This is a genomic window from Bradyrhizobium sp. USDA 223, assembly GCF_044909005.1.
GTDB classification, from domain to species: Bacteria; Pseudomonadota; Alphaproteobacteria; order Rhizobiales; family Xanthobacteraceae; genus Bradyrhizobium; species Bradyrhizobium yuanmingense.
On sequence record NZ_JBIYDR010000001.1, the window covers coordinates 3,856,556 to 3,914,226 of the forward strand.

The window sequence follows — 57,671 nt, forward strand, 5'->3', positions numbered from 1 at the left end:
GAGCGTGGCGCCTGCCGCGGCTGGCAACCGAACGGGGTTACCGCTCCGAACCCGATCGAGCGACCAAGATCCGGACCCGGCCGCCGGCATCCTCGAGTTCGCGGTAACGAGTTAGCTCGGCCTGGAGCTCCGGATCGGACCTCGCCCAGGCCAGCCAGTCGAACGGGACCGCGCTCAGCAGCCGGGTATCCACGAGGATCACATCCGGACGACCGGCGCGCAGGTCTGCGAGCAAGTGCCGCCGCTCGAAATCGATGATGCTGTCCAGTCTTGCGCGCTCGCCTTCGGTTGGCGTCGTCGTTTTCTGCAGCATCATCGCGCCGGCAGCCAACAGCTGCATGCAGGAGCTGCCCACCCAGGTCCCGTTGACCTCGCGGACGAGCGGATGCCCCAGCGCGACGTGATCGCCGATCGTGATCAGCCGCGGATGCTTTGCGAGGGCCAGGATGCGCTCCTTGAGCGGCGGAAACGGCCGGACCTGCAAGGCCAGGCAATAGCCGATGAGCGCAACGGCGGCGAGGCCGGCGATCATGACCGGCATCCGCATCGTCCTGATGCGCGCATGCAACAGCGGCGCGGCGATCGCAAAGACACAGAGCGCAAACGCCGTGTAGGTCCAATGCTTGCCCTGGAGAACGAAACTCGCAGCTCCACCGAGCGCCGCAGCCAACCACGGGGTCGCGTTGCCTCCAAACTTGAACTCGTGCGGGGCCAGCAAGCCGAGAAACACGACGGACCCGGCCAACACCATGGCCGGGAAAGACAGCAGATCGCCCAGATTCATCCGCAACGGCAGATATGCGGCAGAGACCATCGGCGCATAGTCGAAAAGATAAGCGGGGAAAACGCTGGCGAGGACCGCTCCGTATCCGATGACGACAGCCGCCGCCGTCATCGCTTCCGGAGAGAACAACGGCCTGAGCGAGCGCTGGCGGAAGACCGCCAGCACGATCGGAAGCCCAACGACCATGGCAAGGTGGGGCTTGATGCTCATGGCGAGCCCGGCCCCAAGTCCCGCCAGGATCGCAACCGGTCCGGGGCTGAGGCCAAGCCAGCGGATCGCGGTGACGGCGACGAAAGGGGTCAGCGCAATGACGGCGACGTGCTCACGCTGTCCGAATACGCCGCTCGGAAGAATTGCGAACAAGAACGCGAACAGGCAGGTCGCAACGATCCGCTCTTCAGCCCCCAGCCTTGCCGCCGCAGCGGCACGATCGATCATCAGAAGCGCGACGACGATTTCGACCAGGATCAGGATGATCACGATCACTTCAGGCGCAATTCCGGTCGTTCGCGCCAGCATCGATGCCGGCATGTACAAATAGACCGACAGGGGTGGATTCAGCTCGAAGAGATCGACGCCCGGCTTGCGGCCATCCAGGACCTGCTCGCCCTCCGTCAGCAGGCAGGCCAGATCCGGGTTCAGGACGATCGGTATCTGGACGAGCAAGGCAGCCAGGAGGAGCGCCGCGACGATCAGCCAACGCAGGCTCATGCGGAAATGGCCCGCCGGCACCTCCAGGACGCGAGCGCTTCCTGTAACGTCGGTATCGGACGTTTTCTCGCGCGAAAGCGATCTGTGCTCTTTCACCTGGGTGAACCCGCCATGGCGTGCAGGGTCACTCTCGGTCAGCAGTAGTTACTATTGTACTACAGTGATCTGAGGCCATACGGCATCGCGGCCAAAGGACTTGCCCGTCGCGGCGCTTCGAAGCGCCGCCGATGCGCAATCCGGCCAAGGGCCACGGCGCTACCCCATCACCCCGCCGCGCCTGATCAGCTCCTTCCCGACGGCCGCGAGATGCACCTGGTCCGGCCCGTCGCCGATGCGGATGAAGCGGGCGTAGACGTAAGCGCGCGCGAGGAACGTGTCCTGCGAGACGCCGGCGGCGCCGTGGATCTGGATGGCGCGGTCGATGACGCGGGCGGCCATGCTGGGGACCACGATCTTGGCCGCGGCGATCAGATCGCGCGCGGCCTTGTTGCCTTCGCGGTCCATCTTGTCGGTGGCCTGCAAGGTGAGCAGCCGCGCCTGCGCGATCTCGCAGAAGGAATGCGCGATGTCCTCGCGCACCGAGCCCTGCTCTGCGAGCGGCTTGCCGAAGGCGACGCGCGAGACCGCGCGCTGGCACATCAATTCCAGCGCACGCTGGGCGCAGCCGATCAGGCGCATGCAGTGATGAATGCGGCCGGGGCCGAGCCGGCCTTGCGCGATCTCGAAGCCGCGGCCCTCCCCGAGCAGAATGTTCTCGGCGGGCACGCGGACGTTGTCATAGACGATCTCGGGATGGCCGACGGGCGCATCGTCAAAGCCGTAGGTGAGCATGTCGCGGACGATGCGTACGCCGGGCGTATTCCTCGGCACCAGGATCATGGATTGCTGGCGATGGCGGTCGGGGTGGTCGGGCGCAGTCTTGCCCATCACGATCAGGATCTCGCAATCCTCGTTCATCGCGCCCGAGGTAAACCATTTGCGGCCGTTGACGACGTAATCGTCGCCGTCGCGCTTGATCTCGCACTGGATGTTGGTGGCATCGCTGGAGGCGACCTGCGGCTCCGTCATCGAGAAGCCAGAGCGGATACGCCCCTCGAGGAGCGGCGCCAGCCAGCGCTCCTGCTGCGCCTTGGTGCCGTAGTTGGCGAGCACCTCCATGTTGCCGACATCGGGCGCGGAGCAGTTGAAGACTTCGGGCGCCCAGAGGATGCGGCCCATGATCTCCTTCACCGGCGCGTATTCGAGGTTGGTCAGGCCCGGGCCGTGCTCGCCGGACAGGAACAGATTCCAGAGCCCCTGATCGCGCGCCAGCCGCTTCAGATCCTGAAGGATTTGCGGAGTCTTGTAGCGTGAAGCTTCCGGCTTGACCTGCTCGTAATAGAGCTCCTCGACCGGCTCGACATGGGCCTGCATGAACTGGCGAACGCGGTCCTGGAGCTCCAGCGAACGGGCGGAGTGGTGAAAATCCATGCTGGTCTCCTGTTCGCTACATTTGAGGTCGTCATGCCCGGCTTATCCCGCCTGCGCGGCCGAAGCCGCTTCGGCGAGGCGAAGGCCCGGGCATCCACGTTCTTCGTGCCGCGGGGAAATGCGTGGATGGCCGGGACAAGCCCGGCCATGACGTGATGGAGACATCAGTCTCGTAGGGTGGGCAAAGCGAAGCGTGCCCACGCTCTTTCTCGGTCATCATTGATAGATCGTGGGCACGGCGCAAGTGCGCCTTTGCCCACCCTACGATTTCGCATCCGCCGCGAGAACCCGCCTCTCACGTCCCGCGCAACAGCTCGCTTGCCACCACCCAGTCGTTGCCGTCGAACTGGAGCATGTAGCCGTCCTTGATCGGGCGGAAATCCTGCGGCGTGGTGTTGAGGGTGATGCCGGGCATCAGGAGCGACAGCGGCACGTTCTTCAGATTCGCGGCCTGCGCCATGATGTTCTCGCGCGTCAGATTGTCCTTGCACTGCTTCAGCAGCGCCACCAGCGCCTCGGCGACGGTGTAGCCGTAGAGGCCGGCGACGTTGTTGATGTCGGCATTGGGCAGGCGCTTCTTCATGAAGTCGATATAGGCCGTCATCGCCGGGTCGTCCCTGGGCGTTTCGACGAACGGCTTGAGCGCGCCGAGCGACAGCACACCCTTGCCGGCCTCAAGCCCGGCCGGCGCCATCACGGTGGCCTTGTTGGCGCATCCCGAGGCGAGAAAGCGCGTCGGCTGCCAGCCGACCTCGTGCGCCTTGCGGATCGCCTGCGCGCAGGCGCGCGGCGTCACCGAATAGATCATGAAGACGTCGGCCTTGGTATTGGCGAGCGTCAGAACCTGGGAATCGACGGTGGGGTCGGCGACCTCGAAGCTCGAGGCCATCGCGATCGCCTTGTCGGCGTCGGCACCGAGCGCCTCCTTGACACCGCGAAGATATTCCTTGCCGGCGTCGTCGTTCTGGTAGAGCACCGCAAAGCGCGCATTCGGGTTCTTGGCGCGGGCATAGGCGACATCGATTGCGGCCTCGCTGGTGTAGTTCGGTGCCCAGGGCAGCGCGATCGACCACGGCATGTTGGCGGGATCGTTCCACTTCGAGGCCGAGCTGATCAGGAAGATCTGCGGCACCTTGTTGCTGTTGAGATATTTTGCAATCGCCGAGCTCGGCGCCGTGCCCATGGTGGCGAAGATGAAGGCGACGCCGTCGCCCTCGACGAGGCGCCGCGCGGCTTCCATGGTCTTGGGCGGGGAGAAGGCGTCGTCCAGCGAGATCAGGTTGAGCTTGCGGCCGCCAACACCACCCTTCTCGTTGATCTCGTCGAAATAGGCGGAGATCACCCGTCCCGTGATGCTGAGCGGCGAGGCCGGACCGCTATAGGGCATGGTGTTGCCGATCTTGATCTCGGTGTCGCTGACCCCAGGACCGTAGGATTTTTGCGCGGAGACAGGGGCGGACGCGCAGGCGGCGGCCAGCGCTGCGGCCAGGGCCAAAGCGGCTTTCATGGTTTCTCCCCGATGATCATCGCCGCGCGAGACGGTCACGCGGCGTGCTGACTCTTGTCAGCACGTCAGCTCAGCGGAGTTCCGCAAGAGGGTCTTGCGTCGAGTTGCTGATGGCGTTGCGCTAGCCGCGCCGCTTCAAGGCGAAACCCAAGCTGATCCAGCCGGCGCCGGCCATCATCAGGTCGATACCGAGAAACAGGCCGAGGATGTAGACGCTGTTCACCGGCCAGCGCGCCACGACCAGGAGGCCGAGCAGCAGCGTGATGGCGCCCGAGAGCGCGACCCACAGCCACGGGCTCTCGCGCTTCATGCTGAAGGCAAGAAACAGCCGCACCGCGCCCGAGGCGATCAGCGATGCGCCCAAGAACAATGTCAGCAGGACTGCCGCGAACAGCGGGTTGGCGAAGGTCAGGAAGCCGGCGATGACATAGAGCACGCCGAGCAAGGCCCAGATCAGAAACTTGCCCCAGCTCTTCATCTGGAATGCGCCGATGATCTCCGTCACGCCGGCGACGATCATCATGGCGCCGACCACGATCACACTCGCCACCGTCGCCATGACCATGCTGCCGAGCGCAACGAAGCCGGCGATGAGGTAAACGACGCCTAGCGCGACGATCCACCCCCATTTGCCGTGCAGCGCAGAGATACCCGAGCTGGAAGGATGAGATGCGTCTGAAGCACTGGTCATGGGCCACTCCTGCATGCGAAGCCCGCGGGCACACGCCAGGATAGCACACACCGCACCGGGACGACAGCCAGCAGAACAGCCTTCACCTGTCGCAATGTTGACGCAAATCAAGCTCGCGCGCGGGGCTTCAGCCGCGCGTGCGCTCCATCTCGAGCTCGGCCTTGAGATTGTCGAGATCGCGATAGATTGAAGCGACCGCGAGGACGCGGCCGCCCTTGCGGTACTTCAGCAGGCAGTCCCTTCCGGAGATATTGCCGTCGATCGCGACGTCATCGAAGTTCTCAGCGTGGCCGACATAGTTGATCGGCACGTCATAGTGTTGGCTCCAGAAGAACGGCACCGCGTCGAAGCGCTCGCGCCTGCCGAGCATGTTGCGCGCGGCGGTCTGACCCTGCCGCTCCGCCACCACCCAATGCTCCACACGGATGCTCTGCCGCGAATGGGGATCGGGCCAGCGCGTGATGTCGCCGGCCGCGAAGATACCGGCGACGCTGGTCTCCAGATATTCGCTGACGCTGACGCCGCGATCGGCGGTTAGCCCCGCCTGCTCGGCGAGCGCGAGGCGCGGCTTGACGCCGATGCCGACCACGACGAGGTCGGCCTCGATGACAGCACCGCTCTTCAGCCTCGCACGTAGGCCATCGAGCTTCTCCACCGTTTCCTTCAAGTGGAAGACGACGCCGTTGTCCTCGTGAAGGGAGCGAACGAAATCGCCCATCTCGGCGCCGAGCACCTTCTGCATCGGCCGCTCGTCCGGCGCGACCACGTGCACCTCGATCTTGCGGGCCCGCAAGGACGCCGCGACCTCGAGGCCGATGAAGCTGGCGCCGATCACCAGCGCCCGCTTGGCGCTCCCCGCCGCCTGGATGATCGCCCGGCTGTCGGCGACGGAGCGCAGGGTGTGAACATGCGGCTGGTCCGCGCCCGGGATCTGCAGCTTGAGCGGCTCGGCGCCGGTCGCCAGCAGCAGCCGATCGAACGGCAGCTTGTCGCCGTTGCCGAGCGTGACGCTGCGCGACTTGGCATCGATCGCGACGACGTCGGCGTTGAGCCTGAGATCGATGCCCGAGTCGCGGTAATAGTCCTCGCCACGCAGCGGCAACCAGTCCTCCGGCGCGTTGCCCGCAAGGTAATCCTTGGAGAGATTTGGCCGGTCGACCGGCATCGCGCCGTCATTGCTGAACATGGTGATGGCACCGGCAAAGCCCTCGCGCCGGAGCGTCTCGGCGGCGGCGAAGCCGGCGGCGCCACCGCCGACGATGACGAATTTGTCTGGCGCCGGTGCGCTGCGATGGGCGGACGGCGGCGTCAGGGCCTCGCGCTTGCGCCGGACGATGATCTTGTCCTGATCGCGCGTGGCCTCCCAGACCGCCAGCGCGTTCAAGGCCGGCGGCCGCGTGGCTTCGCCCGTGCGCAGGGAGAAGCAGGCATGATGCCAGGGACAGCGGATGGTGTCGCCCACCACCAGGCCCTCGGCGAGCGGGCCGTGATAATGGCTGCAGGCCGGCTCGATCGCAAAGACCTCGCTGCCAGCCTGCACCAGCAGGACATCGTCCTCTCCGACGTGACCGAGCAATTTGCCGTCCTTGAACTCGGTCAGGGCCACGCCTTCGGTCAGGTCGGGTCCGCTCGGCTTCTTATCCTCGGCCATGGCAACGCCTCCATCATGAGCGCGCGAGTCAATCGTCCGAACTGGCGAGCCCCAAGAGTTCCTGGCGCGTCAGCGCATTGTCGCGGAATACGCCCAGCATGCGGCTGGTGACGAGATCGGTCCCAGGCTTGTGCGCGCCGCGCGTGGTCATGCAGTGATGTGTCGCCTTGATGATGACGCCGACGCCTTCGGGCTTGAGCACGTCGTTGATGGTGTTGGCGATCTGTGCGGTCATCTTCTCCTGGATCTGGAGCCGTTTTGCGTAGACGTCCACCACGCGTGCGAGCTTGGAGATGCCGACGACGCGCCCCTGCGGAATATAGGCGACCCAGGCGCGACCGACGATCGGCGCCATGTGGTGCTCGCAATGGCTCTCGAAGCGAACGCCGCGCAGCACGATCATCTCGTCATAGCCTTCGATCTCCTCGAAGGTCTTTTGCAGGATTTCGGTCGGGTCCTGTGCGTATCCGGAAAAATACTCTGCGAACGCGCGTGCAACGCGAGCAGGTGTCTCGCGCAAACCGTCGCGCGCGGGATCATCGCCGGCCCAGCGGATCATGGTCCGGATCGCCTGTTCGACCTCCGCCCTGTCAGGCCGATCGGACGGCGTCTGCGCCACGGCGACACGTTCCAGCTTGCGCACTTGTGACTTCATCAAGCTTCTCCCCTGCAACGAGCCCGCATATGGAAGCGGGCCCACAGCTTGGACGGCGCCAATCGGAAAAGGTTCCCGAAAGTCGGGGAAATTTGGGGAACGGGAGGATGGCCTAGTGCCGACCCGCCAATCCCCTCATGATGAGGTGCGCCGAGGGCGCCTCGGGGCCGCCTATGAGGCAGCCGCTTTCCGCACGTCGATCACGGCCTGTGCCCATTCGGCCGGCCGCTCTTGCGGCAAATTGTGACCGGCGTCGGTGAAGACGCGCCGCTCGAAAAACCCCTCGAACTTGCGCGCGTGGTGGGCGGTGCCGGGATTGACGCCGTCGCTGTCGCCGTCGATCGCGATCGTCGGGACACGGATCGGCGGCTGCGCGGCAAGCTTCGCCTCGATCCCCGCATAGGCGGGATCGCCGGCAACCAGCGCGTAGCGATGGCGGTAGGAATGGATCACGACGTCGACGAAATCGGGATTGTCGAAGGACACGGCGCTCGTCTCGAACGTTGCGTCATCGAAGGCCCATTTCGGCGACCACATCGTCCAGAGCTGACGGGCAAAGCCGCGGCGGTTGCGCTCCAAGGCGCGGCGGCCGCGCTCGTTGTGGAAGAGATATTGATACCAGAACGCCGCCTCCTCCGGCGGCGAGGCCGGCTCCATGGCGAGGGCGATGTTCTGGATGTTGTAGGAATTGCCGGAGACGAGACCGATCACGCGCTCCGGATAGAGCGCCGAAACCACGCAGGCGGCGCGCCCGCCCCAATCATAGCCGCCGACGATGGCACGCTTGACCCCGAGCGCATCCATGAAGGCCAGGAGATCGGCACCTAACGCCGCCTGCTCGCCGGAGCGTAGCGTCTCGGCGAAGCGAAACCGCGTCGGCCCGTAACCGCGCAGCCAGGGCACCAGCACGCGTGCGCCGGCCTCGGCGAGGATCGGCGCGGTCTCGGCATAGGCGTTCACGTCATAGGGAAAGCCGTGCCCCATGATGCAGGGCCAGCCGTCCGGCGCACCGTATTCGCGATAGGCGATGTCGAGGACGTCAGTGGTGACGGTTTTTTGTTGCATGCATGTCGCAGCTATTTCTGCGGACCGGACAGCGAGATGTCGCGCTCGGCACGGAACACGTTGCTGTAGAGGTTGGCGATCCATTGCCGGCCGATCTCGGTCTTGTTGAGATAGCCGATCTCGGTCTGGATGTGCGGAGCAACGCTGTTCCAATAGAATTGCGGATAGCGGTTCACGATGTCGGCGGGCGAGTCGTAGCCGAGCTGGCGGTTGATGCCGACCTCCTCGAACTCGTAATAGAGCGCGTTGGCCTTGCGCAGATAGTTGGGATCGCCGAGCTGGCCGATGAAGTCGGCCGCGCGCAGGATCGAGGCTTCGGTATCGTATTCCTGCCCCGGCTGGGCGGGAAACCGCGTGCCTTCGATCGCGCGGGCGACGCGTTCCGGGTCAAGCCCCGGAATATGCCTCAGTCGCCGCATCACGTACAATTTCGAGCGATCGACGTGATACATCATCAGGCTGGCATCCGATGCGCCGCGCGGCAGGGAAACCTTGGTGCCGGCCGCGTCGACCAGGAAGCCGTCCTCGTCATCCTCTTCGAACAGGCCGCGCACATAGCCGATATCGTGAGCGAGGCAGGCAATCAGGACGTGGACATAATCCTCTGCCGCCAGGTGCGTGTGGAGATACCGACCGCTGAGAATCGAATGCCCAGCCAGCGTCACCAGCATCGTGTGCTCGATATTGTGATAGAGCGCATCGCTGTTGCCGATGCATTCCATCGTCGTGCGGGTGGCGCTCTCGATGATGTTGGCCGGCGTCTCACCGAACCTGCGACGCATGAACGAGCCCAGCACCTTCTCCAGGGATTCGGCCGCCAGCCTGGGTAAGGTCATCATGGATGCAGCCCCGTCCGCCGCTGGTATCCCATGCCGTCTCCCGACGTCTCATTCTTGTCTCGACTTGCCGGGGAGCATAGCCCATCTTGGGCCGGGTAACCAAACTTCGGGGACGGATAATACGCAAATACCTTACCGTCCCGCTGCGCAACATCACGGTTGCCGTCACAGTTCAGAACAACCCAAAGCAGCGGGAAGCGGCCACCGCTCAGGGCGCGGCCAGGATATCGGCGCCGTCGGCCGGGCGCGAAAGGCTTCTGGCGAGATAGAACAGCTCGACCAGCTTGCCGCGCTTGCCGGCCAGCGAGAAGATGTATTCGGGCGACTCCGCCTCGATTTCCGCGATCGCCACCTTCGCGATGCGATCGATGCGGCTCGAGCCGTGCTCCCAGACGAAGCCGACGCCAAGCCGGTTGGCCACCGCCTCGAGCATCCCCTCGCGCGTATTGACGATGATCGCCGGACTGGCGCGCAAATTGAGGGCGCGAAACGCCCGGTCCACGGCGCGCTGGGTCGCGGAATCCCGGGTCCGGAACACCAGCGGATATTGCATGAGGCCGGCGATGGACACGCGCGACTGGCGACTGAGATCGTGAACGGGATGGCAGATCGCAACGACGCGCTGCTGCACGCAGGCCTCGCGCCGGAAGCGGTTGTCCTGCGGCACCTCCGGCAATACGGCGACGTCGACGCGCTGGTCGACCACCGCGGCCATGATCGCCGACCAGCTGCCGATCTCGATGTTGATCTGGATCTTCGGATACAGATTGCGGAACGCCGCGATCAAGGCCATGCCGGGCATCGCATTGCCGAGCCCGATGCGAAGCTCACCCCCCGTGAGCTCGTCGCGCTGCTGCAGGATGGCGAGCGCATCCGCCTCGACCGCTTGCATGCGGCTCGTTGCGGCATAGAGCCGCCGACACAGCGACGTTGCGATCAGAGTCTGGCCGTGCCGGTCGAACAGCGCCACCCCGAACTCGGCCTCCAGATCCCGCACCAGCTGCGCAACGGCCGGCTGCGACACCCCGAGCCGCCTTGCCGCAGCGGCAAAGCTGCCGGACTCGAACACCGCATTGACCGCCCGGACACGCGACGACGTCAACGCCACGACAACAACCCCAAGATGATATTCCCCGTCGGACCGGGCGAAAGCAAAACCTGGGATGACCATAAGGAAGGCCATTGACCGTTATGTGAATGTCAGACGCGCTTCCTACTCCTCATGCGCCGCAAACGGACCAGCAGGGGATCAGCGCGCATGGCGCAAATCGAACTATCCGCAATCCGCAAGTCCTTTGACGGCACCGACGTCCTGAAAGGCATCGATTTCCGCATCGGGAACGGCGAATTCATCTCGCTGGTCGGCCCGTCCGGCTGCGGCAAGTCGACCCTGCTTCGCATCATTGCCGGGCTCGAGCCGCAAAATTCCGGCGAGGTCCACATCGACGGCCGCCCCGTGGACGGCATTCGCCCGAGCGCGCGCAACCTCGCGATGGTGTTCCAATCCTATGCGCTTTATCCGCATTTGAGCGCCTTCGACAATATCGCGGTGCCGCTGCGGATGCGGCGCCTCTCCGCGATCGAGCGACTGCCGCTGCTGGGTGCGCTGCTGCCGGGCCGGCGCGCCAAGGAACGGCACATTCGCGCCGACATCGAAGGCATCGCCGAGCAGCTCGACATCACCCCATTGCTGCGGCGCAAGCCCGGACAATTGTCCGGCGGACAGCGGCAACGCGTCGCGGTCGGACGCGCCATGGTGCGCGAGCCGGTGGCCTTCCTGTTCGACGAACCGCTCTCCAATCTCGACGCCAAGCTGCGCGTCCACATGCGCGCAGAGCTCGCCGAGCTGCACCGCCGCCTCAAGGCAACGTTCGTCTACGTCACGCACGACCAGGCCGAGGCGATGACGATGTCGAGCCGGATCGCCGTCATGATGGGCGGTGAGCTGATCCAGGCCGGCACGCCGGCCGAAATCTACAACGAGCCCGACGACATCCGCGTTGCCGAATTCATCGGCAGCCCCAAGATCAACGTCCTCCCCGGCGGGATCCGAAAGGACGGCGGCGTCGATGTGCTGGGGACCACGCTGAAGCTCACGTGCAACGCGGCGGCCGGCGATTGTCGCATCGGGGTCCGCCCGGAGCGGATCGAACTCGGCACCGGGCCGTTCTCCGGAACCGTCATCCACCTGGAGAATCTCGGCGCCGAGGCCTTCGTGCATCTCGCGGTCGAAGGCACCGGGTCGCGCCTGATCGCGCGGCTCGCGGACGTCAGGCATTTGCCGGCGATGGCAAGCTCCGTCGCCTTCGGCTTCGCACCGGACGCGGTGCGGATGTTCGATCCGGCCGGGAAGCGGATCGAGCTCAGAGTGGAGCAGGCCGATCGCATCCGTGAGCCCGCCCATGTCTGACGGCTCCATGACCATCGGGGCGGCCGTCGCTCCCGCGGGCACGACGAGGCGCACGCTGCCGGCCCATGGCAGCAGGCGGACTCATGCCGCCTACGCGCTGGTGACGCCGGCCGCCGCGCTCATGCTGGTCATGCTGCTCGGTCCGCTCGCCGGCGTGATCGCCCTCTCCTTCACCGATTATCAGCTCGGCGCGCCGCATTTCTCCTGGATCGGGCTGGCCAACTACCAGGACCTGTTCGCCGACAAGGTGTTCTGGACCGCGCTGCGCAACACGCTGACTTACGTCGTGATCGTAGTGCCCGGCGCCGTGATCGCCGGCCTTGCGATCGCGCTCTTGATCCAGAGCGGCACCAGCCTGCGCAGCCTCTACCGGACGATCTATTTCCTGCCCGTCATGGCGACTCTGATCGCGATGGCGGTGGTGTGGGAATTCATGCTGCATCCGCAATTCGGCCTGGTGAACGGGCTGCTCCGCGGCGCCGGCCTGCCGGCCTTCGCCTGGCTGCAGGACCGCAGCACGGCGCTCTATGCGCTGTGCGCGATCGGCATCTGGCAGGCGGTCGGCTTCAACATGGTGCTGTTCCTCGCCGGCCTCGTCTCCATCCCCAAGCAGCTCTACGAGGCGGCCGAAATCGACGGTGCCTCGAGCGGCTGGGCACGCTTCCGCCTCGTGACCTGGCCGATGCTGGGGCCGGTCACGACCTTCGTCGTCGTGATCTCCGGCATCCGCTCGTTCCAGGTGTTCGACACCGTGCACGTCTTGACTAAGGGCGGCCCGTCGAAATCCACCGAGGTGCTGATCCACACGATGTACACGGAAGGCTTCGAGTTTTTCCGCTCGGGCTATGCCGCGGCCATCACCGTCGTCTTCCTGGTCTTCGTCCTCCTGCTCACGCTGATCAAATCGAGGCTCGCCGATCGCGGCGTGCACTACACATGAGCAACGCGCATCCCATCCCGTTCCGGGCGATCCTCCGCCACGTGCTCCTGATCGCGGGCGCCGCGCTCATGCTGGCACCCTTCATCTGGATGATCTCGACCGCATCCAAGCCGCAGACCGAGATCTTCTCCAGCGAATTGCACCTGATCCCGCACCAGTTCGCGCTTGTCGAGAATCTGCGCGAGGCCTTCGCCAAGGCCAATCTGCTGCGCTTCCTGCTCAACGGTATCATCGTCACGGTCTCGATCTTCGTGCTGCAGGTGATGGTGGCGCTGCCGGCGGCCTATGCGCTCGCAAAACTTCGCTTCCTCGGCCGCGAGACGCTGTTTGCGCTGGTGCTGTTCGGGATCCTGATCCCGCCGCAGGCGACCGCGATCCCGGTCTTCCTGCTGCTGCACAAGATCGGCCTGCTCGACAGCTATGCCGCGCTCGTGCTGCCCTTCACGATCTCGGTGTTCGGCATCTTCCTGATGCGCCAGTTCTTCAAGACCGTTCCCGACGATCTCGTCGACGCCGCGCGCATGGACGGCATCTCCGAATTCGGCATCGTCTGGCGGGTGATGCTGCCGGCCGCGATTCCCGCAGTGACCGCCTTCGGCATCTTCTCCGTGGTCGCGCATTGGAACGACTATTTCTGGCCGCTGATCGTGCTCAATAGCGAGCACTTACGCACGCCGCCGCTCGCGGTCGCCCATTTCCGCAACAGCGAGGCCGGCACCAGCTACGGCCCGCTGATGGCGGCGGCGATGGTGATCATCGCGCCGCTCGTCATCGCTTTCCTCTTTGCCCAGCGCCGTTTCATCGAGGGCATCACCCTGACCGGGATCAAGTAGCCACGTCACCTCAAACAAGGAGTCTATCATGCTGAAGACCATCATCGCCGCGGCGGCTCTGTCGCTTGCGGCCGGATCTGCGCTCGCGCAGACAAAGACCGAGATCGTGATGCAATATCCATATCCGGAGCTGTTCACCGAGACGCACAAGCGCATCGCCGAGGAATTCGCCAAGGTGCGCCCGGAGATCAAGGTCACGATGCGGGCGCCTTACGAATCCTACGAGGACGGCACCCAGAAGGTGCTCCGCGAGGCCGTGACCAATCAGATGCCTGATGTCTCGTTCCAGGGTCTGAACCGCATCCGCGTCCTGGTCGACAAGAGCATCCCGGCCGAGCTGGACGGCTACATCGCCGCCGAAAAGGATTTCGACAAGCAGGGCTTCCACCAGGCGATGTTCGACATCGGCACCGCCAGCGGCAAGGTCTACGCCCTGCCCTTCGCGATCTCGCTGCCGATCGTCTACGTCAATCTTGACCTGGTGAAGCAGGCCGGCGGCGACGTGAACAATTTGCCGAAGACATGGGACGAGCTGATCGCGCTGGCCAAGAAGATCAAGGCGCTCGGCAATGACACCAACGGCGTCACCTATGCCTGGGACATCACCGGCAACTGGCTGTGGCAGGCGCCGGTGTTCGCGCGCGGCGGCACCATGCTCAATGCCGACGAGACCAAGGTCGCCTTCGACGGAGCCGAGGGCAAGTTCGCCATCAACACGATCGCGCGGCTCGTCAACGAGGCCGGCATGCCCAATCTCGACCAGCCGTCGATGCGCGCGGCGTTCGCGGCCGGCAAGACCGGCTTCCACGTCACCTCGACCTCGGACCTCAACAAGGTCACGCAGATGACCGGCGGCAAGTTCGCGCTGAAGACGATTCCGTTCCCGGACGTCGTCGCGGCGAAGGGCAGGCTGCCGGCCGGCGGCAACGTCGTGCTGATCCTCGCCAAGGACAAGGCCAAGCGCGATGCCGCCTGGGAAGTGGTAAAGTTCTGGACCGGCCCCAAGGGCGCTGCGATCATGGCGGAGACGACCGGCTACATGCCGCCGAACAAGGTCGCCAACGAGGTCTATCTGAAGGACTTCTACGTCAAGAACCCCAATAACTACACCGCGGTCAGCCAACTCGCGCTGCTCACGAAGTGGTACGCCTTCCCCGGCGACAACGGCCTGAAGATCACCGACGTGATCAAGGATCATCTCAATTCGATCATCTCGGGCGCCCGCGCCAAGGAGCCGGAGGCCGTTCTCGCCGACATGACGGCTGACGTGCAGAAGCTGCTGCCGAAGACGACCGGCGCGGCGCGCTGAGCGTCCTGACATCTGCCGGCACGGGACGCCATCGGCGCCCGTGCCGGACCAATGACTGGAGATGGCGATGAAACTGCTGCACCTGAGCGACATTCACTTGACGGCGCCCGGCTCGACCATCGGCGGCCGCGATCCGCGCGTCAATTTCGAGCGGGCGCTGGCGCATGCGCTGAACGATCATCACGACGCCGAATTGATGGTGATCACCGGCGACCTCTCGGATTGGGGCGATCTCGCCGATTATCAATGGCTCAAGCAGCGCCTCGACGCATATCCGCTGCCGGTGCGGCTGTGCATCGGCAACCACGACCGGCGCGCCGCCTTCCTGAGCGTATTCCCCGACCTCGCCGACGAGAACGGCTTCGTCCAGGGCATCCACGACACCGCCGCGGGGCGCTGCCTGTTTCTCGACACCGCCCATCCGGAGACGCACGCCGGCCGCTATTGCGACGATCGTTTCGGCTGGCTCGAGGCCCGGCTTTCCGAGCATGACGGGCCGTTCCTGCTCTTCACACCATAATCCCATGCCGGTGCATCTCGTCCCGTTCGACCAGATCGGCCTGCTCGACGAGGCTCCGTTCCGGCATCTCGTCAGCCGCCATCGGGCCAAGATCCGCCACGTCTTCTTCGGGCATTGCCACTTGCCGCTTGCAGGCTCGATTGCAGGCGTCCCCGTCTCGTCGCTGCGCGGCACCAACCATGCGAGCTATCCGCTCTTTTCCGAGACGCAGCTGCTGAGCGCCTGCGACCTGCCGCAATCCTACGGCGTCGCGTTTTTTGGAGAAGATTATGTGACCGTGCACATGGTGGAATACGGCTATGACGGTCCTATCCGCACCCAGGGTTCGCCCGATTACAAGGCCTGGGATCGCGAGACCATGGTGAGATGAACGGCGAGCGCCGACCATTACCAGGGGCGCTACTTATAAGCCCGCGCTGCACTCCTTGGAGAGTCCGCTCCACCTCGATAGCAGCGCGCTGGCGTCCTCGCCCCGGGTCGGAGATGGGCCCAGAAGCAGACATCCGATGTGAGGCTACAAGGATCGGCGGAAACTTCGGGGCGTCGTGCCGACAATTCTGCGGAAGGTCTGGGCGAAAGCCGATGGCGTCGAATATCCGACCGCGAGCGCAACTTCACTGATCGATAGATTTGGATCATTCAGCAGCCGTTGTGCAAGCAATATGCGTTGCCGAGTTAACCAGACATGCGGCGTCAATCCGGTCGAGAGGCGGAACGCCGTGCAAAAGTGGTAGCGGCTGAGGCCGACGAGCGACGCCAGTTCGTCGAGGCCGATCGGCTTGTCGAGATGCGCCAGCATGTAATCGGTCACACGCTTAAGCTGCCAGCGTGCGAGCCCGCCGCGAGTATAGGCGGGGCTCTGCGGCAGTTGTACTATGCTGTGCAAACGCAACAACTGGATGCAGAGCAGGTCGACCGAGCGATCGACCAGCAACTTTGCCGAAGGATCGGCAATGACGGCGGGGTTGCTGAGGATCGCGAGAATCTGCGAGGTCACGGCGTCTTCGCTGCCGACGCGTGCTATCAGCTCTACATTGCCTCGTCCGCCGATGAGCGTTCGGCAATGCTCCAGTCGTTCGTTGGTGAGGTAGACATGGGACACGTGCAGCGGTCCGTCAACTTCCCAATCTCCATCATGCCGCTCGGGAATCACTGTGATGGAATTGGGCCGCAGCGGAGCGGAGAGCCGCCGTCGCTCAACCGTCCACGCACTGTGTTGAGGCTCACCATAATAGGTGCCGACAAGGTGTCCGGGCATGCCCGGGGCATAGCCGTAACGCGTGCCGCGAACAAAACGATGAGTGAGTTGAGTGCCGCAGTCTAGCTGGATGGGTGCCAACGGCGGCGGTGCCTCCGATAGAATCCGGATCATAGATTGAGAAGGGTTTCGTTCTCGTGTGTGTACCGGATCGGGCATCGCTTTGGTTACGCACTATTTGACCGCACCCGCGACAGGCGCTTCATCAACATACCAATATTTCACGACATTGCGGGGAAGGGAAGCTTCGGCCCGAAATGTCTTCTGACTGATTGCCCAAATACTGCGCATGATGGACATGGCGGTATCGAGACAACGCCGATGGGAAGATAGCGCAAGGGTCGGGCTTGATCTCATTGCGCCCCCTCACAGCTGGGCGGCCTTTCGCCGCAATGGGCGAGAAGCAGAGTCCTTAGGCGCCGGCACCACTTCGTCGCAAGATTGCGATAGTCGCCGCAATATCGGAACGGTGCGTCCGCCGGGATCGTGGCTTACTGGGCGGGATCATCCGAGGGGATCCCGACCACCATGACAAACCAAGAGCCGTTCGCCGCCGGCGCTGCTGAGACCGAAAGCACGCGGGGCGGAGTATCGCGCCGTTCGCTCCTGCTGACTGTCGGCGGAGCGGCTTCCATGGCGGTGGTGCCCCAAGTTGCCGCGCAACCCGCATCCGAAAGCAAGCCCGCTGCATCGACGGCACGGGTTCGCCTGAACGTGAACGGAACGAGACAGGAGCTTGACTTGGATACGCGGCAATCCCTGCTCGACGTCCTGCGCGAAGATCTCGGTCTCACCGGTACGAAGAAGGGCTGCAATCAGGGCGCCTGCGGCGCTTGCACCATCCTGCTCAACGGCAGGCGGGTCGTGTCGTGTCTGACGCTGGCTGCGATGCACGACGGGGCCACAGTCGAGACGATCGAGGGTCTCGAGAAGAATGGTGAGCTTCATCCGCTCCAGAGCGCATTCGTCGAGCACGACGGCTTGCAATGCGGCTTCTGTACCCCCGGGCAGATCATGTCGGCCGTCGGCTGCATCGCCGAAGGCCATGCGGGCTCGCCGGAGGACATTCGGTTCTGGATGAGCGGCAATATCTGTCGCTGCGGGGCGTATCCCGGGATCGTCGCCGCCGTTGCCGACGCCGCCAAGAGGGTCTGACCATGCTCCCGTTCACGATCGAGAAGGTGACCTCCATCGAGGCCGCCGTCGCCGCCGCGTCCTCCGGAGGCCGCCTCATCGCCGGCGGCACGACATTGATCGATCTCATGCGCGACGAGGTGGAGCAGCCGCAGCAGCTCGTCGACATCAATGCGCTTCCGCTCTCCGGTATTCGCGTCGACCGGTCCAATCTCGTCATCGGCGCGCTCGCGCGGATGGCCGACATCGCCGCCCACTCCGATGTTCAGCGTCTTTACCCGCTGATCTCCGAGAGCCTGATCGAGGGCGCCTCACCGCAACTGCGCAACATGGCCTCGATCGGCGGCAACCTGCTCCAGCGCGTCCGCTGCCCCTACTTTCGGATGCTCGACGCATCCTGCAACAAGCGCAGCCCTGGCTCAGGTTGCGCCGCACGCGACGGCCTGAATGCCGGTCACGCCATTCTCGGCACCAGCGATCACTGCGTGGCGACGCACCCCTCGGACGTTGCGGTCGCGCTGGTCGCGCTCGACGCCACCATGCAGGTCAGGGGTCCGAAGGGCGAGCGCACTTTCCCGGTCGAGGAGCTGTTTCGCTTGCCCGGCGACACCCCCCATCTCGAACACACGCTGCTGCCGGGCGAGCTCATCGTTGAAGTGCGGATCCCCGGGGGGCCTGATAGCCGCCGGGCGCGCTACCTCAAGGTGCGCGACCGCGCGTCTTACGAATTTGCGCTGGTCTCCGCGGCAGCGGCGCTCGACGTCGTGGACGGCGTGATCCGCGGCGCGCGGCTCGCGGTTGGCGGGGTCGGCACCCGACCTTGGCGCATGCGCGCGGTGGAAGCGGCGCTGATCGGCAAGGTACCGGGCCGGCAGGTGTTTGAGGCGGCCGCCCGATCGGCGTTGGAAGGGGCCCGCCCGCTGTCCGGCAATCATTACAAACTCGAACTCCTGCCGCGGACGATCGTCCGCGCCTTCGAAATGACGGGAGGAATTGCATGACGATCAGCGTCATCGGACAGCCGCTGCCCCGCGTGGATGGCCGCGCCAAGGTCACCGGCTCCGCGCGGTACGCGGCCGATTTTAATCAGCCGGGCCAGGCCTATGCCGTGATCGTCAGCGCCACAATAGGGCTTGGACGATTGACCGGCGTAGACAGCGCGGCGGTCGAGAAGATGCCGGGCGTTCTCGCCGTTCTCTCGCATCTCAACGCGCCACGCCTGGCGTACGGCCCGCACAAGAGCTACATCGATCCGGCGACGGGCGAGCGGCTGCATGTGCTGCAGGACGATCTTGTGCGCTTCCACGGCCAGCCGGTGGCGCTCGTCGTTGCCGCGACCATCGCGCAGGCGGAGCGGGCCGCCGCGGCGCTGCGCGTCACCTACAAGGCCGAGCGGCCAATCGTCGATTCCGCGGGCCCTGAAGCTCGTCCCATCGTACCGGAGGCCGGCAAACAGCCGGACGCCCGGCTTCCCGCCGACACGACGCGCGGAAGCGCGGATAAGGCTCTGGCCGACGCGCCGGTGAAGGTCGACGAGACCTATGACATCGCGCGCGAGAACCACAATCCGATGGAGCCGCATGCGACGATCGCCAGCTGGAACGGTGACCGCCTGACGCTTTGGAGCAAGAGCCAGTTCGTCGTCAACGAGCAGGCCGAGATCGCGGCGATCTTCGGTTTGTCACCCGAGAAAGTGACGGTGATCTGCCCGTTCATCGGCGGGGCCTTCGGGACCTCGCTCAGAACCTGGCCTCATGTGACGCTCGCGGCCATGGCCGCCCGCCACGTTGGCCGCCCGGTGAAGCTCGTCCTGACGCGCAAGCAGATGTTCTTCACGACCGGACATCGGCCGCGCACGGTGCAGAGGATCGCTCTCGGCGCCACGGCGGATGGAAAGCTCATCAGCGTGGTGCACGAAGGTACGGGCGAGACCAGTCGCTACGAAGAATTCATGGAAGCCCTGACCTCGGTCACGACGTTCCTCTACTCCTCGCCCAACGTGCGGACGCGCTACCGCCTGGTCCCGCTCGATACCGGAACGCCAAACCACATGCGTGGCCCTGGCGAGGCCAGCGGCGTTTTCGCGCTCGAATGCGCCATGGACGAGTTGGCTTATAGGCTCCGCCTGGATCCAATCGATCTGCGGCGCCGGAACGAGCCGGAGATCGACGAGGGAGAAAACAAGCCCTTCTCCAGCCGATCGCTGATGAAATGCTACGATCTCGGGGCCGAACGATTCGGCTGGTCGCGCCGTACGCCCGAACCGCGCTCGATGCGCGACGGCCGCCTGCTGATCGGGATGGGAGTAGCCTCGGCAAGCTATCCGGCCTTTCACGCGCCGGCCACCGCGCGGGCGCGGCTGCTTCGCGACGGGACAGCCGAGGTCGAGATCGCGGCCAGCGACATGGGTCCGGGCACCTATACGTCGATGACGCAGGTCGCCGCCGAGACTCTCGGGCTCCCCGTCGAAAAGGTGCGCTTCAGCCTTGGCCGCTCAGATTATCCGCCTGCACCATCCCACGGCGGCTCTTGGACCATGGCCTCGGTCGGCTCCGCGATCCGCGCTGCCTGCATCGCCGTGCGGGAACAGGCCGCGAAGGACCGGAACGATCGACCGATCGAAGCCACGGCGTCGTCTCAGCGGGATCCCGAGGCTGCCGCCAGGTTCTCGATGCACTCGTTCGGCGCCGTCTTCGTCGAGGTCGCCGTCGATCCCGACGTCGGCACGATCCGCGTCCGCCGCGCGGTCGGCGCCTATGGCATCGGCCGCGTCGTCAACCCGCGTCTCGCCCGCAGCCAATGCACCGGCGGAATGGTCGGCGGCATCGGTATGGCGCTGATGGAGCGCACCGTTCTCGACGCTCGCGACGGCCGGCCGGTCAACGCTCACATGGCCGACTACCTGATGCCCGTCAACCTGGACATTCCCCAGGTCGAAGCGCACTTCCTCGAGGAGTCGGATCCGCACGTCAATGAACTCGGGGTCAAGGGTCTCGGCGAAATCGCCCTGGTCGGTATCGCCCCCGCGATCGCGAACGCCGTCTTTCATGCGACCGGCAAGCGCGTCCGCACCCTGCCGATCCGGATCGAAGACGTGCTGACCGCTTAGCGCTGTAAAGAGGGTGGCATACGCCGCTCCTGGGCATGTGATTGTGCTGCATCGAAGAGGCTGACGTACCCGCCCTACTCCACCTGCAGCACGTCGACGGCAACGCTGAGCTTCTGCTTGGGCGAGCCGACGATGATGCCGTCGACCGGCGAGACGTCGGAAAAATCGCGCCCCATTGCGAGCACGATGTGATCGTTGCCGATGAGGAGATCGTTGGTCGGATCGAGATCGATCCAGCCGAGCTCCGGCCCGCACCATAACGAGACCCAGGCATGGCTGGCGTCGGCGCCTTGCAGACGCGGCTGTCCCGGCGGCGGAGCGGTGCGCAGATAACCGCTGACATAGGCCGCCGGCAGGCCAAGCCCGCGCAGCCCGGCAATCATGACATGGGCGAAGTCCTGGCAGACGCCGTGACGCTTGTCGAACACCTCGTCGAGCGGTGTCGAGATCACGGTCGCCTTCGGATCGTAGCGGAATTCGCCGCGGATCCGTCGCATCAGGTCGACGGCGCCGGTGAGGATGCCCGCGCCGGGCGGAAAGCTTATCCCCGCATAGGCGCTGACCGGGCGCAGCACCGGCACCAGGGGGCTGGCAAAGACATAGCCGACCGGCGAGGACGGCCCGAGGCTGGTGGCTTCGAACGCGACATCGCGGACGCTCTCCCAGGGCGGGCTGACCGCATCGCGGGCCGGCGGTTTGCGCGACACCGAGACGCGCGAGCGCGAGTCGATGCGCAGATTGCGATGCGCGGCTTCGATCACCACGCTCTCGGTCAGCGTGCCGAAGAAGTCGCGCCGCACATTGCGCTCGGCCGGGCGCGGATGGATCTCGACCTCGTGCGAGATCAGCTCCTGGCCGCCGCCGCTTGCGGGCTCCAGTCGCAGCGTGCAGCGGGCGAAGCTGACGGGATTCTCGTACTCGTAGGTGGTGACGTGACGGATGTCGTAGATCACGCCAGCCCCGTCAGCTTTTCCGGCCGGCTGGCATTGGGGCCGTGCGGGAAGTAGTGCTGCCCGATCGCCTCGCCGAGGCTGAGCAGATCCTGCTCCAGGGCGAACAGCGTCTTGACCTCGAGCTTCTCAGCCTCGGCGGTCGCGAGCATCGCCTGCATCGCCACCGCCAGACGCTGCGGCTTCTCGATCAGGCCATGCTCCTTCAGGCTCGGCAGCGCGGCGATGTGCTCGTTCAGCGTCGTCACCTGGAACGCCACCGAACGCGGATTGTAGCCGTCGAGCACCGCGAGGTCGCGCACCGGGGCCAGGATCGGCGCCAGCAGATAACGCGAGCGGTAGGTGATCTGGCAATCCACCAGCGTCAGCAGGATGTCGAGATCCTCGTCACCGGCCTCGTCATAGGCGAACTGGCGGGTGAAGCGCGTGGTGTTGATGGCGCGCTCGATACGGCGGCCGATGTCGAGGAAGCGCCAGCCGGCGGCGCGATTCATATTCTCCTGCGCAAGGCCTGCGAAGCTCGCCAGCTCCTGCAAGGTCAGCTCGGCGGCGCTCAGCACGCTGTCGTCGTCCTCCACCTCGATGGCGAGGCGCTCGGCCATCTCGGTGATCACCTGCCAGGCATCGGGCGACAGCCGCTCGCGCAAGGAGGTCGCCGTGCGCTGCGCCGCCCTCACCAGCGACAGGGCCGAGCCGAAACGCTCCGCGCCCTGCAGCGCTTCGGCGACGATGCGCCCCGCGGCCGTGCGTGAGGATTGCGAAACCGCGCCCCAGGCCACCAGCAGGCGCTGGATGCGTTCGGCCGATTGCACCGAGGCCGCGGTGCCCTTGTTCGGCCCGCTCGGCGAGCCCAAAGCGCGCACCAGCCGCAGCGTCGCCTCGGCGCGCTCGAGATAGCGGCCGAGCCAGAACAGATTGTCGGCGGCGCGGCTCGGCAGCACGCCGGCGATACGGCGGATGCGCACCTTGTCGATCGCGGGCAGAAGCGTCGCGGTCGCGACCTGCTTGTCGGAGACGACCCAGACGTCGGCGGCGCGCGCGCCGTCGCCCATCGACACCGCGCGCGCGTCCGGCTGCTCGGCGATGCGGCAGAAGCCGCCCGGCATGATGGCCCAGCCATCCGGCGTGGCGGCCGCGAACACGCGCAGCACGAAGGGACGCGGCGTGAGCTGCCCATGCTCCCACACCGGCATGGTCGAGAGCCGCACCACCTCCTGGCCGACATAGTCCATGCCGCGCGCGCCGATCGCCTCGATCAGGCGCTGCCGTCCGCTCGCGTCGAGCTCGCTCGCGAGCACCGGACCGCTGGAGTCGAAGCCGGGAACGCCGCGGCGATAGGCGCCTTCGATCGCGACCTCGTCGAGCCGCGCCAGCACCTCGTCGCGCGCCACGCGCTGGCCACACCACCAGGTCGCGATGTGCGGCATCTTCAGGTCTTCGCCGAGCAGGCGGCGGCTCAGCGCCGGCAGGAAGCCGAGCAGCGCCCGCGCCTCCAAAACGCCCGAGCCCGGCATGTTGGCGACGACGACGCCGTCCTTGCGCAGCACGTCGATCAGGCCGGGCACGCCGAGCCGCGAGGAGGCATCGAGCTCGAGCGGATCGAGCGAGTTGGAATCGACCCGGCGCAACAGCACATCCAGCCGCTTCAGGCCGGCGACGGTGCGGATGTGGACGCGATTGTCGCTGACCGCGAGATCGTCGCCCTCGACCAGCAGGAATCCGAGATAGCGCGCCAGCGTCGCGTGCTCGAAATAGGTCTCGCTGAAGCTGCCGGGGGTGAGCACGCCGATCCTGGGCTCGTCGCGATCGGCGCGCGCGCGAAGGGAGTCGCGGAACGCTTCGAAAAACGGCGCGACGCGCGGCACGTTCATCGACTTGTAGAGATCGGAGAAGGCGCGCGACAGCACCAGGCGGTTCTCCAGCGCGTAGCCCGCACCCGATGGCGCCTGGGTGCGGTCGCCGAGCACCCACCAGCGGCCGTCGGGCCCGCGGCCAACATCGGCGGCATAGATCGAGAGATAGCGTCCGCCGGGCGGCGGCACGCCGCAGACGGGACGGAGATATTCGGGACTGCCGGCGATCGCCGCGGCCGGGAGCGCGCCTTCGGCCACGAGGCGCCCCTCGCCATAGATGTCGCGCAGCACGCGCTCGAGCAGCTCGGCGCGCTGGGTGATGCCGGCGCAAAGCTGCTGCCAGTCGGCCTCGTCGATCAAAAGCGGCAGATGGCTGATCGACCAGGGCCGGTCGGCGCTATCGCCGGGCGCGCGGTAGGTGACGCCGGCCTCGCGGAGATGGCGATCGGCCATGCCGAAGCGGCGCTCGATCTCGTCGGGCGCCAGCGCGCCGAAGGCGTCGAAGAAGCGGCTCCAGACCGCGCGCGGCGCACCGTCGGGCCCCAGGAACTCGTCGGGGATGCCGGGCAGGCGGCTATAGTCGCGGACCCACTGCGCAATCCGCTGCTGGGCATTTGCCCTGCCCGCCTGGTCGTTGTCTTCGGCTGCGCCCTCGCCCATGGGCCTTTCCCTCCCCCACCATCATACTCATTGCAGGAGCGGGGTCCGCAAGTCGAGGGTCAGCGGAAATTCATTTGTGCGTTCCTCGGGCGGCGGCTGCATCGGACCCGGGGTGTGACCGTGGTCCTGGAAGCGCGCCAGCCGCCGGGCCTCGGCCTCGTAGGTATTGACCGGCTTGGTGTCGTAGTTGCGCCCGCCGGGATGGGCGACGTGGTAGACGCAGCCGCCGAGCGAGCGGCCGTTCCAGGTATCGATCAGGTCAAAGGTCAGCGGCGCGTGCACGGGGATGGTCGGGTGCAGGCCGGAGGCCGGCTGCCAGGCCTTGAAGCGGACGGCGGCCACAGCCTCGCCGGAGCGGCCGGTCGGGGTCATCGGCAGGCGGCGGCCGTTGCAGGTGACGACATGGCGGCCCTCGACGAAGCCTTCGGCCTTGACCTGGAGCCGCTCGACCGAGCTATCGACATAGCGCACGGTGCCGCCGGCCGAGCCCTCCTCGCCGAGCACGTGCCAAGGCTCGAGCGCTTGCCGCAGCTCCAGCGTCACTCCGCCATGATGGATGCGGCCGAAAGCGGGGAAGCGGAATTCGAGCTGGGCCAGATACCATTCCGGCTCGAACGGATAGCCCGATTGCTTGAGCTCACCGAGCACGTCGAGAAAATCTTCCCAGATGAAATGCGGCAGCATGAAGCGATCGTGCAGCGCGGTGCCCCAGCGCACGAACTTGCCGCTCAGCGGCTCGCGCCAGAACTTTGCGATCAGCGCGCGGATCAGGAGCTGCTGCGCGAGCGACATGCGCGGATCCGGCGGCATTTCGAGCGCGCGGAATTCGACGAGGCCGAGCCGGCCCGTGGGCCCTTCCGGTGAATAGAGCTTGTCGATGCAGATCTCGGCGCGGTGGGTGTTACCGGTGATGTCGACCAATAGATGCCGGAACAGCCGGTCCACCAGCCAGAGCGGCGTCTGGTAGCTGGGCGGCGGCACGTGCGAGAGCGCGATCTCGAGCTCGTAGATGCTGTCGTGGCGTGCCTCGTCGATGCGCGGCGCCTGGCTGGTCGGGCCGATGAAAAGACCGGAGAAGAAATAGGACAGCGCCGGATGGCGCTGCCAATACAGCACCAGGCTCTTCAGAAGATCGGGCCGGCGCAGGAACGGCGAGTCTTGCGGTGAGGAGCCGCCGATCACGACGTGATTGCCGCCACCGGTGCCGGTGTGACGGCCGTCGACCAGGAAACGGTTGGCGCCGAGGCGCACCTTCGCCGCATCCTCATAGAGACCGGTCGTGATCTCGACCGCATCGCGCCAGTTCTTCGCCGGCTGGATGTTGATCTCGATGACACCGGGGTCGGGCGTCACCTTGATCACCTCGATGCGCGGGTCGAACGGCGGCGGGTAGCCCTCGACATGGACCTGGAGCTGCATCTCCTCCGCGGTGGCTTCGAGCGCGGCGACCAGTTCGAGATAGTCCTCGATGCGCTCGACCGGCGGCATGAAGGCGCAGAGCACGCCGTCGCGGACTTCGACCGACATCGCGGTGCGAACCGGGACGGAGGTGTTGAGATGCTCGGGCGCGGCCCGCGGCGGGGATTCCGGCCGCGCCGCGAGCGTGAACACCGGCAGCCTGTCCCGCGCCTCCATCGGGTCCTGCTCGACGATGTAGGGATATTGGTTGGGCGGGACGTAACCGAGCGAGCCGATCGGCAGGCGCAAACCGAGCGGCGAATCGCCCGGCATCAGGAACAGATGATTGCGCCGGAGTTGCCATCGCTCGCTGCGCCAACGCGGCGGCGCGTTCCAGCGCTGCACCGGCAGCACGAAGCCGCGCGGTGTGTTGAGGCCCTCGTCGAACACGCGCGCCATCCGCGCGCGGGCTTCCGGATCGGATAGTTTGGAATCGGAGGGATCGACGTTGACGGGAAGCTCCGCCTCCTTCTGGAGCCAGTACGCGGTGTCCTCATAAGCCGGCATGATGTAGCCGGCATCGAGGCCGAGCCGGGCCGCGGTGCCTTCCATGAAGGTCTCGGCGTCCTTCACCTCGGCGCGACGCGGGTTTTCGACCTTGGCGATGAGGTCGGCATTCTTCCAGATCGGCACGCCGTCCTTGCGCCAATAGAGGCCGAAGGCCCAGCGCGGCAGGCTCTCGCCCGGATACCATTTGCCCTGGCCGTAATGCAGCAGCCCGCCCGGCGCGAAGCGCGTGCGCAGCCGGCGGATCAGATCGTCGCCGAGCGCGCGCTTGGTCGGGCCGACCGCTTCCGTGTTCCACTCGCCGGCCTCGAGATCGTCGACCGAGACGAAGGTCGGCTCGCCGCCCATGGTGAGGCGCACGTCATGGGCGGCGAGATCGCCGTCGACCTGCTCGCCGAGATCGTTGAGGCGCGCCCAGGATTCGTCGGAGAACGGCTTTGTGATGCGCGGCGCCTCGCGGATGCGCCTCACGCTCATGTCGAAGGAGAACTCGACCTCGGCAAAGCCGGCCCCGCCGGAGATCGGCGCCGCGGATCGATAGTGCGGCGTGGCTGCGACGGGGATGTGCCCTTCGCCTGCGAGCATGCCCGAGGTCGCGTCGAATCCGATCCAGCCGGCACCCGGCAGATAGACCTCGGCCCAGGCGTGCAGATCGGTAAAGTCGTTCTCGACTTCCGGCGGTCCCTCGATCGGATCGATGTCGGGACGGATCTGGACCAGATAGCCCGAGACGAAGCGGGCGGCGAGGCCGAGATGGCGCAAGGTCTGGATCAAGAGCCAGGCGGAGTCGCGGCATGAGCCCGCGCCTGAGGCAAGCGTCTCCTCCGGCGTCTGCACGCCCGGCTCCATGCGGATGATGTAGCGGACCTTCTTCTGGAGCTCGCGATTGAGGTCGACCAGGAAGTTGACGGTGTTGGGGGCCTCGTGGGGAATCGAATCCAGGAACTTGGCGAACAGGCGGTCGGGCTTGATAGTCTCGAGATAAGGCGCAAGCTCCGTCTTCAGATCCTTGGGATATTCGAACGGAAAGCTGTCGGCATAGGGCTCGACGAAGAAGTCGAACGGGTTGACCACGGTCATCTGCGCCGTGAAGTCGACCTCGAATTTCAGTTCGGTGGTCTTCTCCGGAAAGACGTAGCGCGCCAGCCAGTTGCCCTGCGGGTCCTGCTGCCAGTTCACGAAATGATTTGAGGGCGTGACCTTGAGCGAATAGCTCAGGATCGGCGTGCGCGTATGCGGCGCCGGCCGCAGCCGGATGGTCTGCGGGCCAAGGTCGATCGGGCGGTCGTATTTGTAGTGCGTGACGTGGTGTAGCGCGACGTAGATCGACACGGGTTGCAGTGCTCCAGCAGCTTTTTTGAGCAGAACACCTGAGGGGAGTGCGATCAAGCACTAACAACGGGCACGGGGTGCCTAGGAAGTATCCCAATCGCCATGGGGGCGATCGCATCCGACGTTAGGGTTGGCGCGGTGCTGCTTCCACGGCGTCATGGCCGGGCTTGTCCCGGCCATCCACGACCTTTGCCGCGCAGAACCAAGAACGTGGATGCCCGGGACGAGCCCGGGCATGACGACCTCGTTTGCAGAAACGTTACGCCGCCGAGGTCAGCCTTTGCAGGAACTGGGTCACTTCGCGGCGGAGCGTCTCGACTTCGCCGTGGACGCGTTCGGAGGCGTGGTTGACGCGGGCAGCGACGCGGCCGGTGTCGGCGGCGGCTTCGCTGATGCCCGTCACGTTGGAGGAGACCTGCGAGGTGCCGGTTGAGGCTTCGTGAACGTTGCGGGCGATCTCGCGCGTCGCCGCCCCCTGCTGCTCGATCGAGGCGGCAATCGAGGCGGAGATGCCGTCGATCTCCGCGATGGTCTGCGCGATCGCCTCGACGGCAGCGACCGAAGTGGTGGTCGATTGCTGCATCTCGCCGACCTTGGCGCTGATCTCTTCGGTCGCCTTGGCGGTCTGGTTGGCGAGGCTCTTGACCTCGGAGGCCACCACCGCGAAGCCGCGGCCGGCGTCGCCCGCGCGGGCCGCCTCGATGGTGGCATTGAGCGCGAGCAGGTTGGTCTGCGAGGCGATCTCGCTGATCAGCTTGACGACATCGCCGATCTGCATCGCGGCGTCCGCAAGGCTCCGGATCTCGCCGCCGGCGCGATTGGCTTCGTTCACCGCCCGCCCCGTGCTCGCGGTCGAGCCGGCCACCTGGCGGTTGATCTCGGTGATCGACGATGCGAGCTGCTCGGCGGCGCTGGCGACAGTGGCGACGTTGCGCGAGGCCTGGTCGGACGCGCTGAGCACGCCGGAGGTTTGCAGGCTGGTCTTCTCCGCCGCCGCCGCCATCTGGCCGGCATCGGATTCGAGATCGGTCGCCGCGCCCATCAGCGTGCCCGCAACCTGGTCGAGATGCGCGCCGAACTGCCTGGCAAGGTCCGCGATCTCGACGACCCTGCGGCCAAGGCTGTCGGTGCCGGAATTGATGACGGTCGCCGAGCGGCGGAACGAGCCGGGCAATCCGCGCCAGGATCTTGCGGAAATACTTGCCGCGGCTGGCATACTCCATCGACGCCGAAGCTTCACGCTGGAACGCATCGGTAATGTCGAGCATGTCGTTGACCGATTTCTGGATGGCGCCGATGCGCCCGGCCTGCCGCTCGCTGAGGATGCGCGCCTCGAGATCGCCGGCCGCCGCCTTGCGACAGACATCGGCGACCTCGTCGACGGAAACCGCCGCGCGGTGCTGGCACCAGACGGCATAGCCGGAGAGCGCGATCGTCGCGCCGAGAGAAGCGGCACTCGTGATACCGGATATGCCGAGCAGCGAGAGAACGAACGCAACGACGGCAAGACCACACGCGAGCGCGGTCGCTCCCTGCGCCTTAGAGAGAGAGCACAAATTCATCGTAACCGACACCCTGTTGCTTGAGCAGCCCGACCATCGTCTCGAAGCTCGCCTGCATGCCCTCCTTGGCATTGGCATGCCGCGCCTCCTCAGTGCACAGCGTCTTGTAGATCGGCTTGATGCGCTCGATCTGCGCGGGATCCGGCTTGCGACGGTTGGAGTGATAGCCGACGATGTTGCCGCGCTCGTCGAATGTCGGCGTGACGTGGGCGAACACCCAATAGTGGCTGCCGTCCTTCGCCAGGTTGACGACGTAGGCGAAGATCTCCTGCTTGGACTGCAGCGTGTCCCACAGCAGCTTGAAGACGGCGCGCGGCATGTCGGGATGGCGGATCAGGCTGTGGGGCGCGCCCATCAGCTCCTTCCACGAGTACTTCGCCATGCGGATGAAGACGTCGTTGGCGTAGGTGATGCGGCCTTTGAGATCGGTCTTCGATACGATCAGCTCCTCCTCACCGAGGAGATTTTCCACCCCAGTGGGACGTATCGCTTGCATCGGTTCGATCCTCAAGTCACGCCGGCCCCACCACGCTGTGAAGCCGCATCACCCTCGTGTCTACGGCAACAATGTTAACCAGGTGTAAGCCGGGAACTTTTTGCAGCCGGCGCCCACCTACGTATCATTACTTAGCGAACGGTCGTTGCATTTCGGATCGCCACACGCGCTCCGATTCCGGTTGCGGTCATCGGCTACCGGCGGCTCTTGATGGGCTGCGCAGCGCTAGCCAAGCGCGACTACATCGTCGCGCCCAGCACCCAGGGCGCGAACTCGGCGCCGCCGAAATCGAAGCTCTCGCTCTTTGTGGGCTGGCCCGAGGCGGTCTTGAGGATGAGTTCGAAGATGCGCCGTCCGCATTGTTCGACGCTCTCCTCGCCTTCGAGGATGGTGCCGCAATTGACGTCCATGTCCTCTTCCATGCGCTTGTACATGGGCGTGTTGGTGGCGAGCTTGATCGACGGCGCCGGCTTGCAGCCGAACACGCTGCCGCGGCCCGTGGTGAAGCAGACGAGGTTGGCGCCGCCGGCGACCTGCCCGGTCGCAGCTACTGGATCGTAGCCGGGCGTGTCCATGAACACGAACCCCTTCTTGGTGACGGGCTCGGCGTAGCGCAGCACCTCGACGAGGTTGGTGGTGCCGGCCTTCGCCATCGCGCCGAGCGACTTCTCCAGAATGGTGGTAAGGCCGCCGGCCTTGTTGCCGGGGCTCGGATTGGCGTTCATCTCGGCGCCTTCGCGCGCGGTGTACTCGTCCCACCAGCGCATCAGGTCGACCAGCTTCTCGCCGACCTCGCGGCTGACGGCGCGGCGTGTCAAGAGATGCTCGGCGCCGTAGGTCTCCGGCGTCTCCGACAGGATCACGGTGCCGCCGTGACGCACGATGAGGTCGCTGGCCGCCCCCAGCGCGGGATTGGCGGAAACGCCGGAATAGCCGTCCGAGCCGCCGCATTGCAGCGCCACGGTGAGCTCGCTCGCCGGCACCGTCTCGCGTTTGACCTTGTCGGCGTCAGTCAGCGCCTCGCGCACGAAGGCGATGCCGGCTTCGACCGTCTTGCGGGTGCCGCCGACCTCCTGGATGTCCATCGCGCGCAGTCGTCCGGCAAGCTTCTGCTCTTCCATGAGGCCGCCGATCTGGTTCACCTCGCAGCCGAGGCCGAGCACGATGACGTGGGAGAAGTTGACGTGCCGCGCATAGCCGCCGAGCGTGCGGCGGAGCAGCGCCAGCGGCTCGTTCTGCGTCATGCCGCAGCCGGTCTTGTGGGTCAGCGCGACGACGCCGTCGACGTTGGGGAAGTCGGCGAGCGGATTGTCGCCGGTGAAGGGATTCTTCTTGAAGACGTCGGCGACGAGGCTCGCGACATGCGCGCTGCAATTCACCGAGGTGAGGATGCCGATATAGTTGCGCGTGGCGACGCGGCCGTCCGGACGGCGGATGCCCTCGAAGGTCGCCGGCAGGTCGAAATTCGGCGTCGGCTTGACGTCGACGCAATAGGCATAGTCCTTGGCGAAATCACCCATGCCGCAATTCTGCACGTGCACGTGCTGGCCCGGCGCGATGGCTTGCGTGGCAAAGCCGATGATCTGGCCGTAGCGCCTGATCGGCTCGCCTTCGGCGATCGGCTTGATCGCGACCTTGTGGCCGGAGGGGATGCGATCGACCGTGGTCACGCCGTCGGCGACCAATGTTCCCGGCGGCAGGCTCGCGCGCGCGATCACCACACCATCATCGGGATGGAGGCGGATGACGGGGCTGATGGTCATGGAAGTCTCCTTCGGAGGCGAGTAGCGAATAGCGAATGGCGAGTGGAAATGGGAGCAGCCCTATTCGCTACTCCCATTCGCCATTCGCGGGTTTTTTACGCCTTGCCGCCCGAATCCTTGCGGGTCGCGTTCACCTGCATCTTGGCGTAGGTGGTCATCAGGCCGACTTCGTTGGACAGCGTCACCAGCTTGAAGCCCATGTTGATCGCGCGCGCCGCGCCTTCGGCGCCGCTGCAATGGATGCCCGGGTTGAGGCCGCGCTTGCCGCATTCCTTGATGATCTTCTCGTAGATCGCGAGGATCTCGGGCTCGCTGCGGTCGAGCTTGGGCTCGAGGCCGTAGGAGAAGCCGAGATCGGACGGGCCGATATAGACGCCGTCGATGCCTTCGACGTCGAGGATCGCTTCCATGTTCTCGACGGCGGTCCGCGTCTCCATCATCGGCAGCAGCACAATCTCGTCGTTGGCCGTCTTCTGATAGGAGCCGGCGGTGCCGTACATGCCGGCGCGGATCGGACCGTTGGAGCGCACGCCCTTGGGCGGATATTTCGAATAGGAGACCAGGTTCCGGGCTTCCTGCGGCGTGTTGACCATCGGGCAGATCACGCCATAGGCGCCGCCATCGAGCACCTTGCCGATGATGCCGGGTTCGTTCCAGGGCACGCGGACCATCGGGGTGATCGGATGCTTGTCCATGGCCTGGAAGCACTGCACCATCGAGAGATAGTCCTGCACGCCGTGCTGCATGTCGACCGTGACGCTGTCGAAGCCGCATTGCGCGACCATCTCGGCCGAGAAGCCGGAGGGAATGGCAAGCCAGGCGTTGACGACCGCCTTGCCCGACTTCCAGATCTCTTTGACTTTGTTCGCCACGTTGCCTTTCCTTCCCTGTTGCTCTCACTCGCCGCGGATCGGTTGGGCCGCACTTTGAGCGAAAAAAAGCGTGAATGTCCATGGCTCTCGCCGCGCACGCACGCATATCTGGTTTCACTCCCCGGCTATTGTCTCGTCCGCGCCGCCGAGCCCGGCAAGGCTCCGTTCGAGCTCGCCGAGCATCTCCTGCAATTCGGCGAGCTTGCGGGCGCCGAAGCGCCGCGTGATCTCGGCATAGATCGCCTCCGACGTCGGCGCGACCGAGGCCATCAGCTTCAGCCCCTCTTTCGAGATCGAGACCATGCTGCGGCGCTGGTCGGCCTTCGCCGTCTTGCGCTCGATCAGGTTGCGCGCCTCGAGGTCGCGCAGGATGCGCGACAGGCTCGGCCCGAGCAGGAACGCGGTGCGCGCGAGTTCCGTGACCTCGACCGCCTCGATCGCCGCCAGCGCGCGCAGGATGCGCCATTGCTGCTCGGTCAGGCCGTGCTCGCGCAGCGAGGGACGAAACTGCCGCATCACCGCTTCCCGGGCTCGCAGCAGCGACATCGGCAGCGAGCGCGAGAAATCGCGCATCGGCACCTGGCGCGCGGCAGGCGGGTGACCGTTGGCGGGATCGGCAGATTTCTTGGTCATGACGCCCCTTCAAGCCGCAAAACGTTTGCAGTGCAGCAAGCCGAATTTGTGTTTGACGCATTCACTTAACATGTTAAGTATCTCCGCGGCACCACGATTTGTAAGATCACAAATGGCGCTTTCCAACGACGATATCCAAGCTTGCGCGAGGCGTCTGCACCAGGCGGAGAAGACGCGCACGCAAATCCGGCAGCTCTCGCACGACTTCCCGGACATCAGCATCTCGGATGCGTATGCGATTCAGAAGGCCTGGGTCGACGTCAAGATCGCCGAGGGGCGCGTGGTCAAAGGCCACAAGATCGGCCTCACTTCGAAAGCGATGCAGAGCGCGCTTGGCATCGACGAGCCGGATTCCGGCGTGCTGCTCGACGACATGTTCTTCGCTGATGGCGGCCTCGTTCCGACCGAGCGCTTCATCGCGACGCGCGTCGAGGCCGAGCTCGCCTTCGTCATGAGCAAGCGCCTTTCAGGGCCCGACTGCACGCTGTTCGACGTGCTCAACGCCACCGACTTCGTGGTGCCGGCGCTGGAGATTTTGGATACGCGGATCGAGCGCGTCGATCCCAAGACCAAGGCGACGCGAAAGATCTTCGACACCATCGCCGACAATGCGGCGAATGCCGGCATCGTGCTCGGCGGGCGGCCGATCCGCCCGCTGGATGCTGACCTGCGCTGGATCGGAGCGCTCTGCTTCAAGAACGGCCAGCTGGAAGAGACCGGCCTTGCCGCCGGCGTGCTCAATCATCCCGCGACTGCCGTCGCCTGGCTCGCCAACAAGATCGCCCCGCTTGGGCTGGCGCTCGAGCCCGGCCAGGTCGTGCTCGCCGGCTCGTTCATCCGTCCGATTGAGACCCGCAAGGGCGACACAATCCAGGCCGATTATGGCGCCTACGGCTCGGTGAGCTGCTACTTCGCCTAGGCGGAAGAAGACAGGGAGTGAAACCGCGATGCCGCATTTCACCATCGAGTATTCGGCCAATCTCGACGGCCGTCTCGACATCGCCGCGGTGTGCGAGGTCGTGCGCAAGGCAGCTAGCGAGACCGGTATCTTCCCGCTCGGCGGCATCCGCGTTCGTGCCATCCGCTGCGAGCACTATGCGATTGCGGACGCGCGGCAGGACTACGGATTCCTGGACATGGTGCTGCGCATCGGCGAGGGCCGCGACCTGCCTACCCGCCAGAAGGCCGGCGAGCACGTCTTCCAGGCGCTCTCAAGACATCTCGATCCCGTCTTCGCCGCCAGCAAGTTCGCCCTGTCGTTCGACATGCAGATCAACGACAAGGACACCAGCTGGAAGCGCAACAACATTCACGACGCCCTGAAAGCGGAGGCCGCTCATGGATAAGCCCACGCCGAAAGCCGATCTGTTCCAGGCCAACCGTGACCGCCTCGCGCCGCTTTTGAAAACTCTGCGCGCGGACGGCATCGGCCACATGATCGACGGCAAGACCGTCGCCTCGATCTCGGGCGAGACGTTCGAGACCAGGTCGCCGGTCGATGGCGCCGTGCTCGCCAGCGTCGCGCGGGGCAATGCCGAGGACATCGACGCGGCAGCGACTGCGGCTGCACTCGCGTTCAAGTCGTGGCGCGACATGGGCCCGCCGATGCGGAAGAAGCTGCTGCATCGGGTGGCCGATGCGATCGAGGACAATGCCGAGGACATCGCGGTGCTCGAATGCATCGATACCGGGCAGGCCTATCGCTTCATGGCAAAGGCCGCGATCCGCGCCGCCGAGAATTTCCGTTTCTTCGCCGACAAATGCAGCGAGGCGCGCGACGGCCTTAACACGCCGAGCGAGGAGCATTGGAACGTCTCGACGCGGGTGCCGATCGGCCCGGTCGGCGTGATCACGCCATGGAATACGCCGTTCATGCTCTCGACCTGGAAGATCGCGCCAGCGCTGGCGGCCGGCTGCACCGTCGTGCACAAGCCGGCCGAATGGTCGCCGGTGACCGCTTCCATTCTGGGAAGGCTCGTGAAGGAAGCCGGCGTCCCCGACGGCGTGCTCAACACCGTGCACGGCTTTGGCGAGGAAGCGGGCAAGGCGCTGACCGAGCATCCCGCCATCAAGGCAATCGGCTTCGTCGGCGAGAGCGCGACCGGCTCGGCCATCATGATGCAGGGCGCGCCGACCTTGAAGCGCGTGCATTTCGAGCTTGGCGGCAAGAACCCGGTGATCGTGTTTGACGACGCCGATCTCGACCGCGCGCTCGATGCCGTCGTGTTCATGATCTACTCGCTCAATGGCGAGCGCTGCACCTCTTCGAGTCGGCTGCTGATCCAGCAGAGCATCGCGAAAGAATTCGTGGAGAAGCTGACCGCGCGGGTGAAGGCGCTCAAGGTGGGCCATCCCCTCGATCCCGCCACCGAGATCGGCCCGCTGATCCACGAGCGGCATCTGGCAAAGGTCTGCTCCTATTTCGACGTGGCGCGCCAGGACGGTGCCACCATTGCGGTCGGCGGCAAGGCCTACGACGGCCCCGGCGGCGGGCATTATGTCGAGCCGACGCTGGTGACCGGTGCGCACGGCAAGATGCGGGTCGCGCAGGAGGAGGTGTTCGGGCCGTTCCTGACCGTACTGCCCTTCCGAGACGAGGTGGACGCGATCGAGATCGCCAACGACATCCGTTACGGCCTGACCGGCTATGTCTGGACCAATGACATGGGACGCGCACTGCGTGTTGCCGATGCGCTCGAGGCCGGCATGATCTGGCTGAACTCGGAGAATGTCCGCCATCTGCCGACGCCGTTCGGCGGCATGAAGGCTTCAGGCATCGGCCGCGACGGCGGCGATTATTCGTTCGACTTCTACATGGAAACCAAGCACGTCTCGCTAGCGCGGGGCACGCACAAGATTCAGAAGCTGGGAATTTAGCGGCGGTGTCATTCCGGGGCGGCTCGAAGAGCCTAACCCGGATCCATCGAGCAGCAGAGTTGGTGGATGAATGGATTCCGGGTTCGTGCTTCGTAAGCCCCGGAATGACGAAGCCGAGAAGGGGAAACGCACATGCCGGTACCGCAACATGTCTTCGAACCGCCGTTCAACATCATCCGCTCCAGCCACGTCGTGCTCGACGTCACCGACCTGAAGCTGAGCCGCGAGTTCTACGAGACCATTGTCGGCCTGCATGTCGAGGACGCCGACGAAGAGGCCGTCTACCTGCGCGCGGCCGAGGAGCACCAGCATCACTCGCTGGTGCTGCGCAAGGCCGCGGTGCCGGCTTGCGCCCGGCTCGGCTTCAAGGTCGGCAACGACAAAGATCTCGACAAGGCCGCCACGTTCCTGTCCGAGAACGGCCTCGCCTACGCCTTCGTCGACCAGCCGTTCCAGGGCCGCACGCTGCAATTCACCGATCCCTTCGGCTTTAGAATCGAGCTCTACGCGGCGATGGAGCGGCGGCCGCATCTCCTGCGCCGCTACGACCTCTACCGGGGCTGCCACCCGCAGCGGCTGGATCACTTCAACGTCTTCGCGGCCGAAGTGCAGGACACGATGGAATTCTACGCCCGGCTCGGTTTTCGCCTCACCGAATATGCCGAGGAGGACGGGCCGAACGGGCGCATCGCCGCGGCCTGGATGCATCGCAAGGGCAATGTCCACGATTTTGCGATCACCAACGGCAAGGGGCCGCGCCTCCATCACTTCGCCTACTGGACGCCGACGGCGATGAACATCATCCATCTCTGCGACGTCATGGCTTCGCAAGGTTTTGTGAAGAACATCGAGCGCGGGCCGGGACGCCATGGCATCTCGAACGCGTTCTTCCTCTATGTGCGCGATCCCGACGGACACCGCCTCGAGCTCTACACCAGCGACTATTTCACCGGAGATCACGACCACGAGCCGCTGCGCTGGTCGCTGCGCGATCCGCGCCGCCAGACGCTGTGGGGCGCCCCGGCGCCGCGGTCCTGGTTCGAGCAGGGCTCGCCGTTCACGGGCCAAGCCGTGCGCGAGCCGAAATTCGTGGCCGATGTGCTGGTGGCGGACTGATGAAGCTGCCTCGTCTCGCCACCTATTCCGTCAAGGGTGAAACCAAGTACGGCGCCGTTCTGGAAGGCGGCATCGTCGATCTCTCCGCGCGCTATGCCCAGACCTATCCGACGCTGCGCGAGGTGATCGCGTCCGGAAAGCTCGTGAGCCTTGCAGAGGAAGCCGCTGGTCGCACGCCGGTTCACGCACTCAGCGAGATCACCTGGTTGCCGCCGGTCCCGGCACCGGAGAAGATCATCTGCATCGGCGTCAACTATCCTGATCGTAACGCCGAGTACAAGGACGGCCAGGAGGCGCCGAAATATCCCAGCATGTTCATGCGCTCGCCCCGCTCCTTCGTCGGCCACGACACGCCGCTGGTGCGCCCGCGCGCCTCGGCGCAGCTCGACTATGAGGGCGAGATCGTGCTGGTGATCGGCAAGCAAGGCCGGCACATTCCCGAAAGCGCCGCGCTCGATCACATCGCCGCGCTGACGCTCTGCAACGAGGGCTCGGTGCGTGACTGGCTGCGCCACGCCAAGTTCAACGTGACGCAGGGCAAGAACTTCGATTCCAGCGGCAGCCTCGGCCCGTGGCTGGTGCCCTACACGCGGGAATCGCAGATCGCGGACGTCAGGCTCACCACGCATGTCAACGGCGAGCTCAGGCAGGACGATCGCACCAGCCGGCTGATGTTTCCGTTCCGCTATCTCCTGAACTATATCTCGACCTTCGCAACCCTGGTCCCCGGCGATATCATCGTCACGGGCACGCCGACCGGCGCCGGTGCGCGGTTCGATCCGCCGCGCTATCTGAAGCCTGGCGATGTCGTCGAGGTCGAGGCCGAGGGGATCGGGCGCTTGCGCAACGGCGTGATCGACGAAGCCTGAACAACAAGCGAAATGGAATAACCAAATGACCAGCCTCTCCGGCGGCGAAGCGATCGTAAGCGGGCTTGTCGCCCACGGCGTCGACACCGTGTTCGGCCTGCCCGGCGCGCAGGTCTACGGCCTGTTCGACGCGTTCCACCAGGCCCAGCTCAAGGTGATCGGCGCGCGGCACGAGCAGGCCTGCGGCTACATGGCATTCGGCTATGCGCGCTCCAGCGGCCGGCCCGGCGTGTTCAGCGTGGTACCCGGCCCGGGCGTGCTCAATGCCAGCGCCGCGCTGCTCACCGCGTTCGGCTGCAACGAGCCGGTGCTGTGCGTCACCGGCCAGGTGCCGACTTCGTTCCTGGGCAAGGGTCGCGGCCATCTGCATGAGATGCCGGACCAACTCGCGACCTTGCGCACCTATGTGAAATGGGCCGAGCGCATCGAATATCCCGGCGATGCGCCGACGATCGTCGCGCGCGCTTTCCAGGAGATGATGTCGGGACGGCGCGGCCCCGCGTCGGTCGAGATGCCCTGGGACGTCTTCACCCAGCGTGCCGACGCGGCGCCTGCGAAGGTGCTGGAGCCTCTGCCGGCGCCGCAGCCTGATCCTGATATGATCAAGCAGGCCGCCGCGCTCATCAGGACCAGCAAGGCGCCGATGATCTTCGTCGGCAGCGGCGCGATCGAAGCGGGTGAGGAAATCCTCGAGCTCGCCGAGATGATCGATGCGCCCGTGGTCGCCTTCCGCAGCGGCCGCGGCATCGTCTCCAATGCGCACGAGCTCGGGCTCACTATGGCCGCGGCCTACAGGCTGTGGCCGAATACCGATCTCATGATCGGCATCGGCACACGGCTTGAGCTGCCGACCATGTCGCGCTGGCCGTATCGGCCCACTGGCCTGAAGAGCATCCGCATCGACATCGATCCGGTCGAGATGCGGCGGTTCTCGTCGGACACCGCGATCGTCGCCGATGCCAAGACCGCGACCCGCGATCTCGCCGCCGCCGTTCGCAGGGCCGGCTACAGCAAGACTTCCGGACGGCGCGGCACGATCCGCGAGGCCACCGCGGCCGCGCAAGCCGAGATCCAGCGGGTTCAGCCGCAGATGGCCTATCTCAACATCCTGCGCGAGGTACTGCCGGCAGATGCGATCGTCACCGACGAACTGTCGCAGGTCGGCTTCGCCTCCTGGTACGGCTTTCCAATCTACCAGCCGCGCACCTTCATCACCTCGGGCTACCAGGGCACGCTCGGCTCGGGTTTCCCGACCGCGCTCGGCGCCAAGGTCGCCAATCCCGACAAGCCGGTCGTCGCCATCACCGGGGACGGCGGCTTCATGTTCGGCGTGCAGGAGCTTGCCACCGCCGTGCAGTTCAACATCGGCGTGGTGACGCTGGTGTTCAACAACAACGCCTACGGCAATGTCCGCCGCGACCAACGCCAGCATTTCGATGGCCGAGTGGTGGCGTCCGACCTCGTCAATCCGGATTTCGTCAAGCTCGCGGAATCCTTTGGCGTGACTGCTGCGCGCGTCACCGCGCCGGAGCAATTCAAGGCGGCGATGGAGAAGGCGCTCGGCCACGGCGGGCCGGTGCTGATTTCCGTCGAGGTGCCCCGGGATTCCGAAGTCAGCCCGTGGGCCTTCATTCACCCGCCGAAGCCTTGAGGCGAAATGGCTTTAGGTTGAATCGATTGTCGCGGCTTGTTCACCTCTCCCGCTTGCGGGAGAGGTCGCGCCGAAGGCGCGGGTGAGGGCTTTCTCCTCTTGGGGATTGTCCCATTGCGGAAGCACCCTCTCCCCAACCCTCTCCCGCAAGCGGGAGAGGGAGCGTACCTCCGTCGTTGCGCGATCAAGCCTAATTCATCGCGCTTTAGACGCGCCCTGCAGCCGCGCGGCTGCAATCACCAGCAGACCGGCGCCCGCGACCGACCAGCAGGCGACCGGCGCCCAGTGCAGCAGCGGCGCGTATTCCGGCATCTTCTGCAGGCCGCCGGCAACCGCGGCCATCCGCGCGAAGGTGCCGAGGGCGAGCGCGGAGAAGACGAGGCCCGTGACCTTGCCTTCCGCGCCGGTCGAGCCGATCGCGAGCGCAGCCGAGACCGCGCTCATCAGCATGCAGCCCCAGGCAGCTCCGGCGAGAAATTGCGCGGCGATCAGCGTGTTGAGATTGCCGGCGAATTCGGCCGCCGCAATCGCCACCGCACCGAACAGGCCGGCGGCGCCCATCACGACGAGGCCGCCGCGATGCTTGACGATCAGGCTTGCCGGAAACATCGCGATGTTGAAGCCGATCCAAAACACCGGCATCAGCCATTGCAGGTCGCCGGGAGCTGCAAAGCGCAGATAGAACGGCGCGCTGTTCATGGCAAAGTGCAGCTGGTAGCCGAGTGCGAGCGTGATCATCGCGACGATGAAGGCGATTGGGACGAGACCGAGCGGCTTTGCCGCTTCGTCCGGTGTGGGCGGCACGGTCTCGCGCGCCACGTCATGCTCGATCCTGGATAGCCCGAGCGCGGTCAGAAGCAGCACCACGCTGGAGATCACGAACGGCAACCGCGCATCGTGCTCGCGCAGCACCACGCCGAGATAGGGGGAGACCGCGCCGGCGATGCCGTAGCCGAGCATGGCGAGCGCTGCGAGGAACGGCACCTGCGGCTTGGCGCGGTATTTGCCGAGCAAGGTCAGCGGCGGCACGCGCAGCGCCGAGGAGGTGATCGACCAGATCACGATCAGCGCGATGAACCAGCCCTGCGCCGCCGCGCCGGCTCCGGCAACGAAGGGCAGCGCGACGAAGGCGCCGCAGGAGATCGCGGTCACGAGGGCGACGAACAGGCCGAGCCTGCCGACATGGGGCGCGAGCTTGTCGGCGGCTACTCCCATCGCGGTATCGGCAATGGTGAAGATCGCCTGATCCAGCATCAGGATGAGGATCACGGTGGACGGCGCGATGCCGACATCGGCGGCGAGCTTTGGCAGGTAGACGACGTAGGTGGTCCAGCCCAGCGTGAACACCAATTGCAGCACCCCGAGATACAGCCCCGTGCGGTTCGCCGTGCCCGTGCCGGCCGAGCTCTGTGTGGTCGTCATGTCGCCGCCTCCCCGCCCCAAGCTTAGACGAGCGAGGGCTGCGAGGAAACGCGTCAGCGCGTCCTGCGGAAGGTCAGGTTGATCCGCTTCCGGCCGAGCAGCGGATGCTCGCCGTCGGCGAGCGGCGCCACGCCGTGATAGGCGAGCCTGCTGGCCCCGCCCCAGACCACGACGTCGCCATGGACGAGCCGGAAGCGGCGCGGCTTGTCATTGCGCGCGAGGCCGCCGAACAGGAAGGTCGCGGGCAGCCCGAGCGAGACCGAGACGATCGGCGCGGAATAGTCCAGCTCGTCCTTGTCCTGATGCAGCGACAGCCTCGTGCCCGGCTCGTAGCGGTTGACGAGGCAGGCATCGGGGGCAAAGCCTTCAAAGCCGCCCTGCTCCGCGGCGCGGCGGGCGAGATCGGCGAACAGCGGCGGCATCGCCGGCCATGGCGCACCGGTGCGCGGATCGATGGGATCGTAGCGATAGCCGGTGTGATCGGTGATCCAGCCCCGCTCGCCGCAATTGGTCATCGCCACCGACATCAGGTGGCCGCCCGGCGTCGTCATCCGCCGGAACGGCGACTGCGCCACGATGGCGCGGACCGCGTCGATCAGCCCGCTCTCGATCGGCTTGACGAAGCCGCGCAGCAGCACGGCACCGTCGGCGATCTTTTCGCGCGATGGCTGCGCCTCGGCGAGGCTGTCGAACAGATCACCCGTCAATCGCAGCGCTCATTTGGCATCGTGGAAGATCACACCCAGCGTGTGGCGCCGGCCGGATCTGATCCGGCTGACGCCGTGGCGCAGATTAACGCGGTAGGTGCCGCGTGTCCCCTGCACCGGACGATGATGCACAGCGAAGGCGACCGCATCGCCCTGTGCCAGCGGCACCACCTCGGCCCGCGACTGCATGCGCGGACGCTGCTCGGTCAGCACGAACTCGCCGCCGCTGAAATCGCGTCCGGGGTCGGACAGCAGGATCGCGACCTGGAGCGGGAACACGTGCTCGCCATAGAGGTCCTGGTGCAGGCAATTGTAGTCGCCAGCCTCATATTGCAGCAGCAGGGGCGTCGGCCGCGTCTGCCCGGCGTCGTGGCAGCGCTTCAGGAACGCCGCATGTGTGCCGGGATAGCGGATGTCGATCCCCATCGCCTCATTCCAGCGATTGGCGACGGCTTGCAGGTGCGCGTAGAGCGCGGGGCGGAGCTGCGCGATCAGTTCGGGCAACGGATAGGCGAAGTACTTGTACTCGCCGCGGCCAAAGCCGTGGCGGCCCATCACGATGCGGCTGCGGAAGTGCGCATCGTCCGGGTAGAGCGCGGCAATGGCGCCGCATTGGGCAGGCGTCAGCAGGTTCTTCAGCACGGCGCAGCCTTGGGAGTCGAGCTCGGCGGTGATTTGGGGCCAGTCGAGGGCGTCGACGTGGCCGGCGAGGTCGGCTGTTTCATCGAGAGCGGAAACGAGTTTCGCGATGGCCATGGCGATGATCCTATCCATCCGTCATTCCGGGGCGCGATGCAGTCGCGAGCCCGGAATCCATAACCACGATCGGGAGTATGGATTCCGGGCTCGCGCCCAAGTGGGCGCGCCCCGGAATGACGGGAGCGGGTGTCGCAGATCCCGGGCGCCACAACCACCCGATTTCCGATGATCGTCTCCCCGTCATTGCGAGGAGCCCTTGCGACGAAGCAATCCAGACTGGTTCCGCGGAGAGAGCCTGGATTGCTTCGCTTCGCTCGCAATGACGCGGAGAGGGATCAGCCCCTCACCGGCAGTTTCGTAGGGTGGGCAAAGGCGCTCTTGCGCCGTGCCCACGTCTTCGCAATACGTGGGCACGCTTCGCTTTGCCCACCCTACGGGGCCGTCGCTTGTGGAGCGAGTTACCCCCGCACCGGCAGCGTCACCACGTCGTAGCCGTGCCGGATCGTCCGCTTCAGCACGGGATCTTCCAGCTCGAAATCGAACCGATCTGCGGGGCGGATGCCGCCCTTGGCGGCGAAGGTGCCGCCGAACATGGCGCAGCCGTCGGGGAACTTGCTACCGTCAAAGCCGCGCGCGATGAGGTCGGCGACCGGCAGCATCGCGTCCAGCGTGCCCTCTTGGTAGAGCACGCGCTCGCCCTTGATGGTGGCGTAGGAGCGCAGGATCATCTTGTCCCAATGGCCGATGACGTCCTCGAGCTGCCACAGCGCCGAGGCGATCGGCTTGTCGCACATCTGCTTGGAGACCGTGACGCTGTAGGCCTCGACCTTGCGGTCGGTGTGATCCGAGCCGCAGCCGACGAAGATGCGGCCCTGCCAGCCGATCAGCACGAACTCGACCTCGCCGCTAGAATCGCCGCCGGTGCATTCGATGCTGTCCTCCTGGGTCAGCCGCCGCGCCGAGGCGCGGTAGTAGATCGGCGTCGAGGCCGGGCGGGCGATGCCCATCTCCTCCAGCTCGGCGATGTGCTTGTCGCGCGCGACCGTGTCGCGGCCGGTCCAGCCGGCGATGACCAGCTGGTCGATCGCCAGCGTTAGGGGCGTGGTGGTGTCCTGGGCATCGACGGTGAAAGTGAGATCAAACACGAATGACGGCCTCCATGCCGGCAGCAAGCTCGAAGATACGGCGGTCCGAGCCGCCTGCGCCCGCCAGCATCAGGCCGACGGGAATGTCGCCCTCGCGATGACAGGGCAGCGAGATGGCGCAACCGTCGATCAGGTTGATCAGGCTGCAATTGCGCAAGGCGCGGATGTTCTCGCGGGTGAACGCCTGATCGTCGGCGAGGTCGGCGATCTTCGGCGGTGTGTTGGGCGTGGTCGGCAGCACCAGCGCATCATAGGGCGCGATGCGCGCATTGACGCGCGCGATCAGCGAGCGGCGTTCGTTGAGCAGGTCGATGTAGTCGGCCGCGCTCTGCGCCTCGCCGCGCATGATGCGCACCGCGACCCTGGGATCGTAGACGTCGCCCTTGGCCGTGATGAGATAGCGGTGCCAGGCATAGCTCTCGGAGGCCGCAAAACCGCCCTTGGCGTTCATCGGGCCGACGTCATGGAACTCCGCCATCTCGATACGCTCGACGATGGCGCCGTGATCGGACAGCGTCTTCAGCGCGCGCTCGAAGGTCTTGGCCACCTCGGCGTCGAGGTCATCGAGCGCGATCGTGGTGGGCACCGCAAGGCGCATGCCCTGGATCGGCCGCGGCCTCAAGGCGACGATCGGCTCATTGGCGAGCACGGCATCGAGTATGGCACAGCAGCTGACCGATCGTGCGAGCGGTCCGATGCTGTCGAGCGAGAATGAAAGCGGCACCGAGCCGTCGAGCGGCACGCGGCGCTGCGTCGGCTTGTAGCCGACGATGCCGTTGAAGGCGGCCGGAATCCGGCAGGAGCCGCCGGTGTCGGTGCCGAGCGCGCCATGCGCCATGCCGTCGAGCACGGACACCGCCGCGCCGGCGGACGAGCCGCCGGGCACGTGGCCTTCGGACCGGTTCCAAGCTCCCTTCGGCGTGCCATAATGCGGATTGATGCCGATGCCGGAATACGCGAACTCGGTCATGTTGGTGCGACCGATCACGACGAAGCCGGCCTTTCGCAGCCGCGCCACCGTCGCGGCATCGTGCTCGGCCGGGGCTGAGTCATCCAGCGCGCGCGAGCCGGCGCGCGTCACCTGGCCCTTGATGTCGAACAGATCCTTGATCGAGATCGGGATGCCGGCATAGCGCGACGGCGCCGCCTTGGCCTTGCGCAAGGCATCCATCGCATCGGCGGCGGCGAGCGCGGCGTCCTTGTCGACATGGATGAAGGCGCGCTGGCCCTCGCCCGCGGGGTCGGCGATCCTGGCGAGGCAGGCCTCGACCAATTTGCGGGAGGTGGTGCGGCCGCTTTCGAGATCTTCGGCGAGCTGCGCCAGTGTCGGAAAATCGGGCATGTCTGTCTCACGGAATATTTCGCGCGCAATCTATAGCGCTGGCTCAGCTCGACACAAGCATTGTGCGCATGATGGCATGCATGCGCATTGCTGGACCGTTGACGCGCCATGGTCGATTGTCGCATCAAGTTCGAAACCGGCGGGCGCGAGGCCTGTCGCTCGGGAGTCTCTTGGGAGGAGCCGCCAACATGGCCGAACCGCAGCGCGCGCGACCGAAACCGACGCCGGAGACCCAGCACTTCTGGGACGGCACCAAGGCCGGCGAATTGCGCCTGCAGCGCTGCGATGCCTGTGCCCATGTCTACTTCCCGCCGCGCCCGTTCTGCCCCTCCTGCGCCTCGCGCAAGGTCAGCATCTTCAAAGCGAGCGGCAAGGGCATTCTCTACAGCTACGTGATCAACCATCGTCCGGCCGCGCCGGGCTTCACGCCGCCTTACGCCATCGCGGTGGTCGAGCTCGACGAGGGCCCGCGGATGATGAGCAACATCATCGACTGCCCGCAGACCCCCGAGGCGCTCGAACTCGACATGAAGCTCGAGGTCGCCTTCCAGGAGCTCGACGACAAGATCACCCTCCCCGTCTTCCGCCCGGCGAAGGGGTAAGGCCATGCGCAAGAACCAGGTTGCCGTCGTCGGCGCGGCCGAGACCACAGAGCTCGGTGTCATTCCCAACGCCTCGCAGCTCCAGCTGCATGCGGATGCCGCGCTCAACGCCATCGCCGATGCCGGGCTGAAGCTGTCCGACATCGACGGCTTCGCCACCGCGGTCGAAACGCCGCAGCAGGTCTGCCACTATCTCGGCATCAAGCCGACCTGGGTGGACGGCACCTCGGTCGGCGGCTGCTCCTTCATGCTGCATGTCCGCCACGCCGCGGCGGCGATCGAGGCGGGTCTGTGCAAGACGGTGCTGATCACCCACGCCGAGAGCGGCAAGTCGATGATCGGCAAACTGCCGCGCTCGACGCCGGCCGACAGCCTCAACGGCCAGTTCGAGGCTCCTTTCGGCGTCTATGGCCCGCCCAGCATGTTCCCGATTCCCGTGCTGCGTTTCATGAAGACCTACGGCATCACTCACGAGCAGCTGGCTTCGGTCGCGGTGGTGCAACGTGAGTGGGCGGCGAAGAATCCGCGCGCGATGATGAAGGAGCCGATCACGGTCGCCGACGTCCTCAACTCGCGCATGATCGCCTATCCGTTCCGGCTTCTGCAGTGCTGCCTCGTCACTGACGGCGGCGGCGCGCTGATCCTGACCTCGGCCGACCGCGCCAGGGATTTTCCGCGCAAGCCGGTCTACATCATGGGCACCGGCGAGAGCGTCGAGACGCCGATGGTCAGCCAGATGGAGACGTTCAACTCCTCGCGTGCCTTCAAGACCGCGGGGCCGCTCGCCTTCAAGGAGGCCGGCATCGCACACGGGGATGTCGACCATCTCATGATCTACGATGCGTTCGCGCATCTGCCGCTGTTCGGCCTCGGCGATCTCGGCTTCATGCCCTATGAGGAGACCGGCCAATTCATCGCCGACGGCAACACGCGGCCTGGGGCCAAGCTGCCGCTCAACACCAATGGCGGCGGCCTGTCCTACATGCACTCGGGCATGTACGGCATGTACGCGCTGCAGGAGAGCGTGCGCCAGATGCGCGGCATCGCGCCGGCACAGGTGCCGAACGCGAAGATTTCGGTGTGCCACGGTGTCGGCGGCATGTTCGCCGCGAGTGGCACGATCGTGTTCACGAACGAGAGGTAACCCGCTGCTCGCCTCTCCCTCTCCCCGTTCTTGCGGGGAGAGGGCTGGGGTGAGGGGCCTCTCTCCACGGATGAGATGGCCGCGAGACCTGTACCCCCTCACCCGGATCGCATCTTCGATGCGCTCCGACCTCTCCCCGCAAGCGGGGCGAGGTAAGAAACGCCGGAACGCATAGCGGAGAACCCACATGAGCAAATCACTGCAAGACAAGGTCATCATCGTCACCGGCGCAGGCCGCGGTATCGGGCGCGAGATTGCGCTTCTGTGCGCGGCCGAGGGCGCCAAGGTCGTCGTCAACGATCCCGGCGGAGCCGCCGACGGCGCTGGTGCGAACGCGGCGCCCGCCGAGGAGGTGGTCGAGGAGATCAAGAAGCGCGGCGGCACGGCCGTCGCCAATTTCGAAAGCGTCGCGGAAGCTATTCCCGCCAGCAAGATCGTGAAGACCGCAACCGATCATTTCGGCCGGCTCGACGGCGTCGTCAACAATGCCGGCATCCTGCGCGACATGATCTTCCACAAGATGAGCGTGGAAGCGTTCGAGGCCGTCATCAAGGTGCATCTGATGGGCTCGTTCTACGTCAGCCACGCCGCAGCGCGCATCTTCCGCGAGCAGGAGTCGGGCTCGTTCGTGCACTTCACCTCGACCTCCGGCCTGATCGGCAACTTCGGCCAAGCCAATTACGCGGCGGCCAAGCTCGGCATCGTCGGACTGTCGAAGTCGATCGCGCTCGACATGGGGCGCTTCAACGTCCGCTCCAACTGCGTCTCGCCGTTCGCCTGGACCCGCATGATCGGCACCATCCCGACCGAGACCGACGCCGAGAAGGCGCGCGTCGAGAAGATCAAGCAGATGGGCCCGGAGAAGATCGCGCCGCTCTGCGGCTACCTGCTCGGCGATTCCGCCAAGGACGTTACCGGCCAGATCTTTGGCGTGCGCATGAATGAGATCTTCCTGTTCAGCCAGAACCGTCCGATCCGCTCGGTGCAGCGGAGCGAAGGCTGGACGCCGCAGTCGATCGCCGAACACGGCATGCCGGCGCTGAAGGGCTCGTTCTACAAGCTCGACCGCTCCGCCGACATCTTCACCTGGGACCCGGTGTAAGGTAGCGCGAATCGGGAGTGGCGAATGGCGAATAGGGTTTCTATTCGCTACTCGCCATTTGCAACTCGCCCTACCCCGTATTCCGCAACCCCGCCGAGATGCCGTTGATGGTCAGCTGGATCCCGCGCAGCACCTGCTCGTCGGGGTTCTGCGCGCGGTGCTCTCTCAAGAGCTCGACCTGCACGTGGTTGAGCGGATCGAGATAGGGGAAGCGGTGGCGGACGGAGCGCTCCAGCAGCGGGTTGCCCTGGAGCAATCGGTCCTGGCCCATGATATCGAGCAGCGTTTCGATGCAGGAATGCCATTCGCGGCGAATGCGGCCGAAGATCTTCTCACGCAAGGCTTCGTCCGGCACCAGCTCGGCATAGCGCGAGGCAATCGCGATCGAGCTTTTCGCCAGCACCATGTCCATGTTCGACAGCAGCATGCGGAAGAACGGCCATTCCTGGTAGAGCTCTTTCAGGAACGGCATGCCCTGCTCTGGATGCTCCGCGATCCACTGTTCGACCGCGCTGCCGAAGCCGTACCAGCCCGGTAGCATCAATCGGCATTGCGCCCAGGAGAACACCCAGGGAATCGCGCGGAGGTCCTCAATCGCGCGGGTCTTCTTGCGCGAGGCCGGACGGCTGCCGATGTTGAGCGTGGCGATCTCGTTGATGACGGTGGACGACCAGAAGTAATCGACGAAGCCTTCGGTCTCGTAGACGAGGCCGCGATAGGCCTTGAAGGCGAGGTTCGAGAGTTCGTCCATCGCGGTCAGATATTCGCGGCGCGGCGCGCTCTGGCGTGGATGCAGGAGACTCGCCTCCAGCGTCGCGGCGGCGAGGATCTCCAGATTGTTGCGGCCGACCTCGGCGTTGGAATATTTCGACGAGATGATCTCGCCCTGCTCGGTGATGCGGATCTGGCCGTTCACCGCGCCGCCGGGCTGCGCGATGATGGCGTCATAGCTCGGCCCGCCGCCGCGCCCCACGGAGCCGCCGCGGCCGTGGAACAGGCGTAAGCGCACGTGGTGCCGCTCGAACACTTCGACGAGGCCGATCTCGGCCTTGTAGAGCTCCCAGCCCGAGGTGACGAAGCCGCCGTCCTTGTTGCTGTCGGAGTACCCAAGCATGACCTCCTGCACGCTGCCGCGGCTGTCGACGAGCCGGCGGTAATCGTGCAACGACAGCATGCGGTCCATGATGCTGCTCGAAGCCTGCAAGTCTTCGATGGTCTCGAACAGCGGCACGATGTTGATGGCGCTGCGGCCGGAGGGATGGACGAGGCCGACCTCCTTCAGGAGCACGGCGACCTCGAGCATGTCCGACATGCCCTTGCACATTGAGATGATGCATTGGGGAATGGCGTCCGAGCCGAATTTCGCATGCGCTTCCGCGGCGGCATGGAACACGTTGAGCTCGCCCATGGTCTCGTCGCTGTATTTGACGAAGGGCGAGACCAGCGCGCGCGTCGAGCGTAGCTCGTTGGTCAGCAGCGAGATGCGGGCATCCTCGCCGAGCGCGAGATAGGACATGCCGGGATTGGCGGCGTCGATCAGCTCGGCGATGGTGCGCTCGTGGATGGCCGAGTTCTGACGGATGTCGAGCCGGGCCAGGTGAAAGCCGAAGCAATCCACCGCGCGGCGCAAGAGCCGCAGTCGACCGCGGGCGATGACGCGGGCGTTGTTGGAGATCAGCGAGCGATGCAGCACGTCGAGATCGGCCAGCAACTCCCTCACGCTCTCGTAAGGCGCCGCTTTGCCGACAGGCCGGCGCGTGATCTCGACTTCGAGCTTTTCAGCCGTCGCGGTGAGACGGGCATAGATGCCTGATACCGCGAGGCGATAGGGCTCGCCGCTCCGGTGCGGCGAGGTGTCCGGCGAGCGCTCGGCAAGCGTTCGCAGCTCCTCGGAGACGTCGGCGAGATGGGCTGCGATCGACAGCTCCGCGCCGAGCACGTGCAGCTCGTTCAGATAGAACTGCATCACCCGGCTCGACTGCAGCCGCAGCGTGCCGCGCATGACGTCGGCAGTGACGAACGGGTTGCCGTCGCGGTCGCCGCCGATCCAGCTGCCCATGCGCAGGAACGAGGCGAGCTCGCCGGCCGCCTGCTCGCCGCCCTCCTCCAGCCGATCCTCCAGCGCGTTGATGAGCCGCGGCACCTCGCGCAGGAAGGTGTAGTCGTAGAACGACAGGCCGTTGGCGACCTCATCCAGCACGGTGAGCTTGGTCCGGCGCAACAGGTTAGTCTGCCACAGCGTCAGCACCTCGCGGCGGAGTTGCTCGTCGCTGGCAGCCGCCTCCTCCTCGGTCATGGTGACGCGCTCGCGGCGGTCGAGCAGGGCTGCGATCTCCATCTCGCGGTCCATGGTGCTCTTGCGGCGAACTTCGGTCGGATGCGCGGTCAGCACCGGGCTGACCAGCGCGGTCTTGAAGAAGGTGCGAAGCTGGTCGGAACCAATGCCCGCCGCCTTGGCGTGCGCCAGTGTCTCCGCCAGCACGCCGGAGCCGCCATTCTGGGCCGCCGCGCGCGCGCGCATCTGTCGAATGTTGTTCTGGTCCTCGGCGATGTTGGCGAGGTGCGAGAAATAGCTGAAGGCGCGGACGATCCGCACCGTCTCGGAGGTCGACATGCTGTCGAGGATCTGCTCGAGCTCGCGGCGGGCGAGCCGGTCCTCGTCGCGGTGGAATCTGATCGAGGTCTGGCGGATGCGCTCGACCAGGTCGAACACGTCGGCCCCCTCCTGGTCGCGCACGGTGTCGCCGAGGATGCGTCCGAGCAGGCGGATGTCGTCCCGCAGCCGGGCATCGGCCTCCATCGCCTGGACATCCTCAGGGCGGTTGGGGCGCTGCTCAGTGCTGTCGGATGGTACGGTCTGGAGGGACATGGCTCGCTCCCCTGCTCGCGCCCTTGGCGGCCCGGTCCGACGGAGTGTGCGATATTTTTCTACCGCAGTGCAAGATGAAGTTGGGGCGACGCACCGTGGATCGGAGTGCGACGATCTCGTGTCCCGGACAAGCAGCAACGCCCCTTAGCGTTGCTGCGCAGAGCCGGGCCCCAGGAGCCTCAGGCACATCGCCGCAATGGGCAGCGCACCACGCCGCGAAGGTGCGGCGCACTGCGCTGCGTCCGGGGCGAGAAAATAGCTGGTCGAATAATAAGCATGCCTTCGCGGTCTCGCGGGGCAGGCGCCCGAAGTTTTGCTGTCCGTTTCGCCCTCATCGAGAAGTAAGGGCGCAGGGAAGGCCGGGCGCCAGCCGGCACCCAAGGTCCGCACGCGACAAGACGCACGCGGGGTGACCACAGGTGATGCCGGAACATCCCGGCCTTCCCTGCGCAATGGTTTTACGGCTTATGGCGCGCTCTCCCCGGGGAGCGATGCACTATTGCCCCCGTTGCCTTGAGGATCACTGATGCGCGCACCCGGTCGGGCCGCTTCACCACCGCAAGCCTTGACGCACAGAACCCGGGCGTCAGGACCACACGCTTTTGCCGTCCGCGAACGTCCCTCCCGGACAGTCGGAAGCTCGCGCGTGCTCGCCCCCAATGCCGAAAAGCAACGCTGTGACCACACCGTGTCGTGCCGCGGATCGCGATGGCTCACGGGTTTGCCCGCCCTGCCATCCCGTCACGCGCCGGCGCTGCCGCGTCCATCGCATCCCGGCCTACGTATCGTGACGATCGCGAAACGTCCCTTTGACGAGCCGGGATGTGCTGCGGTTTACCCGAAACAGCGAATTCGGTCAATCAGAATATTTGCACTCCCGCCACTTGACCTGCATTGGCGTGTTTTGCCCGTCGGGCAACGCGAGGCATGGTGTGCGCCGCATCGCCTGGACGCGTCCGGCCGCAGCCAAAGGCGCCCCCCGGCGTCTGGTTTGCCACCGACAGCCAGCGCAACAAACGAATGGAGGTTCGTCGCCGAAGGGTCAAAGAGCTGACGTCTCGCCCATGTCCAAATCCAGCGCTTGCTGCGGCCAGAAAGCAAGATGACAACTTGCGGCGATGGTGGCAGAATGATGACAGACGTGGTTTGAAGACTTGGCGATCAAGAACAACGAAGAAAATAGTTCGCCGCGGTCACGTTGTCCAAGGGAGGAGATAGCTCATGAAACGCATGTTTCTGGGGTTGGTCGCCGTTGCCCTGATCGCTTCGGCGTTTGTCGTATCCACCACAACAGTCATGGCGCAGACGAAGGTGTTGAAGATGCAGGCCACATGGCCGGCGTCGCTCACGCTCTATGACAACTTCACCTATTTCGTCGACCGAGTGAACAAGCTGTCAGCCGGCGCGCTGAAGATCGAGGCGATGCCCGCCGGCCAGGTCGTGCCGGCGTTCGAGGTGCTGGACGCAACCAACAAGAAGGTGCTCGACGGAGCGCATGCGTGGGCCGGCTACTGGACCGGCAAGAACAAGACCGCGATCCTGTTCACCGGCGGTCCCGGCGGCACCTTCGGCATGGACTTCATGGACGTGATGGGTTGGCTCTATCACGGCGGCGGCCTCGAGCTTTACAACGAGTTTTATCAGAAGGAGCTCAAGCTCAACCTCGTCGTGTTTCCAATCCTGCCTGCAGGGCCGCAGGCGTTCGGCTGGTTCAAGAAGCCGATCCAGACGGTCGAGGACATGAAGGGCATGAAATGCCGCCAGACCGGCATGGCCGGCGAAGTGTGGCAGGCGCTCGGCTTCACGGTGGTCAACATGCCGGGCGGAGAAATCATTCCCTCCGCGCAACGCGGCGTGATCGATTGCGCCGAATGGGTCGGTGGCATCGAGGACATGCAGCTCGGCTTCCACAATGTCTGGAAGTATCACTATTCACCCGGCTTGCATGAGAACGTGACGGTCGGCGAGCTCGTGATCAACGGCGATGTGTGGAAGGAGCTCAGCCCGCAACATCAGGAGATCATCAAGTCGGCGGCCAACGAGACATTCCTCGTCTGGTGGACCAAGTGGCAGCGCCAGAACGCCGATGCGCTGATTGAGATGCAGCAGAAGCACGGCGTACAGATCCTCCGCACGCCGACGGAGATCCTGCTGGCCTTCATCAAGAAGTGGGACGAGATCGCGGCGGCCGAGGGCGCCAAGAACCCGTTCTTCAAGAAGGTGCACGACTCGCAGAAGGCGTATGCCAGCGCTGTGGTGCCGTACAAGAGGTCTTACTTCCCGCCATACTCCTTCATGGCGAACTACTACTTCCCAACCGAGAAATAGGACTTCCTCCGAGGGCGGCCGATTTGACCGCCCTCAATTCGCACGCAGGCGGCCTGCTTGCGCCGCACGAGTGATCGGCGACAGGAGCGAGGCATGGCTGAGATAACAGGCGGGCAGCCACCGGCGCTTCTGGCTATCATCAGGATGATCGACGGCTTCACCGACCGGACCGGCACGATCATCTCGTGGCTCTCGGTGCCGCTGGTTTTCGCCGTCGCCTACGAGGTTGGAGCGCGTTACCTGTTCAACGCGCCGACCATATGGGCCTACGACGCAACCTACATGCTGTACGGCTCGCTCTTCATGCTTGGCGCCGCTTACGCGCTGCACAAGGGTGCTCATATCCGTACCGACTTCTTCTGGGAGAAGTTCTCGATCCGTAGGAAGGGCTGGATCGATACGATCTCCTACGTCGTCTTCTTCTTCCCGAGCCTGATCATGCTGTTCCTGATCAGCTGGAACGAATTTCACTACGCCTGGCTGATCAACGAGACTTCGGACCAGACTCCCTGGCGGCCCGTGCTGTGGCCGTTCAAATTCGTCGTGCCGCTCGCCTGCCTCCTGCTGCTGGTCCAGGGCGTGTCCGAGTTGATCAAGAGCATCTACATGGCGCGCACCGGCGTCGAGCTGGAGCATAAGGAGAAAGTCGAGATATGACCGCAGAAGCGCTCATCGGCCTCATCATGCTGCTGGTGCTGCTGGGCGCGATCTTCATCGGTGTGCCGATCTCGTTCACGTTGCTGTTTCTCGCCTTCTCGTTCGGCTACTGGGGCATGGGCGGGACGGTCTTCGAGCTTGGTTACTTCCAGACCATCGGCATGATGAAGGAAGAACTTCTCGCCGCCGTACCGCTGTTCATCTTCATGGGCTTCATCACCGAGCAGGCGGGACTCATGGAGCGCCTTTTTACGGCGTTCCGCATGCTGCTTGCGCCGGTGCGCGGCGCGCTCTTCCTCGTCGTCATCCTGACCTCGACCGTGTTCGCGATGGCGACAGGCATCGTCGGCGCAGCCGTTACCGTTCTTGGCATCATGGCATCGCCGATCATGACGAAGGCGGGCTATGATGCCAAGCTTTCAGCGGGCACCATCACGGCGGGCGGCACGCTCGGTATTCTCATTCCCCCGTCGGTCATGCTGATCGTGATGGGGCCGGTGCTCGGGGTTTCGGTCGCCGATCTCTATGCTGCAGCCTTCGGACCGGGCTTTCTGCTGGCCGGCATCTACATCATCTATCTGATGGGCCGCTCCTTCATCAATCCCAAGCTCGGGCCGCCAGTGCCAAAGGATGAGCGGATCTACTCCGCTGGATACATTGCACGCGAGGTCGCCGTCGGCACGCTGCCGCTGCTCGGGCTCATCACGGCGACGCTCGGCTCGATCATCGGGGGGCTTGCGACGCCGACGGAGGCCGCCGGCATCGGCAGCGTCGGCGCGCTGATCCTGGCCATCGCATATCGCAGGTTCTCGCTCAGCGGACTGCAACGGGCGCTGATCTCGACGATGGCGACGTCGAGCATGGTCCTCCTGCTGGCGGTCACGTCGAACATTTTCGGTGCGGTGTTCGCCCGCCTTGGCTCGGCGAACTGGATCACCGAGACGATGCTCGGCCTGCAGTTGCCGCCGAGCCTCATGCTGATTGTCGTGCTCCTTCTCATTTTCCTGCTGGGATGGCCGTTTGAGTGGCCGGCCATCATCCTGGTGTTTCTGCCGATCTTCTATCCTGTCGTGAAAGGCATGGGCATCGACCTCATATGGTTCGGAGCGTTGGTTGCGGTGGTGCTGCAGACCGCCTTCCTGTCGCCGCCCGTCGCCATGTCAGCGTACTATCTCAAGCAGGTGGTCAAGGGCTGGAGTCTCGGAACGATCTACGCTGGCATGTTCCAGTTCATGGTGCTGCAGGTGATCTGCGTTGGCCTGATGATTGCCTTCCCCGGCATTGCGACCTGGTTCCCGCACACGCTGCATGAAGCATCTCGCAGCCAGGTGATCCCGGAGGAGTACAGAAAAATCCTGGAACAGCAGAAACAAGCACCGTCCCTGGAAGACGAGGACTGGTTGACACCAAAAAAGAAGTAGCCCGCGCGATTGAGTCCGCGACAGCGCCACACGGCTCCGCTCTGCCGCCGAACGACGTTGAGGCAACGTCCTAAGCCGGCACGATCACCTTGCCGATCGGCCAGAGCGCGATGCCGGCGAGCTTGAGGTGGGCCCAGGCGAAGGGGATGCCGATGATGGTGACGGCCAGGACCAGCGCGGTCAGGAGGTGACCGAGCGCCAGCCACCAGCCGGCGAGCACGAACCAGATGATATTGCCGATCACCCCGAGCGGGCCGGTGCCGATATCCTCGACACCGGTCACCTCGTAGCGGCTGACTGCTCGCGAGCCGAACGGCAGCAGCGTGTAGACGGCGATGTTGAACGCCGCCCGCGCCCAGGGCAGGCCGATGATGGTAATCGCCATGACGATCGCGGCGATCAACCAGCCGAACGTCATCCAGGCGCCGCCGATGAGGATCCAGAGGATGTTGAGAAGGATGGAAACGGGGGCCATGGGACGATCCGGAGGTGGTGATCCCATTCATATAGGCTCGGAATTTGTCCGCGCCAGGACGCTTCAGGGCGCGCAAGGTGAAGCCCGGAGCGCCGCATAACCCGGGATGATCTCTCCGCAGTCTCGTAGGGTGGGCAAAGGCGCCCTTGCGCCGTGCCCACGAACTGCCTTCGGAAGCGAACTTGGTGGGCACGCCTCCGCCTTCGCTCTTCGAGCGACGGCGGACGCTTTGCCCACCCTACGGCTATCAAGCAGGGCTAGATCTTCCGGCCCGCCTGCTCCCAATAGGGATCGCGCAGGCGGCGTTTGAAGATTTTTCCGGAATCTTCGCGCGGCAGGCCAGTGCGGATCTCGATGTGCTTGGGTACCTTGTAGTCGGCCAGATGCGTCTTCAGGCTCGCGCGAACGTCGGTGGCCTCGAGCGTGACGCCGGGTTGCGGCTCGACCACGGCCATCAGCGCCTCGCCGAACTCGGCGTCGGGGATGCCGAACACGGCGCAATCATGCACGCCGGGCACCGCATGCAGCACGGATTCGATCTCGGCCGGGTAGATGTTGACGCCCCCTGATATCACCATGTCACGCTTGCGGTCGCAGATGAAGACGTAGCCGTCTTCATCGATATAGCCGACGTCGCCGGAGGTGATGAAGCCGTCGCGGTCGATCTCGGCGCGCTTCTCCGGCTTGTTGTGATAGGTGAAATCGGCCATCTCGGCCATGCGCGAATAGATCTCGCCGATCTCGCCGACGCCGAGTACGCGTCCGTCGTCGCCGATGAAGCGCAGCTCGGCGCCCGGCGAAATCTTGCCGACGGTGCCGGGCTTCTTCAGCGCATCCTCGGAGGTCGCGAAGGTCACGGCGCTGGATTCGGTCGAGCCGTAGAACTCGTAGATCACCGGCCCCCACCATTCGATCATGGCACGCTTGACGTCGGCCGGACACGGCGCGGCGGCATGGATGACGTGGCGCAGCGAGGAGACGTCGTACGTCCTGCGCACCTCCTCGGGCAGCTTCATCAGGCGGATGAACATGGTCGGCACCATGAAGATGGTATCGATCTTGTAGCGCTCGATCGCCTGCAGAAATTCCTCCGCCTCGAAGCGCGGCATCAGCACCAGCACCCCGCCGAGCTTGCCGGCGCGGATGCCGAACGAGTTCGGCGCGGAATGATAGAGCGGCCCCGGCAGCAATGCGCGGGCGCCGGGCTTGAGTCCATAGATCATCGCACGCATGCGCTCACCGGCAGCCTGCTGCTCCGGCGTCGGCGCGTTGCGGCGGACGCCCTTGGGATGGCCTGTCGTGCCCGACGTGTAGATCATGTTCATGGGCTGCGGCACGATCGGGCCGTCATAGGGCGGGTGTTGCGCGAGCCAGGCTTCGAAATCGATCGCGAAGTCCGGCGTCTTCAGATGACCCGGATCGATCTTGTAGTTGGAGCGGATTTCCGGCGGCGTCGGCACGCTGAGCACGGTGACGCCATGCGGGATCGCATCGCGCAAGCCATGCAGCATGTCGGCATGGGCGATCAGGACCGCGGTGCCGGAATCCTTCAGGATGTAATTGATCTCCTCCGGCTTGAAGTGCCAGTTGATCGGCACGCCATAGGCGCCCAGCCGCATCGCGGCATAGGCGGCTTCGAGGAAGGCGATGTCGTTGCGCATCAGCATGCAGACGCTATCGCCCTGGCGGACGCCGATCTTGGCGAGGCCGGCCGCGATGCGGTCGGCGCGCTCAGTGACCTCGACGTGAGAGCGGCGGCGCTCGCCGGAGACGATGCCGAGGAAGGGGGAGGTTTGGCTCATTGTTGTTTTTCTTTGTTGTTGTTTGTGCCGTCATTCCGGGTCGATGCGCAGCATCGAACCCGGAATCCATTTCACAGCGAACGATGCGGCTCGATGGATGCCGGGCCTGCGCCTACGGCGGATCCCGGAATGACCCAAAGCTAATCCGCAAAATTCGGCGCGCGCTTCTCCAGGTTGGCGCGCACCGCCTCGGTCTGGTTGGGGCTGCCGATCAGCTTCTGCTGCTCGACGGATTCGGCGAGCAGCGCCGGGCCCGGATCGACCGAGAGATTGTTCAGCATCCGCTTGGCCGCGCGGATCGCATCGGGGCTTTTCCCTGCGATCTCGCGCGCGACCTCAAGCGCCGCAGCGCGCGGATCGTCGCAGATGCGCGTGGCGAGGCCGTAAGCCAGCGCCTCCTGCGCCGAGAAGATCCGCCCGGTGTAGGTGAGATCGCGCAGGATGTCGTCGCGCACCAGCGAGGCCAGGATC

The 57,671-nt window shown here is 65.3% G+C and carries 47 protein-coding genes and 2 pseudogenes (1 of these 49 cut by a window edge); 21 read left to right on the plus strand and 28 right to left on the minus strand.

Going from position 1 to position 57,671, the window contains the following annotated elements; genetic code table 11:
- Positions 1-37: 37 nt before the first annotated feature.
- From ABIA40_RS17810 to ABIA40_RS17850, 9 genes are all read right to left on the minus strand, one after another.
- Entirely contained in the window at positions 38-1,495 is a 1,458-nt protein-coding gene (locus ABIA40_RS17810; protein WP_404542467.1) for a hypothetical protein, read from the minus strand.
- 255 nt (positions 1,496-1,750) lie between these two features.
- Positions 1,751-2,965 carry an acyl-CoA dehydrogenase family protein gene (locus ABIA40_RS17815; RefSeq protein WP_404542469.1) on the minus strand — a complete coding sequence of 405 codons (1,215 nt, stop codon included), beginning with the start codon at positions 2,963-2,965 and terminating at the stop codon, positions 1,751-1,753.
- 295 nt (positions 2,966-3,260) lie between these two features.
- Positions 3,261-4,472 (minus strand): ABC transporter substrate-binding protein, encoded by a 1,212-nt coding sequence (locus ABIA40_RS17820; RefSeq protein WP_404542471.1) that lies wholly within the window; start codon positions 4,470-4,472, stop codon positions 3,261-3,263.
- 121 nt (positions 4,473-4,593) lie between these two features.
- Positions 4,594-5,163, minus strand: coding sequence for an HdeD family acid-resistance protein (locus tag ABIA40_RS17825; protein WP_271545288.1), 570 nt, complete (start codon positions 5,161-5,163; stop codon positions 4,594-4,596).
- A gap of 127 nt (positions 5,164-5,290) precedes the next feature.
- Positions 5,291-6,814, minus strand: coding sequence for an FAD-dependent oxidoreductase (locus ABIA40_RS17830; RefSeq protein WP_404542474.1), 1,524 nt, complete (start codon positions 6,812-6,814; stop codon positions 5,291-5,293).
- Between the two features lie 28 nt (positions 6,815-6,842).
- Positions 6,843-7,469 carry a GTP cyclohydrolase I FolE gene (folE, locus tag ABIA40_RS17835; protein ID WP_036006126.1) on the minus strand — a complete coding sequence of 209 codons (627 nt, stop codon included), beginning with the start codon at positions 7,467-7,469 and terminating at the stop codon, positions 6,843-6,845.
- A gap of 171 nt (positions 7,470-7,640) precedes the next feature.
- The gene (locus tag ABIA40_RS17840; RefSeq protein WP_271545291.1) at positions 7,641-8,534 is read right to left on the minus strand and encodes an alpha/beta fold hydrolase; all 894 of its coding nucleotides are present in this window, start codon (positions 8,532-8,534) and stop codon (positions 7,641-7,643) included.
- An 11-nt stretch (positions 8,535-8,545) separates the two neighbouring features.
- On the minus strand, positions 8,546-9,373 hold the full coding sequence (locus tag ABIA40_RS17845; protein WP_271545292.1) for an HD domain-containing protein: 828 nt from the start codon (positions 9,371-9,373) through the stop codon (positions 8,546-8,548).
- A 208-nt stretch (positions 9,374-9,581) separates the two neighbouring features.
- Positions 9,582-10,481, minus strand: coding sequence for a LysR substrate-binding domain-containing protein (locus tag ABIA40_RS17850; RefSeq protein WP_404542478.1), 900 nt, complete (start codon positions 10,479-10,481; stop codon positions 9,582-9,584).
- Between the two features lie 150 nt (positions 10,482-10,631).
- Between ABIA40_RS17850 and ABIA40_RS17855 the strand changes: the two genes are divergently transcribed.
- The 6 genes from ABIA40_RS17855 to ABIA40_RS17880 all read left to right on the plus strand — a co-directional run bounded on the left by ABIA40_RS17855 (position 10,632) and on the right by ABIA40_RS17880 (position 15,755).
- Positions 10,632-11,783 (plus strand): ABC transporter ATP-binding protein, encoded by a 1,152-nt coding sequence (locus tag ABIA40_RS17855; RefSeq protein ID WP_404542480.1) that lies wholly within the window; start codon positions 10,632-10,634, stop codon positions 11,781-11,783.
- On the plus strand, positions 11,776-12,723 hold the full coding sequence (locus ABIA40_RS17860) for a carbohydrate ABC transporter permease (RefSeq protein ID WP_404542482.1): 948 nt from the start codon (positions 11,776-11,778) through the stop codon (positions 12,721-12,723). The genes ABIA40_RS17855 and ABIA40_RS17860 overlap by 8 nt, the downstream gene beginning before the upstream one ends.
- Positions 12,720-13,556: a carbohydrate ABC transporter permease gene (locus tag ABIA40_RS17865; protein WP_157281323.1), complete on the plus strand. Its 837-nt coding sequence runs from the start codon at positions 12,720-12,722 to the stop codon at positions 13,554-13,556. Before ABIA40_RS17860 ends, ABIA40_RS17865 begins: the two co-directional genes overlap by 4 nt.
- Before the next feature lie 28 nt (positions 13,557-13,584).
- A complete protein-coding gene (locus ABIA40_RS17870; RefSeq protein ID WP_404542485.1) occupies positions 13,585-14,865 on the plus strand; it encodes an ABC transporter substrate-binding protein in 1,281 nt (426 codons plus the stop codon).
- A 67-nt stretch (positions 14,866-14,932) separates the two neighbouring features.
- Entirely contained in the window at positions 14,933-15,385 is a 453-nt protein-coding gene (locus tag ABIA40_RS17875; protein WP_404542487.1) for a metallophosphoesterase, read from the plus strand.
- 4 nt (positions 15,386-15,389) lie between these two features.
- Entirely contained in the window at positions 15,390-15,755 is a 366-nt protein-coding gene (locus tag ABIA40_RS17880; RefSeq protein WP_404542490.1) for a hypothetical protein, read from the plus strand.
- Positions 15,756-15,899: 144 nt separating this feature from the next.
- Here ABIA40_RS17880 and ABIA40_RS17885 read toward each other — a convergent pair whose 3' ends face one another.
- Both ABIA40_RS17885 and ABIA40_RS17890 read right to left on the minus strand, forming a co-directional pair.
- The gene (locus ABIA40_RS17885; RefSeq protein ID WP_404542491.1) at positions 15,900-16,724 is read right to left on the minus strand and encodes a helix-turn-helix domain-containing protein; all 825 of its coding nucleotides are present in this window, start codon (positions 16,722-16,724) and stop codon (positions 15,900-15,902) included.
- A 93-nt stretch (positions 16,725-16,817) separates the two neighbouring features.
- Positions 16,818-16,943 (minus strand): hypothetical protein, encoded by a 126-nt coding sequence (locus tag ABIA40_RS17890; protein WP_271545299.1) that lies wholly within the window; start codon positions 16,941-16,943, stop codon positions 16,818-16,820.
- A gap of 228 nt (positions 16,944-17,171) precedes the next feature.
- Between ABIA40_RS17890 and ABIA40_RS17895 the strand changes: the two genes are divergently transcribed.
- The 3 genes from ABIA40_RS17895 to ABIA40_RS17905 are packed head-to-tail and all read left to right on the plus strand — an operon-like array spanning position 17,172 to position 20,886.
- Positions 17,172-17,798 carry a (2Fe-2S)-binding protein gene (locus ABIA40_RS17895; RefSeq protein ID WP_404542494.1) on the plus strand — a complete coding sequence of 209 codons (627 nt, stop codon included), beginning with the start codon at positions 17,172-17,174 and terminating at the stop codon, positions 17,796-17,798.
- Between the two features lie 2 nt (positions 17,799-17,800).
- Positions 17,801-18,778 (plus strand): FAD binding domain-containing protein, encoded by a 978-nt coding sequence (locus tag ABIA40_RS17900; RefSeq protein WP_404542496.1) that lies wholly within the window; start codon positions 17,801-17,803, stop codon positions 18,776-18,778.
- Positions 18,775-20,886 carry a xanthine dehydrogenase family protein molybdopterin-binding subunit gene (locus tag ABIA40_RS17905; RefSeq protein ID WP_271545302.1) on the plus strand — a complete coding sequence of 704 codons (2,112 nt, stop codon included), beginning with the start codon at positions 18,775-18,777 and terminating at the stop codon, positions 20,884-20,886. Before ABIA40_RS17900 ends, ABIA40_RS17905 begins: the two co-directional genes overlap by 4 nt.
- A gap of 74 nt (positions 20,887-20,960) precedes the next feature.
- Here the strand turns inward: ABIA40_RS17905 and ABIA40_RS17910 are convergent, their stop codons facing one another.
- The 8 genes and pseudogenes from ABIA40_RS17910 to hpaR form a co-directional block, all read right to left on the minus strand.
- Complete coding sequence (locus tag ABIA40_RS17910) at positions 20,961-21,839, minus strand: transglutaminase family protein (protein ID WP_271545303.1); 879 nt, start codon at positions 21,837-21,839, stop codon at positions 20,961-20,963.
- The gene (locus tag ABIA40_RS17915) at positions 21,836-24,349 is read right to left on the minus strand and encodes a circularly permuted type 2 ATP-grasp protein (RefSeq protein WP_271545304.1); all 2,514 of its coding nucleotides are present in this window, start codon (positions 24,347-24,349) and stop codon (positions 21,836-21,838) included. Before ABIA40_RS17915 ends, ABIA40_RS17910 begins: the two co-directional genes overlap by 4 nt.
- A gap of 27 nt (positions 24,350-24,376) precedes the next feature.
- The gene (locus tag ABIA40_RS17920; RefSeq protein ID WP_404542500.1) at positions 24,377-27,646 is read right to left on the minus strand and encodes a DUF2126 domain-containing protein; all 3,270 of its coding nucleotides are present in this window, start codon (positions 27,644-27,646) and stop codon (positions 24,377-24,379) included.
- A gap of 259 nt (positions 27,647-27,905) precedes the next feature.
- Positions 27,906-29,208, minus strand: a pseudogene (locus ABIA40_RS17925) (methyl-accepting chemotaxis protein).
- Complete coding sequence (locus ABIA40_RS17930) at positions 29,186-29,704, minus strand: PAS domain-containing protein (protein ID WP_404542502.1); 519 nt, start codon at positions 29,702-29,704, stop codon at positions 29,186-29,188. The pseudogene ABIA40_RS17925 and the gene ABIA40_RS17930 overlap by 23 nt, the downstream one beginning before the upstream one ends.
- A gap of 239 nt (positions 29,705-29,943) precedes the next feature.
- The gene (locus ABIA40_RS17935) at positions 29,944-31,467 is read right to left on the minus strand and encodes a UxaA family hydrolase (protein WP_404542505.1); all 1,524 of its coding nucleotides are present in this window, start codon (positions 31,465-31,467) and stop codon (positions 29,944-29,946) included.
- A 95-nt stretch (positions 31,468-31,562) separates the two neighbouring features.
- The gene (locus ABIA40_RS17940) at positions 31,563-32,339 is read right to left on the minus strand and encodes an HpcH/HpaI aldolase/citrate lyase family protein (protein WP_035709283.1); all 777 of its coding nucleotides are present in this window, start codon (positions 32,337-32,339) and stop codon (positions 31,563-31,565) included.
- Between the two features lie 114 nt (positions 32,340-32,453).
- Positions 32,454-32,972, minus strand: coding sequence for a homoprotocatechuate degradation operon regulator HpaR (gene hpaR / locus ABIA40_RS17945; RefSeq protein ID WP_225149904.1), 519 nt, complete (start codon positions 32,970-32,972; stop codon positions 32,454-32,456).
- Between the two features lie 112 nt (positions 32,973-33,084).
- Here hpaR and hpaH point away from each other — a divergent pair, with 112 nt between their 5' ends.
- The 6 genes from hpaH to ABIA40_RS17975 all read left to right on the plus strand — a co-directional run bounded on the left by hpaH (position 33,085) and on the right by ABIA40_RS17975 (position 39,485).
- Positions 33,085-33,891: a 2-oxo-hept-4-ene-1,7-dioate hydratase gene (gene hpaH / locus ABIA40_RS17950; RefSeq protein ID WP_271545308.1), complete on the plus strand. Its 807-nt coding sequence runs from the start codon at positions 33,085-33,087 to the stop codon at positions 33,889-33,891.
- 28 nt (positions 33,892-33,919) lie between these two features.
- Positions 33,920-34,318, plus strand: coding sequence for a 5-carboxymethyl-2-hydroxymuconate Delta-isomerase (locus ABIA40_RS17955; RefSeq protein WP_404542509.1), 399 nt, complete (start codon positions 33,920-33,922; stop codon positions 34,316-34,318).
- On the plus strand, positions 34,311-35,849 hold the full coding sequence (gene hpaE / locus ABIA40_RS17960) for a 5-carboxymethyl-2-hydroxymuconate semialdehyde dehydrogenase (protein ID WP_271545310.1): 1,539 nt from the start codon (positions 34,311-34,313) through the stop codon (positions 35,847-35,849). Before ABIA40_RS17955 ends, hpaE begins: the two co-directional genes overlap by 8 nt.
- Positions 35,850-35,981: 132 nt before the next feature.
- Positions 35,982-36,965, plus strand: a complete 984-nt coding sequence (hpaD, locus tag ABIA40_RS17965) for a 3,4-dihydroxyphenylacetate 2,3-dioxygenase (protein ID WP_157281281.1) — start codon at positions 35,982-35,984, stop codon at positions 36,963-36,965.
- The gene (locus ABIA40_RS17970; RefSeq protein ID WP_157281278.1) at positions 36,965-37,834 is read left to right on the plus strand and encodes a fumarylacetoacetate hydrolase family protein; all 870 of its coding nucleotides are present in this window, start codon (positions 36,965-36,967) and stop codon (positions 37,832-37,834) included. Before hpaD ends, ABIA40_RS17970 begins: the two co-directional genes overlap by 1 nt.
- Positions 37,835-37,859: 25 nt before the next feature.
- A complete protein-coding gene (locus ABIA40_RS17975) occupies positions 37,860-39,485 on the plus strand; it encodes a thiamine pyrophosphate-dependent enzyme (RefSeq protein WP_271545311.1) in 1,626 nt (541 codons plus the stop codon).
- Between the two features lie 195 nt (positions 39,486-39,680).
- Here the strand turns inward: ABIA40_RS17975 and ABIA40_RS17980 are convergent, their stop codons facing one another.
- The 5 genes from ABIA40_RS17980 to ABIA40_RS18000 form a co-directional block, all read right to left on the minus strand.
- Complete coding sequence (locus tag ABIA40_RS17980) at positions 39,681-40,907, minus strand: MFS transporter (RefSeq protein WP_404542513.1); 1,227 nt, start codon at positions 40,905-40,907, stop codon at positions 39,681-39,683.
- Between the two features lie 53 nt (positions 40,908-40,960).
- Positions 40,961-41,614: a DNA oxidative demethylase AlkB gene (alkB, locus tag ABIA40_RS17985; RefSeq protein ID WP_404542515.1), complete on the minus strand. Its 654-nt coding sequence runs from the start codon at positions 41,612-41,614 to the stop codon at positions 40,961-40,963.
- Positions 41,615-41,623: 9 nt separating this feature from the next.
- Positions 41,624-42,370 (minus strand): 2OG-Fe(II) oxygenase, encoded by a 747-nt coding sequence (locus ABIA40_RS17990; RefSeq protein ID WP_404542517.1) that lies wholly within the window; start codon positions 42,368-42,370, stop codon positions 41,624-41,626.
- 401 nt (positions 42,371-42,771) lie between these two features.
- The gene (locus tag ABIA40_RS17995) at positions 42,772-43,458 is read right to left on the minus strand and encodes a DUF2848 domain-containing protein (RefSeq protein ID WP_404542519.1); all 687 of its coding nucleotides are present in this window, start codon (positions 43,456-43,458) and stop codon (positions 42,772-42,774) included.
- On the minus strand, positions 43,451-44,800 hold the full coding sequence (locus ABIA40_RS18000) for an amidase (protein ID WP_404542522.1): 1,350 nt from the start codon (positions 44,798-44,800) through the stop codon (positions 43,451-43,453). The genes ABIA40_RS17995 and ABIA40_RS18000 overlap by 8 nt, the downstream gene beginning before the upstream one ends.
- A gap of 188 nt (positions 44,801-44,988) precedes the next feature.
- Between ABIA40_RS18000 and ABIA40_RS18005 the strand changes: the two genes are divergently transcribed.
- From ABIA40_RS18005 to ABIA40_RS18015, 3 genes are all read left to right on the plus strand, one after another.
- Entirely contained in the window at positions 44,989-45,402 is a 414-nt protein-coding gene (locus ABIA40_RS18005) for a Zn-ribbon domain-containing OB-fold protein (protein ID WP_275496592.1), read from the plus strand.
- Between the two features lie 4 nt (positions 45,403-45,406).
- Positions 45,407-46,546: a thiolase C-terminal domain-containing protein gene (locus ABIA40_RS18010; protein WP_275496593.1), complete on the plus strand. Its 1,140-nt coding sequence runs from the start codon at positions 45,407-45,409 to the stop codon at positions 46,544-46,546.
- A 187-nt stretch (positions 46,547-46,733) separates the two neighbouring features.
- Positions 46,734-47,648, plus strand: coding sequence for an SDR family NAD(P)-dependent oxidoreductase (locus ABIA40_RS18015; RefSeq protein WP_109144458.1), 915 nt, complete (start codon positions 46,734-46,736; stop codon positions 47,646-47,648).
- A gap of 70 nt (positions 47,649-47,718) precedes the next feature.
- Here ABIA40_RS18015 and ppc read toward each other — a convergent pair whose 3' ends face one another.
- Complete coding sequence (gene ppc / locus ABIA40_RS18020) at positions 47,719-50,517, minus strand: phosphoenolpyruvate carboxylase (RefSeq protein WP_404542526.1); 2,799 nt, start codon at positions 50,515-50,517, stop codon at positions 47,719-47,721.
- A gap of 1,221 nt (positions 50,518-51,738) precedes the next feature.
- Here ppc and ABIA40_RS18025 point away from each other — a divergent pair.
- The 3 genes from ABIA40_RS18025 (at position 51,739) to ABIA40_RS18035 (ending at position 54,923) form a co-directional block, all read left to right on the plus strand.
- The gene (locus ABIA40_RS18025) at positions 51,739-52,845 is read left to right on the plus strand and encodes a TRAP transporter substrate-binding protein (protein ID WP_271545320.1); all 1,107 of its coding nucleotides are present in this window, start codon (positions 51,739-51,741) and stop codon (positions 52,843-52,845) included.
- A gap of 93 nt (positions 52,846-52,938) precedes the next feature.
- The gene (locus ABIA40_RS18030) at positions 52,939-53,502 is read left to right on the plus strand and encodes a TRAP transporter small permease subunit (RefSeq protein WP_271545321.1); all 564 of its coding nucleotides are present in this window, start codon (positions 52,939-52,941) and stop codon (positions 53,500-53,502) included.
- Positions 53,499-54,923, plus strand: a complete 1,425-nt coding sequence (locus ABIA40_RS18035) for a TRAP transporter large permease subunit (RefSeq protein ID WP_145627859.1) — start codon at positions 53,499-53,501, stop codon at positions 54,921-54,923. The genes ABIA40_RS18030 and ABIA40_RS18035 overlap by 4 nt, the downstream gene beginning before the upstream one ends.
- A gap of 70 nt (positions 54,924-54,993) precedes the next feature.
- On the opposite strand, the gene ABIA40_RS18040 is transcribed toward ABIA40_RS18035, so the two are convergent.
- The 3 genes and pseudogenes from ABIA40_RS18040 to ABIA40_RS18050 all read right to left on the minus strand — a co-directional run.
- The gene (locus ABIA40_RS18040) at positions 54,994-55,398 is read right to left on the minus strand and encodes a YccF domain-containing protein (RefSeq protein ID WP_404542528.1); all 405 of its coding nucleotides are present in this window, start codon (positions 55,396-55,398) and stop codon (positions 54,994-54,996) included.
- A 257-nt stretch (positions 55,399-55,655) separates the two neighbouring features.
- Positions 55,656-57,200 (minus strand): acyl-CoA synthetase, encoded by a 1,545-nt coding sequence (locus tag ABIA40_RS18045; protein ID WP_404542530.1) that lies wholly within the window; start codon positions 57,198-57,200, stop codon positions 55,656-55,658.
- 140 nt (positions 57,201-57,340) lie between these two features.
- Positions 57,341-57,671: pseudogene (locus ABIA40_RS18050) on the minus strand (crotonase/enoyl-CoA hydratase family protein) (it continues 480 nt past the right edge of the window).

Coding starts and splice junctions, on each gene's coding strand:
- ABIA40_RS18000 (WP_404542522.1), bottom strand. CDS start 44,800: ATGCCCGATTTTCCGACACTGGCGCAGCTCGCCGAAGATCTCGAAAGC.
- ABIA40_RS18025 (WP_271545320.1), top strand. CDS start 51,739: ATGAAACGCATGTTTCTGGGGTTGGTCGCCGTTGCCCTGATCGCTTCG.
- ABIA40_RS18005 (WP_275496592.1), top strand. CDS start 44,989: ATGGCCGAACCGCAGCGCGCGCGACCGAAACCGACGCCGGAGACCCAG.
- hpaR (WP_225149904.1), bottom strand. CDS start 32,972: ATGACCAAGAAATCTGCCGATCCCGCCAACGGTCACCCGCCTGCCGCG.
- ABIA40_RS17865 (WP_157281323.1), top strand. CDS start 12,720: ATGAGCAACGCGCATCCCATCCCGTTCCGGGCGATCCTCCGCCACGTG.
- ABIA40_RS17890 (WP_271545299.1), bottom strand. CDS start 16,943: ATGTCCATCATGCGCAGTATTTGGGCAATCAGTCAGAAGACATTTCGG.
- ABIA40_RS17830 (WP_404542474.1), bottom strand. CDS start 6,814: ATGGCCGAGGATAAGAAGCCGAGCGGACCCGACCTGACCGAAGGCGTG.
- ABIA40_RS17860 (WP_404542482.1), top strand. CDS start 11,776: ATGTCTGACGGCTCCATGACCATCGGGGCGGCCGTCGCTCCCGCGGGC.
- ABIA40_RS17810 (WP_404542467.1), bottom strand. CDS start 1,495: ATGAGCCTGCGTTGGCTGATCGTCGCGGCGCTCCTCCTGGCTGCCTTG.
- ABIA40_RS17820 (WP_404542471.1), bottom strand. CDS start 4,472: ATGAAAGCCGCTTTGGCCCTGGCCGCAGCGCTGGCCGCCGCCTGCGCG.
- ABIA40_RS18015 (WP_109144458.1), top strand. CDS start 46,734: ATGAGCAAATCACTGCAAGACAAGGTCATCATCGTCACCGGCGCAGGC.
- folE (WP_036006126.1), bottom strand. CDS start 7,469: ATGAAGTCACAAGTGCGCAAGCTGGAACGTGTCGCCGTGGCGCAGACG.
- ABIA40_RS17905 (WP_271545302.1), top strand. CDS start 18,775: ATGACGATCAGCGTCATCGGACAGCCGCTGCCCCGCGTGGATGGCCGC.
- ABIA40_RS17845 (WP_271545292.1), bottom strand. CDS start 9,373: ATGATGACCTTACCCAGGCTGGCGGCCGAATCCCTGGAGAAGGTGCTG.
- ABIA40_RS17935 (WP_404542505.1), bottom strand. CDS start 31,467: ATGACCATCAGCCCCGTCATCCGCCTCCATCCCGATGATGGTGTGGTG.
- ABIA40_RS17900 (WP_404542496.1), top strand. CDS start 17,801: ATGCTCCCGTTCACGATCGAGAAGGTGACCTCCATCGAGGCCGCCGTC.
- ABIA40_RS17930 (WP_404542502.1), bottom strand. CDS start 29,704: ATGCAAGCGATACGTCCCACTGGGGTGGAAAATCTCCTCGGTGAGGAG.
- ABIA40_RS17870 (WP_404542485.1), top strand. CDS start 13,585: ATGCTGAAGACCATCATCGCCGCGGCGGCTCTGTCGCTTGCGGCCGGA.
- ABIA40_RS17875 (WP_404542487.1), top strand. CDS start 14,933: ATGAAACTGCTGCACCTGAGCGACATTCACTTGACGGCGCCCGGCTCG.
- ABIA40_RS17970 (WP_157281278.1), top strand. CDS start 36,965: ATGAAGCTGCCTCGTCTCGCCACCTATTCCGTCAAGGGTGAAACCAAG.
- ABIA40_RS18040 (WP_404542528.1), bottom strand. CDS start 55,398: ATGGCCCCCGTTTCCATCCTTCTCAACATCCTCTGGATCCTCATCGGC.
- ABIA40_RS17855 (WP_404542480.1), top strand. CDS start 10,632: ATGGCGCAAATCGAACTATCCGCAATCCGCAAGTCCTTTGACGGCACC.
- ABIA40_RS17840 (WP_271545291.1), bottom strand. CDS start 8,534: ATGCAACAAAAAACCGTCACCACTGACGTCCTCGACATCGCCTATCGC.
- hpaH (WP_271545308.1), top strand. CDS start 33,085: ATGGCGCTTTCCAACGACGATATCCAAGCTTGCGCGAGGCGTCTGCAC.
- ABIA40_RS18035 (WP_145627859.1), top strand. CDS start 53,499: ATGACCGCAGAAGCGCTCATCGGCCTCATCATGCTGCTGGTGCTGCTG.
- hpaE (WP_271545310.1), top strand. CDS start 34,311: ATGGATAAGCCCACGCCGAAAGCCGATCTGTTCCAGGCCAACCGTGAC.
- ABIA40_RS18010 (WP_275496593.1), top strand. CDS start 45,407: ATGCGCAAGAACCAGGTTGCCGTCGTCGGCGCGGCCGAGACCACAGAG.
- ppc (WP_404542526.1), bottom strand. CDS start 50,517: ATGTCCCTCCAGACCGTACCATCCGACAGCACTGAGCAGCGCCCCAAC.
- ABIA40_RS17980 (WP_404542513.1), bottom strand. CDS start 40,907: ATGACGACCACACAGAGCTCGGCCGGCACGGGCACGGCGAACCGCACG.
- ABIA40_RS17975 (WP_271545311.1), top strand. CDS start 37,860: ATGACCAGCCTCTCCGGCGGCGAAGCGATCGTAAGCGGGCTTGTCGCC.
- ABIA40_RS17895 (WP_404542494.1), top strand. CDS start 17,172: ATGACAAACCAAGAGCCGTTCGCCGCCGGCGCTGCTGAGACCGAAAGC.
- ABIA40_RS18045 (WP_404542530.1), bottom strand. CDS start 57,200: ATGAGCCAAACCTCCCCCTTCCTCGGCATCGTCTCCGGCGAGCGCCGC.
- ABIA40_RS17990 (WP_404542517.1), bottom strand. CDS start 42,370: ATGGCCATCGCGAAACTCGTTTCCGCTCTCGATGAAACAGCCGACCTC.
- ABIA40_RS18030 (WP_271545321.1), top strand. CDS start 52,939: ATGGCTGAGATAACAGGCGGGCAGCCACCGGCGCTTCTGGCTATCATC.
- ABIA40_RS17815 (WP_404542469.1), bottom strand. CDS start 2,965: ATGGATTTTCACCACTCCGCCCGTTCGCTGGAGCTCCAGGACCGCGTT.
- hpaD (WP_157281281.1), top strand. CDS start 35,982: ATGCCGGTACCGCAACATGTCTTCGAACCGCCGTTCAACATCATCCGC.
- ABIA40_RS17915 (WP_271545304.1), bottom strand. CDS start 24,349: ATGGGCGAGGGCGCAGCCGAAGACAACGACCAGGCGGGCAGGGCAAAT.
- ABIA40_RS17880 (WP_404542490.1), top strand. CDS start 15,390: ATGCCGGTGCATCTCGTCCCGTTCGACCAGATCGGCCTGCTCGACGAG.
- ABIA40_RS17955 (WP_404542509.1), top strand. CDS start 33,920: ATGCCGCATTTCACCATCGAGTATTCGGCCAATCTCGACGGCCGTCTC.
- ABIA40_RS17825 (WP_271545288.1), bottom strand. CDS start 5,163: ATGACCAGTGCTTCAGACGCATCTCATCCTTCCAGCTCGGGTATCTCT.